Genomic DNA, 56951 nt, shown 5'->3' with positions numbered 1-56951 from the left:
GCGGTCAAGGAGGGCTTGCGTGTGACCATGCTCAAGAGTCATGGCACCGAAATGCGCGGTGGTTATGTTCGCAGTCAGATCGTGTTGTCCCATAAAGCCATCGACAGCCCCATGTGCGAAAATGTTGACATCTTCATCGCGCTTTCTTCAGCAGCATACAACCGGTTTAAAAATACGGTGCCGGAACCGGGCCTGATCCTCTACGATCCGGCCTTTTTGGAAGCCATCGATGAGAGTTTGCCCTGTCGGCAGAAAGCGCTGCCGGCCAAGCAGCTGGCGGTTGACAACTTCGGCAAACCCATTTTCAGCAATACCATCGCATTGGGGGCCATGGCCAAACTGCTGGAAGGAACCTTAAAAAAAGAGGTTATTTTAGAAAGTATTCTGGAAATCATTCCCAAGTACCAGGATGAAAACCGCAGGGCGTTTCAGATCGGGTACGACCAGATGTAACTTTGAAACTTGAAACTTGATGGACTTGTAAAAAATCGAAAATGCGTCTTTATCGTCATTCCCGCGAATGCGGGAATCCAGTGATTTCAAATGGTTCTGGATGCCTGCCTTCGCAGGCATGACGGGATTTAGGACTTTTTACGAATGTGTCAAACTTTATGTTTAAAACTGAAAACTTGGGTGGACTTTCTCTAAATTTTTTCTTCCAATTTTTCCAACTACGAAAGAGACTGTTATGACGGGATGTAGCGTATCGACCAAGTTAATCACCGTGAAAGCGGTTGTGGCCACCTACATCAAGGAAGGCTGTCACATCGGCTTTGGCGGGTTTTCACTCTGCCGGAACGCGATGGCAATCTCGCATGAGATTATCCGTCGGAAAATCGGCCGACTGCACATTTCAAGCGTTAATCCATCCTATTCGGTGGACATACTGATTGGCGCCGGACTGGTGCAGTCGGTGGAGTCGGGTTGCCTGAACATGGAGAGATTGGGGTTGCCGCGCAATTTCTGTCGGGCCGTGGAACAGGGCCAGGTTAAGTCCGAAGACTACGATCATCTGAGCATGACGCTACGCTACCTGGCCGGAGCGATGGGCATGAGCTTTATTCCCACCAAGGCCGGCCTGGGTTCCGATATCATGCGACTTCAAGTGCTGCCTCGAAAAAAAGTGGCCGAAACCAATTGCCCCTTTAGCGGCGAAAAGTATCTGCTGTTTCCGGCCTGTACACCGGATGTGGCGGTAATTCATGTCACCCGTGCTGATGAACAGGGGAATTGTCAGATAGACGGCACTTTTTTCGCCGACGAGTACATTGCCAAAGCTTCAAAAACGGTGATCGTGGTGGCCGAACAGCTCGTGCCCACGGAGGTCATTCGCGCCAGTCCTCAGAATACGGTGATACCCGCCTATCGCGTGGATGCACTGGTGCATCAACCCCATGGCGCCTATCCCACATCGGTGCCCGGCCTTTATGACTACGATTACGAGGCCCTGCAGGATTATCAGGCCCATGCCCGCAAACCGGTAAGCTTTCAGGAGTACCTGAACCGCAATGTTTACGCGTTTGAAAGTTTCGAAGAATATCTCGATACCGTTTTATCACTGGGCCGCATGCATAAAATCGCCTGTGATCCCCGTCTGGGTTATTCACCCTGGGTCGCCGAACTGGTAACGACCGGCGGCCGCACGGGTGCGCTTCCGGAAGGTTACACCCGCAATGAAATGATGATTGTGGCCGCAGCGCGCCAGTTCATAGACGGAGAGATCGCCATCATCGGCACGGGTCTGCCCATGGCCGCCTGTACCCTGGCCATGTCCACCCATGCACCAAATTTGGAGTACATTGTGGAAACCGGCATCGGCGGCATTGACCCCCGGCATGCCTGCCTCTCAGTGGCCGATACGCGTCTGTACGGGGCGGCCAGACCGTCTTTTGTAAGCAACACGCTGGATGCGCTGGGATTTTTAGTGCAGCGGGGCCTGGCGGACGTGGGGTTTCTGGGGGGGGCGCAGATCGACCAGTACGGCAATCTGAATGCGACCGCCACCGGTGACTACTTAAAGCCTTCCAAGCGTTTTCCGGGCAGTGGCGGCGCCAATCCCATCGCGTCCTGCGCCAATCGCCTGCTGACCATCATCGTCCATGAGCGCCGGCGTTTTCTGGAACGGGTGGAGTATATCACCAGTCCCGGCTTTCTTACGGGCGGCAATTCGCGCTGGGAGGCCGGTCTGCGTGGGAAAGGGCCGGATCGCGTGATCACCGATCTGGCGATCATGGATTTCGAGCCGGAAAGCAAACGAATGCGGGTGGTTTCACTGCACCCGGGCGTTACCCGCCGGCAGGTAGAGGAAGCCACCGCTTTTGAAATGTTGTTTTCCGACGACCTGGTCGAGACGCCGCCGCCGACCGAAACCGAGCTGAGCATTTTGCGCAACCGCATCGGGCGGGTGTATCTGGGCGGCTGACACTATTCGGCAAAAATAGGTTCCAGATGAGTTTTTGACACCATAGACTCGACTGTTTTTTATAAAAAATGGCGCATCGTTCTTAGAGGAGAATCAAAATGGCCGAGTTTTTACACTATTTTCCGCAGGCATTCTCCTGCGTTAACCTGGTCACCCTGGTACTGGGGGTCATCGTGGGGCTGGTCCTTGGCGCCACCCCCGGTTTGAGCCCCACCATGGCGGTGGCCCTGCTGGTGCCCTTTACCTTTCACATGGATGCGACCGCAGGGCTCATCCTGCTGGGTTCCGTTTATACGGCCAGTGTCGCCGGCGGGGCGATTTCCGCTATTTTGATCAAGATACCGGGTGCCCCCGCCAACATTGCCACCCTGCTGGACGGCTACCCCATGGCCCAGCAGGGCAAGGCGCAATCCGCGCTGAATATCTGTTTTATCAGCTCTCTAATCGGCGGTCTCTTCGGCATGCTGGTGATGATTCTGTTCACCCCGCCCTTGGCCGCGGTTGCCCTGGAATTCGGCCCTTCGCATATGTTCTGGGTCGCTGTTTTCGGCATCACGGTCATGGCCGGCCTGGCATCGGGATCGATGGCCAAGGGGCTGATCGGCGGTGCGTTCGGCCTGTTGATTTCCACGATCGGCTACAGCCCGATTCTGGGGGTTCCCCGCTTCATCTTTCATGACGTCCTGGTGGGGGGGGTCGCTATCGTGCCGGCCCTCATCGGGCTATTCGCCATTCCGCAGGTTTTTTCCATGGCGGAGAAACTGAATCAAGGCAGTATTGAACATCTCGCTTACAAGCCGGAAAGAGGGGTCCTGTTGAAAACCATCGTCGAGAACCTCAAGATGGTCAAAGCGCTGAGCATCGGATCCGTCGTCGGCGCCATCATCGGTGTGATCCCCGGCGCCGGCGGGCAGGTGGCCGGTCTGATAGCCTATGACCAGACCCGGAAATTTTCCAAAAACCCCGAAAGCTTCGGCACCGGCAACCCCCAGGGGGTGGCGGCGGCGGAAGCGGCCAACAATGCCATGGTGGGGCCGTCCCTGATTCCCCTGCTGACGCTGAGCATTCCCGGAAGTCCGACGGCGGCCGTCCTGCTGGGAGGGCTTTTGATTCACGGCCTGTTTCCCGGGCCGGATCTTTTTCTCAACTACCCGAATGTAACCTATACCTTTATCGGCAGCATGGTGCTGGCCCAGGTCGGCATGTGCATTTTCGGTATTCTCCTGTCCCGCTACAGTTACGTGGTCATGCGCGTCAGCCATCTTTACATGATCGCGGCGGTAAGTGTTCTGGCGGTATATGGAACCTACAGCGTGCAGAACAGCTTCGATGACGTCATCGTCATGTTTTGTCTGGGAACACTCATGTACGTGGGCAGCAAATTCGGATTTTCGGCGGCTCCGGTGGTACTGGGGATTATTCTCGGGCCCATTGCCGAGGATAATTTTCTCAAGGGCAAGTTGATCGCCGATACCGATGTGGGGATGTTTACCTATTTCTTTGTCGATCGCATTAATATCATCGTAATTGTGCTTTGCCTGGTTTCGATTGCCTATAGTATTTACAGCGAGGTCCGCATGCACCGGCGGCAGAAAAGCGGCCGGCCGGCGGAGGATTCCGGGGGGGCGCCCAATCTCGTTAAAAAATGGGACGCCAGCGCCGCCCTGGTTGTCCTTGCCGCATCAGCGGGGCTTTATGCAAGTCTGTCGCTGATCAAAAACCCGCGCGCGATCATTTTTCCGCGCATCATCATTCTGGTTGTCGGTGCGTTGGCGGTTCTGCTGCTGGTGCAAACCCTCCTGCTGCGCCTGTCCACCGCCGGGAAGCACCCGGCGCCCGTGAAGGAGAAGGCTGCCTTTCCCTGGGGACCGGTGTTGCTGGTACTGATCGCCATGCTGCTGTATCTGGCCATGCTGCAGAATGTGGGCTTTTATCTGTCCACCTTTCTGTTTTTTACCGGTTTGGTTTTTGCGCTTGCCGGCAAACCGGTCTGTTTGCCCAAAGGAATTAAGATGACAGGTTCGGCCTTTGCCTTCACGGCCGTTCTGTTCATCCTTTTCAATACGCTGCTGAAGGTTCAGATGCCCCGGGGAATTTTCCTGTAAACGCGGCCGGCGGCATTGCGCGTGCGATGCCGGCGCGGTCCGTTGGGACAGACAATAGACACGTAAGGAAATGCGTTTAATAACAGACAAAAAAAGGAGATGACCGATGACACACAAAAAACGGCTTTTGTTATTATGCCATCTGGCGGTGGTGGGGTTGATCAGTTTCGGTTTGCTGGCGGGCGCCGGGCAGGCCCAGGACTGGCCCGACCGGCCTGTCAGCATGATTGTTTCCTATTCACCCGGCGGAGCCACGGATTTCCAGGCCCGGATTATCAGCATGATGGCCGGCGACGAAAAATATCTGGGCCAGCCCATCGTGATCATCAACAAGGCCGGCGCCGGCGGCCAGGTGGGCTGGAACTGGGTCGTTGAAAGGGGGTCCAAGGACGGTTACACCATGACGGCATACAACGTGCCTCATTTCATTGCCCAGTCCATTGTTTACAAGACCAAGTTCAACGTGGATTCTTTTGAGCCGGTGGCCAACTGGGGAGCCGATCCGGCGGTTTTCATCGTGCCAAAGAACAGCCCCTTCAACACGCTCAAGGATGCAGTGGACTATGCCAAGGCCAATCCCGGCAAGATTACGGTCACCGGCGCCGGAATGTTTGTGGGCCATCATATCGCCTTTTTGCAGATGAGCCAGGCCTGCGACATTAAAATGACCTATATTCCCGAGCCGGGAGGGGTCAATGCCATGCAGTCGGTCGTAGCGGGGAAGGTCAAGGCCGGTTTCAACAACCTGTCCGATGCCTTTAGAAGCCAGGACAGACTCAAGATCCTGGGGATTGCGGATCTGAAACGGCATGAATACCTGCCGGAGGTGCCCACCTTTAAGGAAGCTGGATATGATGTCGACAATTCCAGCGTGAATTTCCGCGGCGTGGCCTTTCCCAAGGGTGTTCCCCAGGCAATCATCGACAAGACGGCCGATGTTTTTCCCAAAATGTTCGGGAACAAAAAAATTGTATCCAAGATGAAACAGAGCGGGAGCCCCCAGAAAACGATGACCCGAGCGGAAGTGACCGCGATGTTTAAGGAGCGTGAGGTTTATTTGCGCGAATTGCTGAAGGACCTCAAGCAGTAGGATTGGCCAGTCGGAGGGAACCGGCGGAGAAGAGAGGACGTTGGTACAGACGGTTCATTACGATTTGTGCAAACCTGTATCAATTTGAAGGGAATGGCCAAAGCCATTCCCTTCTTTTTTGAACGCAGAGAGCAATTTAATAAACTGAGTATGCAGTTAATCATTTGGCACGACCCTGTATGCATCAAACCGTCAGTATCAAAAAAGATCTGTCATGATCGGTGCTAAGCATCCGGCCACAGCCTGCCGGCATCGTCGCGCAGTTTGAATTTCTGGATCTTGCCGCTGGCGGTGAGGGGATAATCCGTGACAAAATGCACGTATTTGGGGATTTTGTAGCGGGAGACCTGGCCGCGGCAGAAATCGCGGACATCTTCCGCCGCCAGCGCCGACCCGGGCTTGAGCCTTATGAAGGCGCCGACTTCTTCACCGTACTTTCTGCTGGGAACCCCCACCACCTGGACATCCTGAACACCCTCCATCCGCAGGAGAAACTCTTCGATTTCGCGGGGGTAGACGTTTTCCCCGCCGCGGATGATCATGTCCTTGCTGCGGCCGGTGATGGACAGGTAGCCGTCCCGGTCCAATTCGCCGATGTCGCCGGTCCGCAGCCAGCCGTCGGCGTCGACGGCCGCGGCTGTGGCCTCCGGCATCCGGTAGTATCCTTTCATGACGTTGTAGCCGCGGCAACAGATTTCCCCCGGCGCCTCCGGGGCGACATCGGCGCCGGTTTTCGGATCGATCAGCTTGACTTCAATGCCCGGCATGACGGGTCCGACGGTACGGGTGCGGCGTCGGATGTCGTCCGTGGGCAGGGTCTGGGTGATGACCGGCGAGCCTTCCGTCAGTCCGTAACAGATCGTGACTTCGGACATATGCATTTTTTCGATCACTTCTTCCATGGTTTTGACCGGGCAAGGCGAGCCGGCCATGATCCCGGTCCGCAGGGATGAAAAATCGAATTTGTTAAAGAGTTTGTGGCTGAGGATCGCGATAAACATTGTGGGGACGCCGTAGAGCGCGGTGCAGCGTTCCTGCTCTACCGCCGCCATGACCTGGACGGGGTCGAAATCTTCCAGTATCACCAGACCGGCGCCGTGATTGACGGCGGCCAGTACGCCCAGTACGCAGCCGAAGCAGTGAAACAGGGGGACCGGCAGACAGATGCGGTCGTCCGGGCCCAGGTTCTGGTGCCTGCCGATCCAGTAGCCGTTGTTGGCGATATTGTGATGGGTCAGCATGACGCCTTTGGGAAACCCCGTGGTGCCGGAGGTATACTGCATGTTGATCACCTGGCGGGCATCGAGCCCGGCCTGACGCTGCCGGTAGGCCTCGTCGCCGGTCATCCGGCCCATGGCCATCAGCTCCGGCAGGGAATAGATCCCGCGATGTTTTTCCTGGTCTAAAAAGAAAACCCGTTTCAATGCCGGGAAGTGTTCACTTTTGAGATGGCCGCGCGGCTGCGTTTTCAGCTCCGGAATCAGTTCGTTTACGATGGTCAGGTAGTCGGCATCGCGAAAGGCTTCGATCAGAAACAGGTTTTCCGCTTCGGACTGCTGCAGCAGATAAAGCAGTTCAGCGCGCCGGTAGTGCGTATTGACGGTCAGCAGGATGGCGCCGATTTTGGCCGTGGCAAACTGCAGCGCAACCCAGTAGGGAACATTGTTGGCCCAGACGGCGACTTTCTCGCCGGCCTCGACGCCCAGGGCCATCAGGCCTTTTGCCAGCCGGTCGACCACCCCGCCGAACTCGCGATAAGTCAGGCGAAAGTTGCGGTCGACGTATATGATGGCTTCATTTTCGGGATGCTTTTCGATGGCCCGGTCCAGCAGCTGTCCCAGGGTGTATTCGTGTAAAGCGGATTGCGGCGTGTTCATCCGTGCGACTCCATAATATATAGAACGGCATATATGGCCGCCTTGCGGTCACCGGCGCAGCCCACATGGTGCGGCACCACCGAGTTATAATACATGCTGTCGCCCGGGTTCAACACGTGGGTGTCCTGACCGTAGATCAGCTCCACCCGGCCGGAAACGACCACGATAAATTCCTCACCCTCGTAGCTGCTGAGGGATTTGTCCCGGCTGGAGGCGGGCATGAGCTCGACATAAAAGGGCTCCATGTGACGATCTCTTTTGCCGCGGCCCAGGGAATAGAAAGCGACTTCCGCCGGGGTCTGAGCGCCGCGGTGGGTGGTCAGCTGCTGTTCCCGCTCGTCCAGGCGAACAATCAGGGGGTCGTTTGAAATATGGTCGTCCATGAAGGTCCCCAGTCGTACGCCGAGGGCCCGCGCAATTTTGATCAGCGGACCCAGCGAAGGGTAAATATCGTTTTCCTCAATGGCTTTTAAAAAGCCGGATTCCAGGCCGGTGCGGGTGGCCAGGTCTGCCGGCGTCAGGCCCGCCTGTGCGCGATAGTCTGCGATACGTTTTCCAATAGGTGTGCTCATGATCAACTCCTTGTTATATCGTCGGGTAATCCCCGTCTTTTTACCAAAATCAAATTTGCCTGATTATCAGTGCCGGCAGCGTCATGTCAATTATTTTAAAAGGTAGTCGAAATTTTTCGTCCCTCCCCGCGGCATGAGGCATTGACAGGGTGGCGATAAGTTCTTATTTTAGTGACAAAATTTATAGCGCGGTGATCACATAATGTATGAACATCCTCCCTATCGCCCGCCCAGCGAGGCGGACAGCATACTCTTCCGGGTTACCCGGGGGTGTCCCTGGAATCAGTGCACCTTCTGCTCCATGTATAAAGAGACCCGCTTTGAACGACGGCCGGTTGAAGATGTTATCCAGGATATCGAGACTGCCGGAAAGTTCTATCGCCACAACGCACCGACTATTTTCCTGGGGGATTCCAACAGCCTGATCCTGGATGTCGATCCCCTTGAAAAGATCCTCGATTACATATACCAGAACTTTCCGGATGTCCGGCGGGTCACCAGCTATGCCCGGGCCCGGACGCTCTGTAAAATAGAGATGGAGGACCTGCAAAAACTTCGCCGGGCCGGACTCACCCGGCTCCACATCGGTCTGGAGACCGGCGATGCGGAGCTGCTTCAAATGATCCGCAAGGGTGCCACCCCGGACCAGATGGTAACGGGCTGCCAACGGGCAAAGGAAGCCGACTTTGAAGTGAGCCTGTATGTCCTGGCCGGAATCGGCGGGGAAGACCGCTGGCGACAGCACGCCCAAGGGACCGCCGATGTGCTCAACCGGGTGGACCCCGATTTTATCCGCATCCGCACCTTTGTGCCCACGCCCCTCTCGGAGCTGTGGGAAAATGTGCAGGCGGGTGAATTCAAAACGGCTGAACCCGAGACGATTCTACGGGAGCAGCAGCTTCTGATAGAGCGTCTGGAGGTTACCTCCCAGTACCTGAGCGACCATGTATCCAACTACGTATCTGTTAACGGCAAGCTTCCGAAGGACAAAGCCCGGATGCTGGCGACCGTCCGGCAGGCGCTTGCCGATTTTGAGAACGATGCGGGGTATCGCCGCCACCTGGAGAGAATACGGCGGCTGACCCGTCTGTGATTTTTTTACGCGCTATTATTGATCCCCTCCGGGAATAAAAACGTCGCCTGCAGGCGCTGAATTCAGTTTGACAAATTCGAAATTCGAATATCGAAATTCAAAACAAATCCGAAATCCGAATGACCGGTAAAGTGGCGCGCATTTAAAATTCTACGGCCCTGCCAGACAGGTTCCCTTGTTTATGGTTATAGTATTGAAATTCGAAGTTGGCGTATGCATTGCTTTGTGCGCGAGCTTCCCTTTGGATTCAAATGTTAGGTTTAAAACACCTCTTGATTTCACACATGTGAATGTGTAACATCATGTGTGAATATTTAGGAGGTGATCTTAATGGCGACAAATTTACAGATAGATGACAAGCTCATTTTAAAAGCGGTCAGACTCGGCGGACATAAAACAAAAAAGGCCGCTGTCTCAAAGGCGCTGATTGAATATATCCATCAATTGGAGCAGGAAAAAATTCTCTCGATGTTCGGGACGGTGGAATACGATCCTGATTATGATTATAAAAAGCAGAGAAGCCGGTCATGAAGGTCATTGTTGACACGAGCGTATGGTCTCTGGTTTTAAGGCGCGATCAAGAGGGATTACTTGCGCCCGTCCAGGAACTTCTCCGTTTAATACACAGCCATCGTGTCCAATTGATCGGTCCTATCCGGCAGGAGATTTTATCGGGCATTCGCAGCGAATCTCAGTTTAATAAACTGAGGAAGCATCTCGAAAGTTTTCCCGATCTTCCAATTCTTACTGAAGATTATGTTGTCGCAGCGCAGTTTTTCAATCAATGCCGTTCAAAAGGAGTTCAAGGATCAAATACGGACTTCTTGTTTTGCGCAGTGGCAGCCAGAAACAAGTTTTCGATATTTACCACCGACAAAGACTTCGAACTGTTTTCAAAACACGTACAAATTGTTCTCCACAAAGTGGATTAATTCCAACCTTGCATTGAGGTGTCACCATGTTTGACAACCTTGACCCGGTCACACTGGCGCGTTTCCAGTTTGCCTTCACGATTTCGTTTCACATACTCTTTCCGGCCTTTACCATCGGGCTGGCCAGCTGGCTGGCGGTTCTGGAGTGGCGCTGGCTGCGGACCGGCTATACGATCTATGCCGAAGTCTACCGAATGTGGGTGAAAATTTTCGCCGTCACCTTCGGCATGGGTGTCGTATCCGGGGTGGTCATGTCCTTTCAGTTCGGCACCAACTGGTCCGTTTTTGCGGACAGTGTCGGCAATGTGCTGGGTCCTCTGCTGGGCTACGAAGTTCTCACCGCCTTTTTTCTGGAGGCATCTTTTCTGGGCATCATGCTGTTCGGCTGGAATCGCGTCAGCCCCCGGATGCATTTTGCCGCTACCCTGATCGTGGCTGCGGGGACCCTGATTTCCGCCTTCTGGATTCTGTCGGCCGGCAGCTGGATGCAGACGCCCCAGGGATTCCGGGTCGGTGAAAACGGGATATTTTTCCCCACGAACTGGCTGGAAATCATTTTCAACCCGTCGTTTCCCTATCGCTTTTTCCATATGGTGGTGGCTGTCTATCTGACCACGGCTTTTGTGGTTGCCGGCATCGGCGCATTCTACCTGTGGCGCGGACGCCACGTCAAACACGCCCGGGTGATGTTCGGCATGGCCATGATCATGGCGGTTTTTGTGGCGCCGATGCAGCTGCTGATCGGCGACCTGCACGGGCTAAACACCCTGGAACACCAGCCCGTCAAGGTGGCTGCAATGGAAGGCCTCTGGGAAACCCAGCGCGGCGCCCCCCTGAAGCTGTTCGGCTGGCCGGACCAGGAGGCCGAGACCACCCGGTTTTCCCTGAATATTCCCAAATTATCCAGCCTGATTCTCACCCACGATCTAAATGGTGAAGTCAGAGGGCTCAAAGACTGGCCCAGGGATGAGCGCCCGCCGGTGGCAGTGGTATTCTGGGCGTTCCGCATCATGGTGGGACTGGGCACGCTGATGATTCTCACCGGCGTCCTGGCGCTGATCCTTTATTTACGCAAGCGGCTGTTCGACACCCGTTGGTTTCAATTCTGGTCTATGGCCTTGATGCCGGCCGGATTCATTAGCGTACTGGCGGGGTGGTTCGTTACCGAAGTCGGCCGACAGCCCTATGTCGTCTATGGCGTTCTGCGGACGGCGGATGCCGTCTCACCCCTTTCCGGCGGCCCCATCGCCATATCCCTGGCCGCTTTTGTTTTTACCTATGCCGTAGTTTTCGGCGCCGGATGTTATTATATCCTGCGGCTCATCGGCAAGGGTCCGCCGTCTGAAGAAGACACCTACGGTTCCCACGGCGTGGCCCAGCCCCCGCTGGTGACAAAACTGGTTTCAGAAAAAGGAGGCCGGCATGTTTAGTTTCGAATCATTTCTGGATTTGCCGCTGATCTGGTACGGCCTGATCATCACGGCGGTCATCCTTTACGTTATCCTCGACGGATTTGATCTGGGGGTGGGAATCCTGTTTCCTTTCGCCCCTTCGGACCAGTGCCGGGACCGCATGATGAACTCAATCGCGCCCTTCTGGGACGGCAACGAAACCTGGCTGGTACTGGGCGGCGGCGGGCTGTTTGCGGCTTTTCCCCTGGCTTACGCTGTTCTGATGCCGGCGCTCTACATCCCGGTGATCCTGATGCTGCTGGGCCTCATTTTCCGCGGGGTGGCCTTTGAGTTTCGCTTCAAGGCAAACCGTTCCCGGGTGATCTGGGACTATGCGTTTCATTTCGGATCCCTGGCGGCCGCCTTTATGCAAGGAATGTTCGTGGGCGCTTACGTCCAGGGCGTCAACGTAACGGGCCGCAGCTTTAGCGGCGGCGCCTTTGACTGGCTGAACGCATATAGCGTTATGACCGGGATTGCACTGGTGTTCGGCTATGCGCTCCTGGGCGCCACCTGGGTGGTGATGAAAACCGACGGGGCCACCCAGCGCTGGGCGCGAAAAACCGCGGCTTACGCGCTCGGATACGTGGGTCTGTTCCTGGCGATTGTCAGCATCAGCATGCCGGCGATGAATGCGGCGGTGCGGGCCCTGTGGTTCAGCCTCCCCAATTTCTTCTACCTTCTGCCGGTGCCCCTTGTGACGGCCGCCCTTTTCATCATGATATGGCGTGATTTGCACACGGGCAGGGAGTACCGCCCCTTTTTTCTGAGCATCGGAATCTTTCTGCTGGGATATCTGGGCCTGGGGATCAGCCTGTGGCCCTGGCTGGTGCCGTTTGGGGTCAGTTTCCGGCAGGCGGCTGCAGCGCCGGAATCCCAATCCCTGCTGCTGGTGGGAACGGCGGTAATGCTGCCGATGGTATTGGGCTACACGGCCTTCTGTTACTACGTGTTCAGAGGCAAGGCCTCCCATGAAGCCATTTACTGAAAAGCAAAGAGAATGGCTGTGGTTTGCCGGGCTCTGGTGGGGCGGCCTGGCCGCTTCCCTGGCCCTGGCCCAAACGGTGCGCTGGATGCTGTCCATTTAGTTGGAGAAAGGGGTCCAGGATTCGAGGGGTCAAGGGTTCAACAATCGCTAGTAAATTTTAAGTAATGGGCCTAAGGATCATGGCACATGGCGCAAGGAAAAAACTATTTCACTCTTCCCTGAGCCGTAAGCCTTTAGCCGGGTTCTTATTTCTTATCGCATACCCCTTCTTATCAGCTTACAGGCGCTTCAGTTTCCGGTTTCCGGCCTGGTAGTTGATCATGTTGCCGGCCAGCAGGATTTGCCGGTCCTTTTCCGTCAGGCCGGGCAGAGACAGCTTTAACGGGCGCACCGTGTTGTTTTCGATGATCCAGCCGGAAACATCCTCTTTAGCTTCTTCCAACAAGGTGCGGATTCCGGGCAGGAAAATGGAGCTGTTCAAAGAAAAGTTTATTTTTTCGCTCTCCGAAATAAATGGCAGAACTCCCCAGTTGATGCAGTTTGAGCGGTAGCGCTTGGTGGCGTATTCCCGGGCGATATTGGCCCAGGTGCCCAGGACCTTCTGACAGGAGGCGGCCTGCTCGCGGGCGGACCCGTCTCCGGGTTTTATGGCATAAACCAGGCTTCCGATTCCGGTATTTTTAGCGAGACTGTCCATATCGGTGAATCCCGGAATCCGGGCGGAAATAACTTTGTACATGGCTTTTATTTGGGCCGGAAGTTTGTCGGCCGAGCTGTTTTTAGCGGCATGATACATGGCCTGGACGTCCTTGGCCCGCTGGACATAACCCGGATCTTTCCGGCTCAGGGTGAATTCCGCCAGCCTAAGCGGGTTGGAGCGGTAGGATGCTGTTTCTCCGGAAGGAATCAGCTCGTCGGTGGTGGTGACGGGATCCTGCAGTATGGAAACGACCGTGAGAAGCAGATTCCGGGGGAGCGGATCCATTTTCGGCCAGTCGGCAATGTTGGGACCCATGACCAGCGCTTCTTTTTTTAGCGGCTTGCGAAAGCCGTTGTAAACTTTTTTATCGTAAATTTCTTTTTCGAAGCGGTAGGGATAACGATCCTTATAGTCGAGGGTTTCGGCCGCAGAGGTCAGATAGCCCCCGTTTCTGTAAGTGGCGGCAATCGAGCGGGCGTCCATCAGAGCGACGGCCGCGATCTGGCCTTCGCCGGGTTTTGAGCCTTCCCGGTTCGGGAAATTGCGGGTGGTGTGCCGGATGCTCAGGGCGTTGTTGGCAGGGGTATCACCGGCGCCGAAACAGGGGCCGCAGAAGGCGCTGCGAATGACAACGCCGGCCGCCAGGAGTTTTTGAATGGATTTGTTTTTTGTCAGCGCCAGATTGATCGGCTGGCTGGCCGGATAGACGCTCAGCTGAAAGCTGCTGCCGGCATTATCGGCCCCAGCAATAATATCCGCCATGGCGCTGATATTCTCGAACATGCCGCCCGAACAACCGGCAACGATCCCCTGGTCGATTTTGACTTTTTTGCCCTTGACCTTGTCCGCAAGGGAAAAAGCGACGCGCTGACGGTCAAAAAGAGCGGCGGCCTCTTTTTCCGTTTTTCTAAGAATGTCCCCGGCGTTTTTCTTGAAATCTGAAATGGCGTAGGCATTGCTGGGATGAAAGGGCAGGGCGATCATGGGTTCTATTTTGGACAGATCCACCCGCACCAGGCCGTCATAATACGCAACAGGGCCCGGTGCCAGCACGCTAAAATCATTTTCGCGGCCGTGGACCCGGTAATATTTTTTAACTTCCTTGTCGGTAGTCCAGATGGAACTCAGGCAGGTGGTCTCGGTGGTCATGACATCGATGCCGATGCGAAACTCGACCGAAAGGTTTGAGATTCCCGGGCCGACAAACTCCATGACCTTGTTTTTGACATATCCTGATTGAAACAGGGCCGCGACGAGGGCCAGTGCGACATCCTGGGGCCCGGTCCCTTTGGGGGGCGTACCTTCCAGATAGACGGCCACGACATCGGGATATTGGATGTCCCAGGTTTCACCCAGGAGCTGCTTGACCAGTTCCGGGGCGCCTTCGCCGACACCCATGGTCCCCAGTGCGCCGTAGCGGGTATGGCTGTCGGCCCCGAGAATCATCCGGCCGCAGCCGGACATCATCTCGCGCACATACTGATGGATCACCGCCAGATGGGTGGGAACGAAAATTCCGCCGTATTTTTTGGCGGCTGAAAGACCGAAGACATGATCGTCCTCGTTGATGGTGCCGCCCACCGCACAAAGGCTGTTGTGGCAGTTGGTCAGGACATGGGGCAGGGGAAATCGTTCCAGGCCGCCGGCCCGGGCAGTCTGGGTGATGCCGACGTAGGTGATGTCGTGGGAAGCCAGGGAATCAAAGGAAATATTGAGCGACTCTTTGTCCCTGCCTTTGTTGTGACTTTGGAGAATGCCGTAGGCGATAGTCTCCTGTTTCAGTTTGTCGGGAACCAGATTTTGGGCCTCGGTTGCCTTCAGCCCCTGCCGCCGGCAGGCAGCGTCAACGCGTTTCTGAGTTGATTTGTCATTGTCTTCAACGACTTCCATATTGTTGATCAGGTAAATACCCTTTGCCTTTGAGATGGTGGTCATGATCATCCTTTTCGTTTGAATAAAGTTTTAGTAAATTCCTGTTAGGATTTCACGGCGAGCATTGTCATCAACGCCAGTGTAATTGAAGGACAGGGTTCTGTCAATTTGGTTTTAAAGCTGGTTTTAGAGATAAACAAACATTATCGTTGATTTTAATGATAGCAGTTGTCAAAATTATGCAGCATTTCAATCACCGGAGAATTTCCTATAAAAACTGTGATTCAGCATGTCGGCAAAAAACAATTTGCGTATGGAAAGTGAAGCAACCAAGCGCTCCGGCGAAGTGTATCTCTGCCAGGTGGACGAAAGGGTCTCCTGCGGGGCCTGCTGCGGGCTTTACAATGTCAGAGATCTTTCGCAAGGATCGCTTGAAGCCATGTTGACCGGGCGAACCGAAGAATTTGCCCGGATGCCCCGGACCGTTGAAGCCATCGAAGCATTCCAGAAAAAAATCGAAGGGTGGACACCGCCCAAAAGACCGTTTCCGGATTTTTACCACTGCCCGTTTCTGGGGCTGATCGGCCTAAACGGCCGGCGGGTCGGCTGTCTGCTTCATCCGGCGGCGGCGGGCAACAACGGCATTGACTGGCGCGGACTGAGCTATTACGGCGCCATGGCCTGCCGGATTTACTTCTGTCCGAGTGTGCGGCAGTTGCCCCGGTCTTATCTGCAAATCTTCCGCCTGGCGATGGACCACTGGTACCCCTTTGGCCTGATCGTGACCGAGCGCCGGCTGTTGGCCGCTTTTTTCAGGGAGGTTGAAGGTCGCATCGGCCGCCCGATTACAGCGGCTGACTTTGGGAAAAGGTCCGAGTCGGTGGAACTCCTGCGTGAATTTGCCGGTTTGAAAAGGGGGTGGCCTTTTCGCCGAAAAGACGCACCCGGTCCGTGCAACTATTTTTTTGAAAACGGAGAATATCCGCGACCCCCGGTCCAACGATGGGGAAAGAACGTACCGCTGTCCCGTTATGAGGAGATCTTCAAGGAACTGGAATCGGCCTTTTCTTCAAAAAAAGACCTTCGGGCGGCCGAAGATTTGCTGGACAATCTATTCAGCCGACTGCAGGCGGCGATTCCAAAACATATCAAGAACAAGAATTCATTTTAACAACCACGACACAGTTTAGAAGGGTGGAATCCGGTGATTTCGCCACGCTAAAGCGTGGCTGGATGACTGTCGCAGTTTATCCCGCACTCGGTGCGGGGCAGGCATGACGGGATTCAGGATTTTTTACAAATATGTCATGGTTGGAATTTCAACAGGTGAATGAAATTCCAACAAAGCCCCCTTTGAGGATAACCAAAGTCTTCGCTATGCGTCCGGATCCTTTACTTGTTATTCTTTTCCGCCATGGCTTGGCGCAGCTTTTCAGCCAGATCGCCGGCGGGTTCCTGGGGTGCGGCCGGAGCGAAATTTTTCCACGCGCCTTCGTCGGTTGCGTCCCCGGCAGCCAGTGAAATCTTTCGTTCGTGCAGACGGATCGATTCAACGGTTACGGCCAGTGGATCACCGACCTTAAGCCCTTCGATGGCCGCGGGTTTCTCGGAGGCGCTGATTTTTGATTTCGGCAGAAGCCCAGTAATGCCGGGCGCCAGAGAGATAAAATAACCGAATTTTTCTTTCTTCTCCAGGGTTCCGGTAACGATCTGTCCGACCCGGAACTTGTCCGACACTTCCAGCCAGGGATCTCCCTCGGCTGCGCGGAGGCTCAGGGATATTCGCCGTCCTTTGGGATCGAGTTCCTTTACCAGGACGGAAACCATTTCACCCGGCTTGACCACGTCGTCGGGTTTGATAATCCGTTTGACATAGCTCATTTCGCTGACATGAACCAGGCCTTCGATGCCGGGAGCGATTTCCACAAAAGCGCCAAAATCCATGCAGCGGGTAACCTTTCCGTTCACTTTGTCGCCGGCGTGAATTTTTTCTGCAACCGTATCCCAGGGATCCCCGGAAACCTGTTTCATGGACAGGGCGATTTTTTTCTGATTTTTTTTGTCGCTTTCGCTGATGTCCACCACTTTGACCATGACCCTGTCATTGGCCTGGACGATGTCATCAGGTTTGTCTACACGGGACCAGCTCAGCTCGGAAATATGAACCATTCCCTCAAGGCCGGGGGTCAGTTCGACAAACGCGCCGTAAGGCATCAGCCGGGTGACCCGGCCCTCTATAAGATCGCCCTTATTCAAGGTCTCTAAAAAGGCTTCTTTTTCTTTTTCCATGGCCTTGGCCAGCAGTTTCCGGCGGGAGACAACGATGTTCCGGCCCCTTTCCTCAAACTGGGTAATCAAAAATTGAAATGTCTGCCCCACGTAATCTTCGGGAGTTTCCACAAAGTTGACGTCGATCTGGCTGATGGGACAAAAAGTGCGCCGCTGCAGCATTTCAACGTGGAATCCTCCTTTGCAGGTAGCGCTGACTTTTCCTTCCACCGGAATGGCGCTGGCAAAGGCGTCTTGCAGCAGCTCGATCCCGCCGACACCGGAAATGGCTTTGGAAAGCCGGATTTCATGCTCATTCTGCAAGACTACATACAGTTCAATTTCATCGCCTTCGTGATAGGGCATGTTTCCGTCTTTGTCCAGCAGTTCCGCCCCCTCCACAACCCCGTCAACTTTGGTGCCGGTATCCAAAAAAACCGAATTTTTTCCAATGGAAATGATCCTGGCCATTATCTTGTCGCCGACCTTGAGATCGTCCTTCATGCCGGCGCTGTAAGATTCGAAAAGATCGGCAAAGCTTTCTTCCTCGTGTTCTTTCTCGTTGTTGATGTCGTCTGACATATCCACGCTCCTCATATGAAAATCAGTTCACCGCAGTCTCTGCCTGCTTGCTGGGGGCTATACATGATAGGGACTAATTTTGCAATTTGTTTTTGATGGATGAATTGCTGCTGTTGGCCCGATCGGTGGTGCTGGTGGATAAAGACGGTATCGTTCGCTATATTCAGGTGGTGCCGGAAATGACCCGGCTGCCTGATACGGAAAAAGCGTTTGCGGCGGCGGCTGCGCTCTTGCGATAGCATCAGGATATTCTAAATGTTTCGGCGCTCTTTCTCTCTCCGGTGGCTGTAACGCTCGCTGCGACGGTCGAAACCGCTTCGTCTATCCAAACCGGACCTTCTTTCAGGCCCATGCGATGGATTGAACGATATTCGTCTATCGACCGCTGATCGTCTGCCCCCATTATCCATTGCTGCAACAAAGCTCCCTGGTGCTGGTAATTGTTTCCGGAAACATTTGTCAGGGTCAATTTAAGTACAGGTGTCAGAAAATACGGTAACGTATTCGCAAAAAGGATTTTAACGTGCGTTCCTAAAGAAATTCCCAAGCCCCCCCTGAAAAAAGGGGGCAATTATTTTTCTAATAAATAACACATCTGATAATTAATTGGCAATAAATATAGCCGTTTTTCCAGGAATGTTCCTTTGGCCGGGCTTTTTCGGCAATTCCATTTTTCAAACGTAATGGCGCTGTGTCCTGTATCCGCGAAGTATCCCTTTGGGAGAAAGCACCAATTGCCACAACTGATTTTTTCTGGCGCGGAAAGACCCGGCACAGGACAACAGGTAATATTTCCACATCCGGTAGAAGTGGTTGTCATAGGAGGCACTGAGGATTTCCCAGTTTTTATCTAAATTACGGAACCATTGCAACAGGGTCCGGTCGTAATCCGGACCAAAACTGTGCCAGTCCTCCAGAACGAAGACTCCCTCGACGGCGGCACATATCTGTTTGGCCGACGGCAGTATGGAATTCGGAAAGATGTAGCGTTCGATCCAGGGGTCGGTGACGGTGTCAGACTGGTTTGTTCCGATGGTATGCAGCAAAAAGAGGCTTTCATCATCCTTCAGGCAATTCCTGACGACACGCATAAAACCGGCGTAGTTCTTGTGACCGACATGTTCAAACATGCCGATGGACAGAACGCGATCAAAAGATTCATCAATCTTTCGATAATCCTGCAGGCGGATATCGATGGGGAGTCCCCGGCACAATTCTTTTGCATAGGCTGCCTGCCGGTCTGAAACAGTGATGCCGACAACTTCGACGTCGAACCGTTCCGCGATAAACTTGGCGGTCCATCCCCAACCGCATCCGATGTCCAGAACCCGCATGCCCGGCTGCAAATCCAGCTTGCGACAGACAAGATTCAGCTTGTTTTCCTGGGCGGCTTCAAGGGTGGTTGCGGTTTCCCAGAAACCGCAACTGTAGATCAGCCGATCATCGAGCATGTGCCGATAGAAATGGATGTCCATATCGTAGTGATGCGATCCGACCTGGTAGGCTCGCGACGGCTTCTGGCGGTTGAACAGCCCGACTTTCAGGGAATCGAGCAGCCATGTGCGGGGCTTTACCATGGTATCGAGCTGCGCCCGCAGAATTCGAAAAAAAAACTCGTCCAGTCTGGGGCAATCCCACCAGCCATCCATGTAAGATTGGCCCAAAGCCAGCGAACCGCCCGTCATGACACGGGTATAAAGCCCTTGATTATGGATGTGGATATCCCATGCGCGCGTTCCGCCGATTTCAACATCGGCCAGGGCCAGCAGCCGTTCAAATCTGTGGAGCAGCGCATTTCCAGCCATAGACGGTTACCTCCTGAATAGCAAAGATACGAATGAGAACACCTTCCGTAAGATTGAGAGCGAGGCGTCAGGCCAGGGGAGATAGTTTTCCGAGAGAAACACAGAGCATTAAGCGCAGGAATGAAGATTGTTTGACCCTTAATTTCTATCCGGGAATTCCTGATTCGTCAATAAAAAAACCACAGGCCGGATCATCGGGGGAAACGGTCATGTGCCGGCGTTTCGGGCGGGAAAGGGACGGGTCCCCTGATGTGGCTGCGCTCTAGGGACGTCAAATTTTTGGGCCCTTACGCATATCTTTTCTTGGAGTTAATCCTTGACTTTCCAGCGTGCGTCCCATAAATACCCCGGCGGCATGCATTTCTTTCTCACCGCCGCCGGATGCCCTGCCAGAGATTTCGGCGGGGGTGCTGAGGAAATATCTGCACGCACCTAAAACAAAGACTGGTGGGTCCGCCTGTGCCTCCCAAATAAAAGATTCAACTGATGAATACCGGACTCAATCATTCTATTAAGCCTCATTTGGGCTCTTTTTCCGCGGCGCTCCATTTCATAAACCGGCAGCAGCGCGACTGGAAAGTTACGGTTGGCCGGACATCTCTGGACAAGCTTGCCTATCAGATGATTTTCCCCTACCTGTCCATCTATATCGTGGCCCTGGGGGCCAGCGCGACGCAGCTGGGGATGGTGAACAGCGTCGGCATGATTTGCGCCGGCGTGGCCAGTCCGCTGGTGGGTTGGTTCATAGACCGGACCGGTCCCAAAAAAATCTACCTCACCGGCATCGGCTTTATGGCGATTTCCTATCTCATGTACAGCCTGGCCGGCGGCTGGACGATTACCATTTTTGCCATGATTGCCTATTGGCTGGGCCAATCAGTCAGCACCCAAAGCTGTGCGACGGTTTGCGGGAATTGCCTGCAGAACCAGGATCGGGCCACCGGTATGACGATCTGTGAGACTGTCGCTGCCGGGCTGTTGGGGATGGTCGGCCCCATGCTGGCCGCGTGGCTGATAACGGCTTTCGGCGGGGTCAGCGTCGACGGCATCCGGCCGTTATTCTTTGTCGCCCTGGCCATCAGCATCGGCAGCCTGCTTTTGGTTTACACGCAGTTATCAAACCGGAAATGGAACAACGTCAACAGATCCCCGCAGAATTTATTCTCAGACCTTTACGGGATTATCAGGGGGGGCCGCTATCTCAGGCGTTGGCTGGTCCTGGCTGCGATCGGCAATCTGCCCCTCGGCATGATTTTTCCATTTTCCCAGGTTTTCGCCAATGAGGCCAAAGGGGCGGACGGGTTTATCCTGGCGGCCATGGTTACCGGGGCGTCCCTGACATCCATCGTCCTTGCCATACCCTTGGGGCGGCTGGCCGACAGCATCGGCCGCAAACGGGTTCTATACCTGACCATCCCGCTTTTCTGGGTATCCAACGCCATCCTGGTATGGGCGACAAGCCCGGCCTGGCTGGTCATTGCCGGAGTTCTACAAGGGTTCTACTGGATCGGCGCACCCATCGCCATGGCAATGGAACGGGAGCTGGTGCCGGCCGATCAGATGGGACGGTGGCTGGGAATCACGCGCTGTTTCCGGATGCTGCTGAATGCCGCCATGGCGTTCCTGGCAGGTCTGATATGGGATAAAATCGGACCGCAATATGTGTTCATGGCCTTTGTCGCCCTCGACCTGCTGATCCGGATGCCGCTGCTCATTTCCATGCCAGAAACCCTCAAAACCCGTTTTCCCGCCTGATCCTGAAAGGGTTAAGGGCTGCTTCAATTTACTATTTACGCTATCTGATTTTACCTATAACCGCAGCAATCATCCGGGTTGTGGCAGCCGACGCTTTTGTACCCATTGAAATCGTCGGCTATTCCCAATTCCCTGTTTTTCCGGTCAGATTTTCTTTGACATCGGTTATGGAAATGCTCTATAGATGGCGCGTTTAGGTTGGAGATACAGTTTTCTGATAACATTCCTATAAATATGGAGGTGACAAAATGGCCGACGCTTACATTAATATTTTTCTCAATGATGACAAAATCAAACAGCTTCAGGATACAGAACTGGCCGGCCAGGTCAAGACGGTCGACGGCAAACAGGCCGTCCAAGTGGGAATGACCGCAAAGGACCAGAAAAAACTGGTCAAAGGCTATGAGGGGCTGACTTTTGACGCTTCCAATGCCTGCGTGCTTCCGGAGAAGGGGGAAGAGATCCTGTGGAAAATAATCCTTGATATGAAAAGCATCGATGTGATGAAATTTGCCATTACAAAGCTATACAACCCCCTGGCGGGTCGCGACGTATTTGGCCGCGGATCCGGCGGCCGTTAGTCGTTTTATAAATAGTTTTATAATAAAAGAACGGATGGCCATGGGCCCGGGCCCGTGGTCATCCGCTCAGATTTGGTATTGTTAATAATCTGCTGAACGAAAGAACGTTCTTTACATCACTCTTTTTCCCTCCAGACAAACAGACCCTTCCATCACGGGAAATTCCAAGGCGCTGAGGTGCAGGATGAAAAAATGTGCAGCCATCATTTTGTTGCTTGTGATCGCGGCTTTGCCGGCGTTGGCCCGGATAAAACCGGCGGAAGCCTCCATCAAAGGGTTTATGGTGTTTTCAAAAGGATATATCCATAACTACACGCTGGGTGCGGACAAGAAATTCACCCTGAAGGCCACCGCCGAAGCCGGAGAGGATTTCGAAGATTACGCGGCCTGCGCCGGGAGCCTTTATTCGGTGAACGCCCTGTTGGGGACCATCGTCAAGCTGGACGGTGATCTCAAAGAAGCCGTGCGGATAAAACTAAAGGCGCCGGGAGATATCACCCGATTTCTCGGCAGCGACGGAAAGTATCTTTTTATCCTGGCGGACAATCGGGTGACGGCGCTGACCCCGGAACTCGATCCGGTCGCGGCAATCGACCTGAAACCGGAAAAACTTGGCAACATAACACCGGTGATCTCCCCCATCGATTTTGATATCCATGACGGCAAAGAATACCTGCTGGCGAATACCGGGGATATTTTCATTATCGATATCAATGACCCCAAAAATCCGGTGGCGGCAAGAATAGCCGTTATCGACAGGGACAGACCGCCGGAACTGCGGGCCCAGTGGATTGATCCGGACACTAAGACCCTGAATGTTCTGGCGGCGATAAAAACCGAAGAGCGCGACCCCGCCCTTGCACCCAATGAAACCCGAATCATCGAGCGTCAGTATGTGTATACCTATCATCTGGAAAACATGGACAAAAAGCCCAGCGCCACAAGCATTTATGAAAAAAGACAGATATATAAGTCCGTTACCGGGGAGTTTATGGACCATATGCAGCAGCAGAATCAAAACGGCGTCATCATCGACCGGATGTCGCCCTACCGGCCCGACGGCGAGCCCTGGGGGGTCTATATCAGCAAGCTGAGCAAAGGAACCCCCTGCGTCGCCGATGCCTTTTTTCAGGAAAAGGGCGTTTTGGTTTACGGGGCTGATTTTGTGATCCTGGAAAGCGAAGGCAGGGTTCAAACGCTGGAAGTCTTCCGGGACATCGAAACAGAAGCGCTCTGGTTCAGGCATAAAGGCAAGGTCAATTTTATCTATCGGGACCCCCGGCGATGGATTTTGCATATTTATCCGCATATTCTGTACAACCTGCTTGGCGAGGATGTGATGAAGGCAAAGGATGTGCAGTTTCTGGCGTATTAATGGTTCCGATCCTGTGGGATCAAACTGTGATTTTCCAGCAGCGGTGGATTTTTTTCTTCTTGCTGGCGTAGTCTTCAGGTACCGTCATCGATGTGATTTCCTTAACATCGGTTATTTTCAGCTTTTCAAAGTGCGGTCTAAAGTTCTGGTGATTTGTGGAGAAAAAGATCGTAGCGCCGGTCCGCATCAGCGCCACTACGGACTGGAGTAGTGTCGGGTGATCCGTTGCGATGTCAAAGGCGTGCTTTCGGTTTCGACTGGTTGAAAAGGACGGCGGATCAACCATCGCAAGATCAAAGGATTGATTTCTGCGCTTGGCTTTTTCAATGAAATCATAGGTATGGGACTGGATCAGGGTGTTCCCTGCTTCCGGGATACGGTTCAGTTCCATGTTTTCTTTCGCCCATCGGATGGCTGTTTCGGACCGGTCAACGGAGACCGTCGCGCGGGCGCCGCCGGAAGCGGCGTAGCAGGTGAAGGATCCGGTGTAGCAGTAAAGGTTCAGGAAATCCTTGCCCGCGGCCGATTCTCTCACCAGCTGCCGGGTATTGCGATGGTCGGAAAAGAGTCCGGTATCGACGTAATCATCGAGATTGACACTGAACCGCAGGTCTCTTTCGGAGACCACGATCTTTCTATCGGTGTTGGCAAACCGTTCATACCGATTGCCTTCCTGACAGCCCACGTGTCTTTCTTTCAGATGAATGTTTTCCGAAGAAACCCCCAAAGCTGCGGCAACAGCGCTTCCCATCAGCGGCAGCCACTCCGGAGTCGACTGCTTGCGCATGTATTCCGAAATGACCAAATGCCCGGCATACCAGTCGACGGCCGCCCGGATTTCAGGAATATCCCAGTCGTAGAGCCGGAACACGTCGATGTTCTCCCTGGCAAAACGCCTGCGCAGGTGGGCATGGCGCTTTTTTACCCTGTTGGCGAGCATGTCCGCCTGGTCGCGGTAATCCGGCATCGCTGTAAGCTCCTGTTACGCAAGTATCCTGGCAGCTTCCTGCATGTGGCTGCCGATGGCCATCTTCTGGGGGCAGCGTTGTTCCGCCCGGGAATAATCGGCGCGGATCATTCGGGTGCGGGTTTCCGGCGAAAGCTCTCTGAACAGCGCCCTGGCACTGTCCTGTTCGCCGTAGCCGTGATAGTACATCAGATAGCGCATCACGTCATGGACGGGCACGGCGCCGCCAACTGCGGACGTGCAGACAGCGGCGCAGCCGGTACAGTATCCGGACGCTGTGGCCCGGGCATACTGTTTCAGGATGTTCATGTCGTTGCGGGAGAGCTTGTTCGCATTTAAGGCTGCACTGACATTCGATTCCAGTACCGTCATGCTGGGCATATAGGAACAGATGCTGGTGATGTGCGGGTTGTGCCAGACAGCTACCAGGCGGGCCTGAATGTCGGTAAAACCTTTATTCAGAAATTGTCCGGTCAGCTGCGTCAGCTGTTCAATTTCCGCTTCCGTCATCCGGGGCGCTCCCTGGAAACGATCTCGAGATTCGTTGGCCACGGTTTTCATCGCCGTCAAGCCGATCCCCGCATCGGCACAAGCCGTAACGGCTTTTTTCATCATGTCGGTATGCATCGTCCTGAAGTTGTAAGACATTTGAATGCCATCGATGCCGCCAAGCCTTGCAGCTGCCAGCATCGATGCTTCAATATCCTGATGGGTGCTGAAGCCGAAAAGCCGGATCTTTCCCTCGCCTTTCATCTTTTCAACCCAGTCCCGCACGGATCTGTCATAAAGGGATTCCAGTGAGTCGATCCGGTGCCAGAGATACAGGTCGACATAAGAAGTGTTCAGGCGTTGCAGCGATTCTTCCAGGGCGATGGTCATTTCGGCGGGGCGGCGCGAAGCCGTCTTGGTGGACAGAAAGACTTTTTGGCGGTCCCCGGGATATTTCTTAAAATAATTACCCATCCCCTTCTCCGAGCGGCCGTTTCGGTATCCCTCGGCCGTTTCCCAGTAAGTGACGCCTAAATTCAAGGCCTGCCGCAGCAGGAGTTGACCTTGCTCGGTATCAAATGAGCCGCCCAGGGCGAGTATTGAAACATCCACTCCGGTTTTACCAAAGGGCCGGACCGGCAGCGGCGATGCGGGGGGCGACGTCGATCTTAAGGAATTATCGCCTGCTGCAATGGATGGCAGCAGCATGGAAACGGCGCCGGCGGTTCCGGCTTTTTTTAAAAAATCCCGGCGTGACCACACGTGAATTATTTCGTCCATAGGCATCTCCTGCATCTTGAAAGCAAAAGGAAATATTTGAAATAAAGAACGATAACCCGGTTTAGGGTTGATCTCGGGGCCGGCAAAAACGCCTTGCTGTCCCCAAGGGCTTTGCCGTCGGATTTGTCAATAGCTGACGGAGCGGCTCATGCCGCCGTCCACGGCGATGCTCTGGCCGGTGATGGCGCCGGCATGCGGTGAGGCCAGAAAGAGCACCAGCGGCGCGATATCGGCCGGTTCGACGATGCGGCCAATGGGAAACATGGAAGCGAAGGAGGTTTCCGCCTCGGCCGGGCTGATGCCACGCTCCCGGGCCCGGGCAGCGACGCGGGCGGGGAACCGGTCTGTTTTGCAGAAAGACGGGTGCACGACATTGACCAGGATCCCGTCGACGGCAACCTCGTCGCTGAGGTGCTTGGCAAAGTTTGCCAGGGCTGCATTGCCCAAACCGGAGGGGAGGCTGGTTTTGCCGGGATTGCGCGCGGCCAGGCCCCCGATGCAGATGATCCGGCCGCCGCCGGCCTGTTGCAGGTGGGGAATCGCCGCCCGGGCGCAGCGCATTGAAGCAAGGGTTTTCCCCATCAGCCGTTCCATCAGGGCTTCGTCGCCCGCCGTCAGCAGAGAGCCGGACACGTTGGTGGAGGCATTGTTGACCAGGACGTCCAAGCGGCCGAAGGCCTGGACGGTCTGGTCGATTGCGCGCTGGCAGTCTGCTTTCTGAAAGAGATCCGCAACGATGGTGCGGGTGCGGCCGCCCAGTGCGCTTAGCTCCCGGCCCGTCTGGTTAAGTTTTTCTTCGCTGCGGGCACAAACGGCCACGTCGGCGCCCTCCCCGGCAAAAGCGAGCGCGATGTGGCGTCCGATGCCCCGGCTGCCGCCGGTGACCAAAACGGCCTTACCCCGCAATCCAAGATCCATGATTCCGTTCCTTTCGGCACTGCAAAAAGGGTGTCCAAGGTTTCGGCAATCCGTCCATCAGTAGGGTTTTAAACCTTCAGTCCTTCGACTCATAAATATGACACCGTATTTATTTAGACTCCGGCTGAACACGGTCGAAGCCCTCAGGACTTAGTGCTGAGTGAGTATACCGAATTATTCTCGTCCCAAAAGACATCACTGTATTTGCGAATCGATGCACTTAAGCCGGCTGCAGCACCCGGATCCTGATTTTTTTGAAAAGATCTTTGGCCTTTTCCCGGTAAGCAAGCATGTGGGGCTCGGCAAAGTGCTTTTTCAGGGCGTCGACGCTTTCCCAGGACTCGATCAGGGTAACCACATCATCACCGGTTTTTTTCTGAATGGCGATATCCGTATCGAAATCCACCGTGGGTTCGTAAACCAGGCATCCTTTTTCAGCCTTCACGCTGGAGATGTTCTGGCGCAGGATGTCCAGATATTTGTCTCGACAACCGGGTTTGAGTTCAATCGTAGCGATTACATGGATCATTTTTTTCTCCTTTTGTTGTTGTATAGGTACGGTTGCATGGTCGATCGCAGTTCTAAATGATGCCACCGGCGTCCCGTATCCGGTCTTTTCCCGATATCAGGAGGTGCCGGCCATCAAAGGAATGGTTTTTACGCAGCGGAACCCCAGCCAGTGGGCACCGGTAACGGTATCCTCCGGGGTCCAGCGACGGGTGACACGCACCGACACCGGTGAACCCAGGAAGCATCCGCCCCGCATGGGCAGGCGTCCTTCCAGCCAGCGGCCTTCGCACATTTCCCATACATTGCCGCACATGTCGTAGCAGCCATAGGGGCTCATGCCGTTGTCGAAAAGACCGATCTCGGACGTGCGTTCCAGCCCATAGCCTTTATAATTGCATCGGTCCGGGTAGAACTCGTGCCCCCATGCCCAGAAACGGCGGTCGGTCCCCCGGGCGGCTTTTTCCCAATGGGATTCGGTCGGCAGGGATTTTCCGGCCCATGCGGCATACGCCCTGGCGTCGTCCCAGCCCACAAAGACCACCGGCTGCATCGGCTGGTTCCAGTCCGGATCATTCAACAGCAACGGTTTGCGATGCCCGGTTTCTTTAATGAACCTGCGATACTGGTAGTTCGTCACCGGGTATCTGTCGATGTAATAGTCTTCGAGATAGACACTGCGGGCGGGCACTTCGGTTGCGTATAGCGGATTGATGCGGTCTTCCAGGAGCGTAATCTGCATCAGTTCTTCTTCTGATATACCTTGGGTAAAGGCGCCTTTGGGCACCCGTACCATTTCAGCCCCGTCGATGGGTGAAACAATTTTTTCCGGGAGAGGCCCGACACCAATCTGACGGTTTATATTCCAGCGGTCTTCCAAAAAGAAAAACTCCTCAGGTGTTGGGAACGGGCAATCGTATACAACCTTCGAACCATTATCAATCAGATCATCACTTTATTACATCTGTTTTTTTATGTCATCCTTTTTTAATGCCGTCCGCGTCAAAGGTCAGCGACCGCATGTCAAAATCACTGATAATTCTTTCAAGCTCTTTTTCATGGATTTCCGGCAGGGTGGTACGATCCGGCCGCAGATTTTTGGCGTCGCGCAGGTAGACATGAATGATTTCTCCGGCGCTGCGAGCGGTGTTCCAATGGAGCATCACGCGGATGCAGTGCGCAAGGCCGCCGGGCACCTGCATCTCATGCCCGCACATCAGGGCGACGTCATACCAGCCCAGCTGCCGTGCGGCCAGGGCCGGGTAGGTCGCGTCCAGATCGACGGTGGTGGTGAAATACGCGCTGGCCAGGTCTCCGGGGCGGATATCGTTGACGCGGATGATGATGAAGAGCATTTCGCGCGTGGCCTCCAGAATAGCGTCGCGGGTATTTTCCGAAACGGTGGTTGCGCCGCGCACCCCCCGGCACATGATCGGGGAGCGGCCTGCCCCGGACGGGTCTTTCTGGTTTGGCATGGATTCTCCTTAATGACGAGAACGTATCCCTGATCCTGTCTCTTTTAAGATCGAGTACCATTTATAGCGGGAATGATACAGAAAGTAAAGAAAACACCCCACGGGCAAATATATTTTGTATAATTCCCAGAAGATCATTACCGGGATTGAAGTCGAGCCGGGGTTTCATGGTGAAGGCTGCCAGATCTTACTGCTCTCAGTTTATTTAACAAAGTGAAAAAAATCTGCTATTTTTCTGGATATTTATTTGCGGCCGGAAAACGTTTTTAAGCTTGCTGTCGGGGTCATTCTTTTGTTATAAGTAAAATATTAATAAATCCTTTTAAACATCTTACAGACATGATGGACACTAAAGTCATTAACCTCAATAAGCTCATTCTGGTGCTTGTCTCTCTTCCGTTTCTGTATATGACCAGCTTGTACAATTATCTTTTATTTCACAGTCTGGCGGAACTTTTCAGCATCTTTACCGCGTGTGGAATATTTATCGTAGCCTGGCACTCAAGAGCTTTTCTGGAAAATAACTATCTGCTGTTCTTAGGGGTTGCCTATCTTTTTATCGGCACCATCGACTTGCTGCACACATTGGCTTATAAAGGGATGGGGGTCTTTTTGGGGTATGATGCCAACCTGCCGACCCAGCTATGGATCGCCGTCCGTTATATGGAGAGTCTCTCATTGTTGGTCGCCGTCGTATTTCTGAAAAAGAAATTGAACGCTGAACGGCTCATGGGAATTTACGCCATGTTCACAGGCTTGCTTCTCTTTTCAATTTTTTATCCGGGATGGTTCCCGGACTGCTTTACGGAAACGACCGGCCTTACCGCCTTTAAAAAAATCAGCGAATACATCATTTCCTTGTTTCTGGTGATAGCGATCGCTTTCATTATTAAATCCAGGACTGAATTTGATCCGGCGGTTTTTATACTGCTGACGACTTCTTTGTTTCTGACCATCGGCGCTGAGTTGATGTTTACCTTTTATATCAGCGTATATGGGCTTTCCAACCTGATCGGTCACTATTTAAAACTGGTTTCATTTTACCTCATATACATAGCGGTGGTTCAGACCGGTCTGGAAAAACCCTACAGCCTGATGTTCAGGAAACTGAAAAAAAGTGAAGCGGAGTTGCGCAGACAGAGAAACGACCTGCAGAAAGCCTTGAATGAAATCAAAACGCTGAAAGGCATTTTACCTATCTGCGCTAGCTGCAAGAAAATCCGTGATGACAGGGGGTTTTGGAAAGTTGTAGAAGCCTACATCCAGGAACATTCCGATGCGGAATTCAGCCACAGCATCTGCCCGGATTGTGCCAAAAAACTTTATCCGGAACTTGATATTTATGAATCTGATCCTTCTCCCAAGTAGTTTAGAGAGAGGGTTCAAGGGATCGCGGCTCAATTTTTTTCATTTGGAGAGCCCCCCTCTTTAACCCTTCAGATACCGACAGATTCCATAAAATTTCCTCCCAGAAGCCGATTTTGAATTCCTTTATCCGGAAATAATTTTTCAATCCTTCTTTTGATAAAGCCGTAATCAAACAGACCGTCACCCCCGTGAACGCCATAAGGCCCGTCGGTGCCAAAGAGGCATCTTTCCGTACCGAGGGTTTCGATTGCCAGGCGGGTGGTCTTTTCATTAAGAAAGCTTGTCTGGGAAAGATCGACAGTCACCTGTTTGTTTTCTCTGATTTTTTTCCAGGCGTTGGCATAAAGCGGGTAACCCGCATGCGCCAGAATCAGCTTGAGTTCCGGGACCTCCTCTAAGAGCGTCTCATAATCTCCGTGGGCATCAAAGCCGGCATGAATCAGGAGCGGTTTTCCGGTTTTGGCCAGTTCCGTTGCAACCGGCAGCAGGCGCTGTTCTAAATGATAATGGCAGTCGATAATCATGGGGACCTCCCGCGTTTTAGGCCAAGGGTTTGACCCGCCAGATGTTATCGGCATATTCCATGACGGACCGGTCGCTGGAGAACTTACCCATATGGGCGGTGTTGAGAATGGAGCGGCGGGCCCAGTCATCCGGGTCCTGAAACACCCGGCTGACCGCTTCCTGGGCGGTGACGTAAGAACGGTAGTCCGCCAGGAGCATATAGTAATCGCCCTGGTCGCGCAGCGCACTGATGAGCGGGGCAAACAGTTCCGGCCGGCGGGGTGAAAAAAAACCCGAGGCGATCATGTCGAGAACCTGCTTAAGCTCCGTGTCCGTTTGGTAATAGCTTGCGGGATCATAGCCGCTGCTGCGCAGGTCCGTTACTTCTTCAGCCGTCAGGCCGAAAATGAAGATATTTTCACGGCCCACTTCTTCCATAATTTCCACGTTGGCGCCGTCCAGGGTTCCGATGGCCAGGGCGCCGTTCAGCGCCATTTTCATGTTCCCGGTTCCGGATGCTTCCATGCCCGCAGTCGAAATCTGTTCGGAAAGGTCGGCGGCCGCAACGATTTTTTCGGAATTGGAGACGCAGTAATTGGGCAGGAAAATGACCCGCAGCTTCGGCCGGACCTCGGAATCGTTGTTGACCACATCCGCCACCGAATTTATCAATGTGATGATGCGTTTGGCCTGATAATAGGCCGGAGCGGCTTTTCCGGCAAAAATCACGGTGCGCGGCACAACCGCCGCCGCAGGGTCTGCCTTGATGCGGTTATACTGGGTGATCACGTGCAGGATATTGAGCAGCTGGCGCTTGTATTCGTGAATGCGTTTGACCTGCACATCGAACAGTGTGTCGGGGTCAGCCTCCTGTCCGGTTTTGCGTAGAATGTAGGGGACCAGCCGGTGTTTATTTTCCAGTTTCGATGCCATCCAGGCGCTACGGAATTCGGGGTTATCAGCGTAGGGCGCCAGTTTTTCAAGCAGGTCGAGTGCATTAATCCAGCCCGGTCCGATGGCCGACGTAATCAGCCGCGACAGCGACGGATTGGCCTGGAGCAGCCACCGGCGGGGTGTGATGCCGTTGGTGATGTTTTGGATGCGACCGGGGAAAATCCGGTCGAAATCCCTGAACAGGCCGGTTTTCAAAATATGGGAGTGCAGGGCGGCCACCCCGTTGACCGAATGGCTGCCGACGACCGCGAGATGGGCCATGCGCACCTGCTGCAAAGGGCCCTCCTGGAAAATGGAAAGCCCGGCAGCTAAGTGCGGATCGTCCGGGTATTTTTTCCGCACCGCCGTCAGGAAGCGATGGTTGATTTCATAAATGATTTCCAGATGCCGGGGCAGCAGCCGGCCGATCAGTTCCAGCGGCCAGGTTTCCAGAGCCTCGGGCAAGACCGTATGATTGGTATAGGCGAACGTTTTTTCACAAACAGCCCAGGCATCGTCCCATTCCAGGGCGTGCTCGTCCATCAGGATACGCATGAGTTCCGGGATGGCGATGGTGGGGTGGGTGTCGTTTAATTGAACGGCCACAAAATCCGGAAAATCCGCAAACGAATCGCTCTGTTTCCTGAAACGCCTGAGAATGTCGGACAGTGTCGCCGCGACAAAGAAATACTGCTGTTTGAGCCGCAGCTCTTTACCCGCTTCGATTTCATCGCTGGGGTAGAGCACTTTTGAAATGTTCTCGCCCATCACTTTGGACTGGACCGCGCCGATATAATCGCCGTGGCTGAAGTTTTCCAGGTTGAATTCCCGGCTGGATTGTGCGGCCCACAAGCGCATATTGGTGACATACTCGTCACCGTAGCCGGGAATGAGTATGTCGCAGGCCATGGCCATGACGATCTCGCCGCCGACCCAGCGGTAGCGGAGCCGTCCCGTGGTGTCGCGGTACGGTTCGGATCGGCCGTAGAAACGGATCGGCTCGAGATGCTGGGAGCGCTTGATCTCCCAGGGGTTGCCGCGCCGGCGCCAATTGTCGCAATGTTCGCGCTGGCTGCCGTTTTCCAGGACCTGATGAAAGATGCCGTAGTCATAAAGGATGCCGTATCCGTATCCCGGCAGGTTAAGACAGGCCAGGGAGTCCATGTAGCAGGACGCCAGGCGCCCCAGGCCGCCGTTGCCGAGGCCGGCGTCCCATTTCTCTTCCTCCAGGTCGTCCAGATCAATCCCCATATCCTGCAGCGTCCGGCGGGCCTCTTCCTCCATATTCAGGCTGATGAGATAGTTTTTAAGAAACCGGCCCGGCAGAAATTCCAGGGATAGAAAATAGACCCGCTTGGCCAGCGTATCATAAAGCGAGCGCTGGGTTTTAACCCAGCGCTCCAGCAGACGGTCGCGCACACAGTATGCCAGCCCCATATAAATGGAATACAGATCGGTTTTATCCGGATCGTTGCCCAGGGTAAACAGAATGTGACGGCGGATATCGTTTTTCAGGGAGTCTGTTTCAATGGTTGCGGGGACGTGTCTGCCGCTCGGGTCTTGAACATTTGGGTCCATTAAGAAACCTCCCGACAGATAAAGGGTTAACCGCCTGTATGCTGATGAAATGATTTTTCGCAGGAACCTGTAAAGAGTATTGTCTATTTAGCCAAGTTTTTGCGTGCAAGCAACAAAATTCAACATGAAAAGCGGCCCGGCCACGGCCGCGTCTATTTCCACCGGGCGATGCATTTTAGTATGATCGTCCATTATTATTCCCTGATGACCGAGTAGCTCGCGGGCCGGTTTTTTTCCCGGGAGATGCCGCTGCTCGACGTTTTGTTAAGGCTTTTCAATGCCACACAATTTTTTTGCGGCATCCTGTTTTTCCTTCATGTTGACCCGCCTGGAGATCATTACCCGCTGGGCCTGGGGCGATCCTGCGCCGTGCAGAGATTCCGTCAGATACCCGACGGCGGCTGTTCCCAGGGTGAGGTTCTCGATGAGCCGGAGGATCCGCAGGCGGTGTTCGGTGGGTACATCCGCGCGGGTCATGAGATATTTTTCGAGCCATTTGGCGGTTTCCGGAGACCGCAGGTCCTGTTCGGACGGCAGCGTCACCATCAACCCGCCGGCGATGTCCTGGGCGATACGGGCGATTTCATAGGGAAACCGGGTGATGTTGTGCTTGTGGACGTTGGCCAGCAGGATGTCCACCAGGTAGGTGCCGCCGGCTTCCCGGTGACCCTGGGAAGCGCACGCGATGCCGCAGCAGTAAAGGGTTTCGTTGAGGTGGTTCATTTCAACGAGTTTGTCCCTGATGTGCGCGGCCTTTTCAACGCCGTTGTACTCCGCCACGGTCTGGGCCGCCCCGATGAGGACATCCCCGACGCCCACCTTGAAGGCGTAGCTCTGGCGGTGATAGGCGGCGAAGGTTTCCACCAACTGACCGGTAAATTCGTGCTCCCCGTTCATGAAGACGCGTTCCCAGGGAACGAACACGTCTTCGAAAACCACCAGGGCTTCGTGCCCGCCAAAGATCACGTTGCCCCGGTCCAGGGTTCCGTCCTCGAGCTTGCGCGTATCGCAGGATTGTCTCCCCATGATATAGACAATCCCCTCGGTGTCGCTGGGTAGGGCGAAGGAGACCGCGTAGCGGCTGTCTTCCGCCCGCATGTTCAGGGTCGGCAGGACGATGATTTCATGGGAATTGACCGCACCGGTCTGATGGGCCTTGGCGCCCCGGACCACGATGCCGTCCGGGGTTTCCCGGACCACATGAAGGTATGCATCCGGGTCCGGCTGCCGGGAAGGGGGCAGGCTTCTGTCACCCTTGGCATCGGTCATGGCCCCATCGCAGGTCAGGTCGTTGCGCTGGACATATTCAAGGTATTTTAAAAACCGTTCGTGGCAGGCGGACCCGTTTTTCTCATCGATGGCGTATGTTGCGATGGAGAGGGCGTTGATCGCATCCATGCCCACGCATCGTTGAAAACAGCATCCGGTCTCTCTGCCCAGCAGGCGTCCCATCTGACTTTTCTTCACCAGATCATCCACGCTTTGATGGATGTGGGTGAAGCGGTTGATCCGGTTGCCGCTGATGTGGGAAGTCGCGGTCATGATGTCCGCGTGTTCAGGCCGGTGGGCCAGTTCATACGTTTTGGCCACCGCGAGCATGGAGGGGCGGATGATGGGATCATCCACCACATTTTCCACACGCTTTCCAAACTGATATACGACCAGGTTCAGTTTCCGCAAGCTTTCTTCGTACTGCTCAGCCGTCATCAACCCCATAACGCCTCCTTTTTGCCGGGGATGCCGCTGCCGTAGCGGCCTATTTTTTCGGGCTTGACAATAGGGCGTCGATACCGGCCCGGGCAACCTCCTCGTCCTGGTCGGGCGTGCCGGAACTGCAGCCCATACCCCCCACGATCTGATCGTCCCAAAAAATCGGGAGGCCGCCGGCGATAAGCATAAAACGGCCCCCGTTGCTGGTATGGATGCCGAATGCAGGGCCGCCCGCCCGTCCGACCTCACCGTATGCGCGGGTGGATTTGCGCGCAGCAGCGGCGGTAAAGGCCTTGTTGATGGCGATGTCGATGCTGGTGACGCGGGCGTTGTCCATGCGATGGAACATCATCAGGTGGCCGCCGTCGTCGGTGACGGCAATATCCATATCGACGCCGATCTCTGCGGCTTTCTTCTCTGCGGCCTGCATCATGACCCTTGCGTCTTCCATAGTCAGTTTGGGAACCATTTTCATGGGGTGAGCCTCCTCATTTGGATTGACGAACAACGGACGGTAATCAAAACTATAAATTATCGGGGATTATATCAAACCCCGGCGTTGATAAAAAGTGAAATGTTCAAAAGGGCGGGTTTGTACCGGTTCTTTAGACTTGCAACAGCGCCTAAACCCGATCGTTTCTTTCGTTGGAACGGCTGGAAAATTTTTATCCCAAAGGGGTGGATTCTATGCTAACAATGGGTATATTATAGAAATCAGCCTACTTCCGACAGGAAAAAAACCATATGCGTTTCAGAAGATTCGTCATCCGCGGACTCCTTTACGGACCGTACCTTTTTCATAAAATAACCGGCACCGGTCCCTTCGGTCCCGGCGGAGCCGTCTACCTCCAGGAGCCGTCTCGCCAGGATGGCCAGGCATTGAAGGCGGCACTCTTCAGGCATTACGTTAAACAGTATCATGAGGCGTCCTGTTCGGTGGCAAGCGTTGTCATGGCCGTCAATGCCATTCGGGAGGTGCAGGTCGGCCGGTCGCAGCCCATCACCCAAATGGATATTCTCCAGAAGGTTCGGACCGGCTATTGGAAGGAAAGGATGAGCGCCGAAGGCCACAACGGCAGGCGGGGACTGCCCCTGCCGCTTCTGGGAGAGATCGTCAAAAGCAGCCTCGATATTTACGGCGTCGCTTATAAAACCATCGAAACCGTCCCGGGCGCGCAGGGTGCCGGTCCGGCGGAAAGGAAAAGGGAAGAACTGCGCGACCGCCTGACCGATTTTGAGACAAAGGGAGACTCTCTGATCATCGCCCACTTTGGTCAGGGTGCGTTTGTCAAGACCCTGAACATTCCCCATATTTCACCGGTGGGCGGATTTGATACCCAAAGCGGCCAGGTGATCATTCTGGACGTGGACCCGGATCAGGCAAACCCCTACCGGGTCCCTTTTGATACTTTCTGCAAGGGTCTATTCAGCAGCTATAATCCGATTTTGAGACTGTTCGGATACCGGACCGGCGGATATGTTTTTATAAAACTGACATAACCGGTCCGTTATTTTACGAGTCGATTATTTTTGTAACAGATGTCAAAAAAACATCAGGATTATCGTTCAATCGGAATATGTTTTCGGCAATGACGCTAAGTGGCGTTTGACGATATCTTAACAAAGCTCCCCGGCTTCTTGGGAGATATGCACGTCCGGGTTGCCTTTGCGGCGACGGATGACCCTGACATTGCCGGCTGTTTTTGGGGCGGAGGCCTTCTGATTGCTGCCCTGATTGAACTGTGCCAGCAGTTGGAACAATTTTGCTTCAATTTGTTTTAGTTTCGCTTCTTCCATTAATCTTTTAATCCTTCTTCTTTTATCAGTTGATTCATTCATACCGGCCACCCCCCGCTGCACTATCGCGCGAAGGTCCTTCAGTGTCCCTCGTGTTTTCACAGCCTTTTGTAAATACTGAGATTTATGTAAATCAAACGCGAAAAATGGGAAATAAACCAGGATTTTAATACCGTTTAGAACGGAGATTGGCTGGATTCCTATTTGCGACGAATATATCCGTCGTGCCGTTGTCTATATTATATTATACCGGCTTGGCAAGCATTATTTTCACATCGGGTTGTTTATGAGGGAAAAAATATTCACGGTTACAGCGGTTGTCAACATACTATTCCGTACAAACATCCAGATCCATTTTGCCCGGGTTCAGAATATTTTTGGGATCCAGGGCCTGTTTGATCCGGCGCATCACCCCCATGGCCACCGCACTGTGTTCCAGGGACATGAAATCCGCTTTGCCGAGACCGATGCCGTGCTCCCCGGTGAGGGTTCCGCCCAGTTCGATGGCCCGGCGATACAGTTCGGCCCGGGCTTCCGTCACCCGGCGCGATACATAGGGGTCGGTGCTGTCGTAAGTAAAGTGCGGGTGCAGGTTGCCGTCGGCCACGTGCCCTACGGTGACCAGCAGGATATCGTACTTGACGGCAAGTTCCGCGATCACCTCGAGCATATCGACCACCTTTGAAATCGGTACGGTGGTATCTTCACTGATGACCGTGTTGTTGAGCCGGGCAATCACCGGATAGGCGGATTTGCGGGCGGCCCACAGGGCTTCGGCTTCTGTCGCGGTCTGGGCCATGCGAACGCCGGAAGCGTTGTTTGCCTGGAAGATTTTTGTGATTTTGGCCATCTGGGACTCCGTTTCGGTCTGGGTGCTGCCGTCGGTTTCCGCCAGCAGGATGGCCGCCGCCTCGGGCAGGTCCATTTTCGTATTCTGGTTGATGGCCAGGATACAGTTGCGGTCGATCACTTCCAGCACGCTGGGGACGGCCCCGGATTTCATGATCGCGGCCACCGCCCGTCCGGCATCGCTGAGATTTTCAAAGGTGGCCATGGCCGTTGAAGTAGCCGGCGGGCGCGGGTCGATCCTGAGGATGATTTCGGTAATGACCCCCAGGACCCCCTCCGAGCCGACAAAGAGCCGGGTGAGGTCAAGGCCCGATACGCACTTTAAGGTGTGAGAGCCGGTCCGCAGAATCTGACCGTCGGCCAATACGACCTCCAGCCCCAGGACATAGTTGCGGGTGGTCCCGTACTTGGCGCCCTTGACGCCGCCGGCATTGGTGGCCACATTGCCGCCCAGGGTGGCCACCTTACCGCTGGCCGGCTCCGGCGGAAAAGAAAAGCCCAGCGGTTTCAGCGCCCGGTCCAGGTCGCCGTACACAACGCCGGGCTGCACCACCGCCAGGCGGTCCTCCGGGCTGATCTTGAGAATTTTATTCATCTGAATCAAGTCCAACACGATGCCACCCTTGATCGGGACCGTCAGGCCGGAGACGCTGGTGCCCGCCCCCCGGGGTGTGACCGGGATGTTTTCCTGAAATGCCGTTGCCATGATCGCTGCGACCTGTTGGGTGGTGGTGGGGCAGACGGCGGCGTCCGGAAGATGCTTGAACTCGGACGCGTCGGATGCGTAGGAGATCCTGTCGATGATCTGGGTCCTCACATTATTTTCGCCAACGATTTCTTTTAAACATTCGAGTATGTCGGGATGCAATGGGTTGCCCTCCGTTCTGCTGTTAGATTTTTATAATAGCGCCTGTCTCAGGAAAAACATTGATCATTCGACGGCGTCCATCAGACCCCTTTTCCCTCCATGAACAATCCGTTTTTTGAAACGGGTTTGCGACGCAAAGGTTTCATTCAGATGAAGCGGATTGATATCGCCGGACACATCCGCAAAAAGTTTCACCCGCTCTTCCGTCAAGACCCGGGAATAAACCGCGCTCATTCCCACCGTTATGTCTTCAAGGTAGTAACCGTGCAGTTGTCTAAAGTTTGGTTCCGACATGTATCTCACCGGTTGTATCTGTTTCAATTTCCAATCCCCTGCGATCACTGCGGATTTCAGGGCATTCGGTATTGTTGCGGTTTCAGCGCCGGATCCCTATTTATCAATAGTTGACGGTATAATCAACGTCGACTGAGATATACAATTTGCGGCGGCTATAGGCCTGTGATGATCCGCCCGGGGATACAGGCGCGACACGACCCGGCCCGAAAGCGGGCGGCATCCGACAGCGCAAGGATGCCGATGATATCGTCGGCATCCTTCCCGTGTACAAACAACCGTTGCACATCTTTGAGCAGCATCAGTTGGAGCGCATGCGACAGCAGGTCGGACCGGTCGCAGGACTGCACCGGGGAATTCATGATTTCGCTGGCGGCAATATCCGGGGCAATCCCATGATTGTAAGCGATGATGAGGTCCGTCTTGGAGATGACACCGGTGGGTTTTCCCAGGGCGTTTCGAATCAAAACGGCGCCCAAATGCTGGGCGAAAAGCCCGTCGATGACCTGCTCAATCCGGTCTTCTTCCAGATAATAGGTAACCGCAGGGGTCATCACGTCTTCTACGATCAGTCGCTGTCGGGTTTCGATTGCTCCCTGGTCCAGTCTTCCCTTTACGGCGCTTTTGCTGCACTCGCGGCAGTATCGGTAGAGAAGACCCACGATATCGGAATAGGATAAAATGCCGACGGCCTGTTTAGACTCAGATTCTAAGACATATAACTGGTGAACGCCGTTTTGCTGCATGGTGTCCAGGGCTGTCTCAAGCTGGTCGTGGGGAAAGCAATAGAGCAGCGGGCTGACAAAAATACTTTCCAGAGGTGTTTCCGCCGAGAGCCCGGCGTAAAAAGCGCCTATGAGATCGGTTTTGGACACCAGGCCGACGGCCTGACCGTTCCGGTCTGTTAACAGTACGGTGTTGATTTTATGCTTAATCAGTGTGCCGATGCATTTGGTGATGATTGTATCCAGGGACAGCCGGATGACCTGCTTTCGCATGGCCTCTTTGACGGGAATACCGCTTATAACGCTTCTGGTTTTTACGATAGCCATGGTTGTTTACCCCGGTTCAGAGGTCCGATTATTTTATCAGCTTTTGCAGCAGATAGTAAAAAACATCAGAAATATAGACGATTCCGATGATCTTGCCGTCTTCAATTACGGGGATTCTTCGGATATGTTTGCGAATCATCAGATCGACGATAACCATGATGTGGGTATCCGGTTCGATGGTGATTACATCTGCCGTCATAATGTCGCCGACCCGGATGGATCTGACGCGAATGGACAGATCGTCAAAGAGAAGATTCGGATCAAGATCGTCCATTTCACCCCAGATATGAATATGTTTGGGCTGAATCAGCATCAGGATGTCATACATGGACAGGATGCCCGCAAGCGATCCCGTTTCATTCGTGACCATTAGCCCGAATACTTTTCGCTTTAAGGCGGCACTGGCTTTATAAAAACAATTAACCGCTTCGGCCAGGGTGTCCGTCGGGCGTAAGGTTTGAAAGTCCGTATTCATTATGTCTCTGGCAATCATGAGTCGAGTCGTCCCTTGATGGATTTAACCCTTTTCAGGCGCCTGGCAGGTTTTTGTTTTTCGCTTCACCGGATTATTGAAGAACACCGCGGTCCCGCCCCGGCGGGAACGGGGATGTGCACGATGCTGCGGTTCAATTCGTTCTGATGCCATGGCAATAAAAAAAGATAATCCAAGTTTAAAATAGTATACATCATCTTCCGGCGACAGACCACTTTTAAAGCACTATTTATGATTTAACATTTCGATATTAAAGTCAATTTTAAAATCGATGATCGGCGGGTACACTTGTTGCTTATTCTATGGGCAGAAGTATGCGTGGATGTCGTTTTGCGTCATCGTTAATAGGATAAACAAGGGCCAAGGTTTTAAACGGAATCAAAAGAAAATACCAATCAGGGGGAAGAATTGATTATGAGAACGTCATTAAAAGGCTGCCTTTTTATGGTCTTGTTCAGCTCATTCGTATTTATCTATTTTTCCTTGCCCTATTTAACGCCACCGGTCCGCATCGTCCCGGACGGGCTGATTTTCGGGAAGGGACGGATCGGCTTTCTGCTTCTGATTGTTTTATGTATGACCGGCGCTTTTATCGTAACGACGTTCATGCATTGCAGTTGCCATATCATTCGGAAAATATTTTTTAAAAAGAACAGAATCGGTGAGGTTTTCGTATCCATGGGTCTGATCACACCGGACGATCTGGCGGCTGCATTATCGACCCGAAAGATTAGAATCGGAGATATTCTGATGCAGAAAGTCCTGATGACAGAAGTCCGGAAAGACCGGGCGCCGGTTTTCTGGGAAAATAATTATATGAATATGGGCGAGCTGCTGGTGAAAATGGGTTTTTCAATAGACGATGAAATTCAGTGGGCTTTAAACCAAAAAAAAATAATACGGGTTGAAATTCTGAAAAAAAAGAAGCTTGTCATCTGAATGCGCAGTGTTTCCCCCTAATCCCCGGTCGTTTTCTAAACGCTCCCCTCCTGTTTCCTCCTGGGAATTTCACTGAAGGCTGCTCGACTTTGACCGGAGGATGTATTAGTTTACGCTATAACAAAATCAGCATTCAGATAGGGTTCGATCCTGATGGGCCTTGACGGCTTCAGGCGTTGTTCCGAATCCGGTACTGTTCTGATTGAAAATGCTAAAAGGAGGGTGCCATGAAACGCTACTTTTTATATATGATATTAATTCTGGCGGTTCCGAGCTTCGTATTCGGCGCTGCCGGTTCAGCGGTGACTTATCAGGTGGATGGAAAATCATATGAAGGGTACTACGCCAGCCCTTCCGGAAAGGCGCCGCTGGTTTTGCTGATTCATGATTGGGATGGGCTGACAGATTACGAGGTCAAGCGGGCTGATATGCTTGCGGAACTGGGCCATGCTGTTTTTGCCGTCGATTTATTCGGCGCCGGCGTGCGGCCGACCGAGGTCAAGGACAAACGCCAGCACACCGGTGAACTTTATAAGGACAGGGCAAAAATGCGGGCATTGATGCAGGCGGCCCTGGATACGGCAAAGAGCAGAGGGGCCGATGTTAAAAATGCGGTTCCCGCCGGCTATTGCTTCGGGGGCGCAGCGGTGCTCGAACTGGCGCGATCAGGAGCGGATCTGAAAGGGTTTGCCACGTTTCACGGCGGACTGCAGACGCCGGAAGGGCAGGATTACAGTAAAACCCGCGGGGAAATTCTGATTATGCACGGGACGGCGGATTCGGCCATTACCATGGATGCTTTTGCCGGCTTGGCCAAAGAATTGGAATCGACCGGCGTTCTCCACGAAATGATATCCTACGGCGGCGCACAGCATGGTTTTACCGTTTTCGGGGAAGGCCGCTACCAGGAAGCGGCGGACAGAAAATCCTGGAAACGCTTTCAGGAATTTTTGTCCCAACGGTTGAAGTGAAGCGCCGCAGCGAAACTTTCTTTGTTTTTAGCTGTTGTCATAATTCCATTCCGATACAGCCGCCGGACAATTCAGTGGTAACATATTTTTGACAACCACTCCAATGACTGCGATCGCGTGCATCATAACCTGTAGCCCCCGGATGGCCGGGGAAAGGAGAAAACCATGGGAGAAATAGTTCATACATCGCGTATCAGGATTGTGAGGGAAAAGGGCCCCACCCGCAGGGCCACCATCGAGGGGTTCGACCAGCCGGTCTACTACGGCGTCCACGGCGGGATAAAAAAATTCTACCGCATCGACCCTGAGGAAGAGCACGCTGCCACGCTGGACCATATCGTAGCAGCCACCGCCGGCTGAATGATGGGGACACTGGCCGCGGTGCTGGCCGGAAAAAAGATTCCCACGCCTGAAGACCGTTACTGGGCAACCGTCGAGGGGGATATCGAAAGTGTAAATGAAGTGCTAAAAATCACACGGATACGGGTCAAATACCACCTGAAGATCCCCGGGGAAAAGCGCGCCGATGCCCAGGAAGCGTTTTCCGCTTACATTACGAGATGCCCTGCGGCCCAGAGCGTGATCGGGTGCATCGATATCAAGGATGATATCGAAATCGAGGAAACGGCTGCCTGATTTTTAGTAGTCTGCTTGTCCCTCTTTATTTTGCCCGCAAATATTGCGGCGGCCACGGGATATCGGCGTTAAGGGCCTTTGCGGCCGTGAGCGGCCAGTAGGGGTTCCGAAGCAGTTCGCGCCCCACGATCACCGCGTCGGCCTGGCCGGTTGTGATGATCTGTTCGGCCTGGACCGGGTTTGTGATCCGTAATCCGCTTTAATGCCCGCGCGTGCGCATCGGACCAGATCCCGAGGTCGTTGGGAGAAATACGCCCCTGGGGCGAAACCGCAGCGGCCTCGGTCAGGACCAGCGAGACGCCGCCGACTGCGCGGCTGCCCAGGTGGACCAGATGCCAGTCCGTCGGCAGACCATCGGCGCTGGTGTATTGGCACATGGGAGAAAGAAAAATTCTATTTTTGAATTCAATGCCCCTTAAATGGAAACGGGAAAATAATTTTCCTGTCATCACAGACCTCCGGCGGTTGATTCAGCCCGTTACCGGGCGTTTCTGAATATGGTTGTCGCGCATAAACTGTCTGAACAGGTCATACTGTTGCGGGTTAACCGCCAAGCGGCCGTTTATCATCAGAGAAGGGATATACTCCGGGTCGACCTGTTGGGCGCGCAGCCAGTCCTCATCGACTGCAGGGGCAAAGGCCCGGGAGTCAATTACCTGCCGGGCTTCCTGACGCGGAAGTCCCACGGCGCCGACGATATCCATAAGAACAGGAACGCGGCCGATATTTTTTCCCTCTGCAAAATAAGCGGTGAACACAGCCTTATGAAAATCATCCCCATAGTCTCGGGATTCAGCCCATTTGCCGACTTCATGGGCAAAGCGGCTATTGAATGTCATGGTCCGGTGTCCGAACGGCAGTCCGGCCGCTTTGGCGGCTTTTTTGAGGCGGATATTCATCTCATGAATATCCTTGCCGCTGCCTGCGAATACCTGTTCGAGTGAAAGCCCCTCCTCCGGCGTATCCGGCCGGAGCGGGTAAGCAACCCAGCGTGTTTCGATCTCGTATTCCTTCTTAAGCCTTTCAATACACCCGGTAATGAAATAGCACCACGGTCAGGTGTAATCGGAAAAAATTTCAAGAATCGCTTTTTCGGTCATTTGAGCTCCTTTCTCTTATGATTAGACGCGCAGGGTTTGATGAGGCTCCCGGTGAGAAGCGTTCCGGCAATGCCGACGGATTCAAGGTCCAGAAAAATTTCTGCAGACCGCCTGAACAGGATGCTGCATTGAGCCGGATAGGGGCCGTCTGCGTCATTGTAGCGCAGGACCACAGGGACCCGGGGAAGGGCACTAAACTGCATGGCAAGGTCGAATGCCGGGAAGTCGCCCGAAGGGATCCCGCCCAATTTAAGGGAAGAAACCCGGAGCTGTTCCACTCTGCCGGAAAATGAGGTTTCGCTGTGATATCCGTATCCTTCAACCGGTCGCGGCATTTCTTTTCAGCTTCTAAAAACAGTTCAGTGGGGCTTTTCATATCGCTGACGATACTCCCGCCTATCCTCGCAGATGGTGCTTCCCTTAAATGGTTTCCTATTGAAATGGAACTGTCCGGAGGCCGTGATGGAAAATTACGTTGAAAATTGCTATAACAGAAATGCTGCCGCAACACAATTGGTGAACCCCACGACCGGTTGCCCCGGGGGTTTTGAAAGTCGGACGCATTCTGCTACCGGCACCGGAAATACGCTAAGCGGGTTCGCTGAAAAGGTCATGGGTCGGGCTGTCCCAGCGGTATGGTTTATCTTCTTGACAGGTCCTAATAATTCTGATATTATGATTTGTGCGGCCGGATTTAAAAAGCGTCCCTTTTCTACCAACCAAGCGGGTGATGGACCTAAAACGATTAATGAGGAAAAATGGAACTTGTCATCAAAAAGATTCTGTACGCGACCGACCTGTCCAAAAATTCGGCATATGCCTTCCAGTACGCAATGGATTATTCGGAAAAACACGACGCCCAGATCGTCATCCTGCATGTCTACGAAAAGTTGAGGTGGGCGGACATGACGGAACTGGAAGACAACCTGCAAATTGCCGGACAGATGAAAGCGGGTTTGAAAAATAAAGAAAATACCGCCAAAAATATCAGAGAGCGGTTGGGCAAATTTTGCGAAAAAATAAGAAAAGATGATCCGTCCTGTACGTTCAACGTAGATAAAATCGAGGTATGCGAGGGCTATCCCGCCAACACGATTCTTGAAAAAGCGGATGAGTTCGACTGCGACCTGATTGTGATGGGAACCCACGGCAAAGGGCGCATTGCCCATGCGTTTCTGGGGAGCGTGGCCGAAAAGGTGCTGCAACGTTCGCGCCGGCCCGTCTTCATTATTCCTTTGCCGGAAGAGGATACCGAACTGTCCTATTTGAACTGATACCGGCGTATGTCTCTTTCCGGAAACAGATTTTTCGGGTGGCGTCCCCCCAGCGTTTTTTTTGCGCCAGCAATTGTAAAAACACCGGGCCGTCATTTACGACCCTTCCTCCGACGACATCGACCCCGCGGGCAAAAAGCGCGTCCGGGAAGTATCCTGCCGTGGGACCGATGACTGAGACAAAGGCATCCGGAGAACAGCAGTGAAGGATCTCATCCAGGGAATGGTTCAACACGGTCGTACTGGTGCATAAGATTTTATTGCAGGCGTTTAATTCGGATATGTCCAGGGTGATGGGCAGATGGGGAAATTCCTGGATCAGCGCCGCTTTTTTTTCGATGATAACCATTTCCGCGCCGGCGGTCTGAATGGTTTTAATCAGCGGGTGGAAAAGTCCGACCATCCCGACCCTGTCTCCCGGCGACACCGACAACAGCCCCAGTGAATCGGTAGCGGTATCCACCGCAAAATGGGTTTCCCGCATCACCTGCTGGCAGATTGCGTTAATGGCAGCCAGGCTGATCATCTCTTTGACAGGATCATCATTGCCGAATTCAAGGGCCAATCCCCCCGGGTCTTTCCCGATAAAATGCGATGGCCGCAGCGCCGTGTATGCTCCCATGTTATCATCCGGCAAAAGCACATAGCTGATGCCGGCCGCCCCGCCCTCCAGGCAGACGGCCATAAACTCGGTGTCTTTTGACTGGCCGCCTTTTTGAAAAGGCGGGAAGAAAATGTCTGCGATGGGTGGAATGGCAAACGTTGCCGTTAATCCCGTGATCATACCCTTAAATTCATCTTCCAGACTCATGGCTGCCTCCCGGTGACGTTTGTCTTATCTTAAACCACACCCTTGAATTTTTTTCATTGTTTTCAATCGACCGCTGTTATTGCCGTCCCCTGACGCCCAGACCCTGCGACCCCATTGCCTTCTCATCGGTCAGGGATGGGTCAGTTCCGGAGAATCGATTTTCTGTAAAATCATTCGAAATTCGGCTTCCGAAATGCGGGTCTGCCAGTGCCCGGTGATGCGGGCCGTATACACCAACCCCGCAAAAAGAAAAATGATGACGGCGCCGAGGGTGATCGTTGACCAGGCTTTCCGGCCGAACCCCGCGGTTTTAAGCTGCAGCGTGTTTTTTGCCGGGCAGACGTCGGTGCAGTCCATGCATCCAATGCATTCAGGACTGTGAACGCGAAGTTTCCGGTCAACCGGCAGATACGAAGGGCATATGCGGGTGCAGCGGCCGCACCCGATGCATTTTTCCGGATCCCGCTGAATCCGGGTGGGGCCTGCAAGCGCAAGGAGGCCCATTAAGGCGCCGTACGGGCACAGGTACCGGCACCAGAAGTTTTTCACAGGCAGCGAGGCCAGCGTCAGAAATAAAAGCACGGCTCCCGACAGGGCCGACATCCTTGTAAAAAAGAAAAGCATCTTTACGTCGGACACTTTGTAATAGGGCCCCTGGAGAAATGCGTGGATGTCATTTGAGTCCATGGAAAATATGATCCAGACGAAAAATCCCAGAAGGAGATATTTAACGCTTCTGAGAGGATAATCGAGCCAAGGGGGCAACTGGAAGTTTTTTCCGAAAACTTTTCCGCCGAGCTTCCATAACCATTCGGATAACGAGCCCACAGGGCAAAACCAGCCACAGAACGATTTTCGCAGCATCAGGGAAACCAGGCCGGCAAACCCCAGAATGACCATAGCGGCCGGGTGAACCGGATCCCAGGCGCCGGTCGCGGCAAACAGTTTCCAACCCATCAGAGCGCCGATGGGGAGAAACCCCTCGACACCCGGCGGCCGCGCCACAATGATTGCGTCATTATGGAATGCCTGGAAAACGTATATGGAAAACTGGATGCCGATGGCGACGGTTAAAACAAAAATCAGCAGCTGCACCCAATTGCGTATACTTCCGGTTCCCATTTTTTTATGACCGTTTTGCGGCTGCTCTATAAGCGGTTTAAGAGGCTTTTCTGATCCGGGCAAGGGCTGCGATATTACTTTTTTTCCTTCCGGCCTACCGGATGAACACCTTTTTTGCATTTCAACAAAAACATAAGGCTTTCTCGGCTTTTGCAATAATTGCGTAAGCATACCCCGATTACATTTAAAATACATTGACTTAAATCAAAAAAAATCCCGCCGTCGTTATTTCCCCCGGCGCGCTTCACCCAGATTTTTCCCTTCTTTTTGCCGCCCGGCGTGTCCCGATCCCGTGGCCCGAATGTCCTGGACATTCAGGCAGTGATGGCTTATGTTTGCGAAATCCAAACAATCATGCGCTGTTTAGACCATCTGTGGACTTGCTCATTATTTGAGATCGAAAGGGATCGGAAATTTCATGCGTGAACAACTTACCGTTAAAACCGTCGCCATCTTTTTTCTGCCGCTGATCCTCATGATGGAATTGCACCAGATCTCGCACTCGGTCATCCAGGCCTTTCTTGCCCGTCTGACCGATCCGTTGCTGGTACTTGCCGGGTTCAGCCTTGCCTTTACCCTCAACAACATGATCAGTTGCGTAAACCAGAGCGCCATTCAGGCCGGGATCTCCTTTATTTCGGATCGCCGTTCATTCTGGCGCCTGGTCAAATTTTACGCTGTGATCGTGTTTTTTCCCTTTGGACTGCTCCAGACCGTCGCCCTGACGCGCCTGGGGGACATCGTTTTTGGCGACTGGATCGGAGCCAGCGCTGAAGTCATTTCAGAAGCCAAAGCTGCCTCCGGGATCCTGACGCTCTGGATCTACCCGATCCTGGTGAGAAATATCGCCTTTTCCCTGGCATTCATCCAAAAACGGACCATTCTCATTACTTATGCCACCGTTGTAAGGCTCCTGGCGCTGTTCGTTTTTCTGTTCATATATCCGTTCTGGTTGAAAGGCGCAGCCATTGGGAGTGCGGCCCTGGTATCCTGCATGGCATCAGAAGCGGTGTTCATGGCCGTCGTAACCTACCCCTTTTTTTCGAAACTTCCCCGGGACAACGGGGCGCTGGTGCCGTATCGGGATATGTGGCGTTTTTCCTGGCCGTTGATGATTGCCCAGATCACGGAAAACGGTGTGGCGTTTATCATAAACATGTTCCTGGGCCGGCTTGTAAACCCGGACCTCGCCATCGCCGGCTTCGGGGTGACCTATGCGATTGTAAGGGCTATTTTAGCCCCCCTGAAAAGTCTGGTCCAGACGGCGCAGACGCTGCTGCACTGCCGGGAGGACCTGGTTGCGCTGCTGAAGTTTACGGCCTGGCTGCAGCTGGCCTTTGTCGGGATCATCTTCGGGTTATTTTACACCCCGCTGCGAATCCCGGTTTTGGACGGTGTCATGGGATTGACTTCGGAGTTGCGCAATTACATTACGCCGGGTCTCAGACTGACTTTTCTGGTGGCGATTTTCTGGGGATTTTCGGCGTTGTTTCGCGGGATGCTTTCGGCGGTTCGCGCAACATTCGCCATTGCAGTGACCGCTTTTATCCGGCTGGTTGTCATCGCGCTTGTGGGCTGCGCGGCTTTATTGTGGCCCGATCTTAACGGCACCGTCGTCGGCATTGCGGCCATGAGCGGCGCTTTTTTAGCGGAAGCCCTGGTGCTCGGCCGGCGGCTCTATATCCGGTTTAAACAGGCAGGACCCTGGTCCGTTTCAGCAAAAACCGGTGAGGCGGCCGTTTAATCTTGCGTCTGCATGACCCGGTCGGCGACGTCTTCGGCCTTTCTGAAAACGTCTTTATCCTTTGCAATTTCTCCCAGTTCTCGAATGCCCCAGGACCGGATTTGATATCGCTCATTAATTCCGTACCAGTCCCAGAACTCGCCGTAGCGCGGGAAAATATCGGCGAATTTGCTTTCATCGGGACGCCCCTGGACCTGGATAAAGACAAGTTTTTTTCCCGGAGCCAGCCGGCTTTTGACTGAACTTGTCCGGTAATCCGGTGTGAAAAAAGAAAACATCCGGTCCACAAACCCTTTGAGCTGGCAGGTGATGTCTCCGAAATAGACGGGCGTTGCCATGACCAGCAGATCAGCCTCACGGACGGCATCCAGCACCCGGGTCAGATCATCATCGAGGACGCACCGGTCCAGTTTTGTTTTGCAGGCCATGCAGGCCTGGCAGCCATGGTAGGTCAGTTTGTTCAGGGCGAACGTCTGTACTTCTGCGCCGAGGCTTTCAATCCTGTCGCAGAAGTGCTTGGCAATGGCATTGCTGTTTCCGTTGGCTCTCGGGCTTCCCAATACGCAGACAGTTTTCATAAGGAACCTCTCATTAAGTTGTTTTTCACCCCGTCCGGTTGCGGCGGAACGGTTCACCTTATCTATCAAAAAATTTTCGTAAATCCCAGCTTTTCTTCTCGCCGGTTGTCAGCCGTCATTTTCGGAGTGGCCTTCGCTCCCTATAAATCCCGATTTTTTTGTTGACTTATTTTCCCGGTTCGTTATAAATTCAAACTTACCCCCTACTCGATGCTGGGGCCCACCCATATATGGAGTGGCCTTCTACCCCAGAAAGGTCACTCCATTTTTTTGCCTGCCATACAGGAAAATCTTATTCCGGGAAAAGGAGAAAGAGATGTCGGTAAAACATCCTGAATGTCCTCTTTATAATCATGATAACTGCCGCGAGCTTGACAATCCGAAGCTGTGTGCACTTGTTCGTGAGGACAAAATCTGTATCAGGAAAGATAGTAGGCCGGAAAAGAAAATAAAACCTTCAAGACTTGAGTCCTGTTACGGAGATTTATTATAACCCCGGTCATTATCAAACAGCTCCCGCATCTGGTCTGGAATGGCCGGCGTTTTGAGGGTTTGCGGCACTGTGTCGCCCGGCAGCCGCAAGGTGAGTGCGTGCGCGTGCAAAGCGAGACGGTGAAAAGCAAAATTTCTGCTGAGGTAGCTTGCGGCCCGCCTGGACCCATAGCGGGAGTCACCGACCACCGGATGGCCGGCCAGTTTCGCATGGCGCCGGATCTGGTGCCTGCGGCCGGTGAGAGGCTCGATTTCCACCATCGTGTAATGGGCACTGCATTCAAGGACCCGGTAACGGGTCTCAGCATTTTGCCGTTGTCCGGCGCCTTCAGGGCTCAAACGCCCGCCGGCAGTTTTTGCAAGCTTCCGGCGCCATGTCCCCCACGGGTCGTTTAGCTGCGGGGTTTCCAGCCGGCCATGCAAGATAGCGACATATTGCTTTTTGACCTGGCGGGATTCAAACTGCTCTGAAAAAAATCGAAACGCCGCCGGGGTGACGGCCAGTAAAATAATTCCGCTGGTTTCCTTGTCGAGGCGATGGACCGGATTAACGCCGAAATCCGGATCCATATCCATCTGTCCGGAGGCAGCCGGTTCTCTTTGAATAAAGGCGGATACCAGGGAGCAAATATCCCGCCCGGGCGCATTGTGCACCGTTACGCCGGCGGGTTTATTTGCTGCCAGCCAGCCTTTCCCGGCAGCTATTACCGATATCGATAGTGATTTGCTGTCGATTATTTTCATTCTCGATATATCAATAGACGCCTCTAATTATTCAAGGTTGCTTAATACATGAATTCGGGATCAACCTCGAACAGGGCTTTTCCGGTTTTCAGGTAGGACTGGATATTCTCAACAGTCTGTTCAATGTTGAGGCGCGCGGCCTGGGGGGTAAACCCGGCAAGATGCGGGGAGAGGATCACATTGGAAAGTTCATGGAACGGAAAGCGGGACGGCGGCGTGGCCGTTGATTTGCCTTTTTGCGGATAGACATACCAGACATCGATGGCGGCTCCTTTTAGAATGCCGTCTTTCAGCGCGCGGTAAAGGCCTTCTTCATCCGCAACCCCGCCCCTGCCCACATTGACCAGAAATTTTCCGTTTAAGCGCGACAGAATCTCTTTGGAAAACAGCCCCTTAGTGTCATTTGTCAGGGGCAGGGTGATAAAGATGAGCTCGCTCCGTTCAAGAGCCCCGTCTAAATCAAGGGTGATTTCGTCAAAAAAATCCGGGATGCGTTTGATGGGACGCTTTTTGAAACCGATTACCCGGCAGCTAAATACCTTTAAATATTTTGCGATATATTGTCCGATGGCGCCGGTCCCGATCACCGCGCATGTCCGCCCCTCAATGGAATCCCAGGAATCCTCCACATTTCCGGTGGCCCAGTAGCCGTGCCATTGGAATTTTTTAAGGTCGTTGTGATAGTCGATGAGTTTCCCGTAAAAGCCCAGCGCCATGGCAACGGCTCTTTCGGCGACATACGCGGCGTTTCCGTGGACATTGGCGACCCGGATGTTGCGTTTTTTTATCTGGTCAAAGGGCAGGGCATCAGGTCCCGCATAGGGGACAAATATCATTTTGAGATTCCGGCACTTTTTTAAAAGATCAGCGGTCAGTTCTCCGGTGACGATGGCGTCGGCATTTTCAATTTCCCCGTTAATCCGATCCTTATCGGTGATAAAATCGACATGGCTGAATTCCCGGCGCAGTCCTTCAATTTTTTGGAGCCAAAATTGATTCAATTTATTGTAAAAAACAAGTTTCATCTCACTTCCGTGGAATTTTAATCAAATCCTAATCAGCAAGGCCCTTATCCCCATCATCTTTTTTTCTCAGGATAACCAGACCGGAACTTGTTGGCGTCGGGGCCTGTCTTTCTTTACTTTGATCCTTAAGGTCGCTTTCAATCAACTGTTTAAGTTTCTCGTCCAACTTCCTTCGGTCCAAGCCGCTTCTCCTCTCAGGGACCTGATCTGTTGAAAGTGACTTTCTCCTGTCGGCACCTTGACGTCTGTTTTTATAAATGATCTCCACCGGCATATGAACCCCTTTACAATTAAAACCCCAGCATGAAACTTGTATTATTTGTACCCGATGTCAGCCGGTTTTTCAAGTGGTGTCGTCCCCTTATCAATATAACACCAGCCGCCTCCGAATTCCGTTTAATATTTTTTCCGATCCACCAGAGGCTGTCAATTTAGAGAGAATTCTGTTAGCATTCTTACGGAAAAAAATGGGCGCGCTGAAACGACGGTCGCGCCCCACGGTCCATCGCGTAAAACATGATTTTTAAAACAGGCATCTACAGCGAAAATCCGAACCGGGCCGGCGTGTTGCTTGAGAATGGCCCACCCTCAAATTTTTTATCAGGTGAAGTATATGCGACCCTTATTAAAAGTACTTTGGAACCTTTTTCTTATTTTTATCGGCACCGTTATTATTTCGGCCGCAATTAAGGGCATCCTTATCCCCAAGCAGTTTTTAGCCGGCGGGATTCCGGGACTGGCCGTTTTGATTCACTATATCTTCCCGAAATTCCCGGTGGGGCTGATATTTTTCGCGCTTAATGCGCCTGCTTTTATCATCGGGTGGATATTTGTCAACCGACGTTTCTTTCTTTACAGCCTTGCCGGCATGTCTATATTCTCGGCGGTATTGTTATGGCCGTATCCGGTGATTCCCATTCATGATTTGATTCTGAGCGCCCTGACGGCCGGGATCATGATCGGCGTGGGCTCGGGCATCGTGCTGCGGTCATACGGGACCATCGGAAGCCTGGGCATTCTATCGGTCGTTTTCCATAAACGATATTCCATCCGGCCCGGAACTACGATTCTGTGCTTCAACGTCCTGTTGCTGCTTTCGGCCGCCTTCCGGTTTCCCCTGGAAATGGTATTATATACGCTGATCCATCTCTACGTGGGGCGGCATTTCATGAATTTTGTAGTCTTTGGTCTCAGTCAACGCAAGTCAATCATGATTGTCTCCGCGCAATGGAAAGAAATTTCCGATAACATCATGAATGAATTGCAGCGAGGGGTAACGGTTATGCCCGGCACGGGCGGATATACCAATCAGGAACTGCATATTCTTTATACCGTAATCACATTCAATGAACTCGTCCGGCTGAAAGAGTTCATTCGAAAGTCAGACCCCAGCGCCTTTGTGGTTGTGACGGACACCCTCGAGGTAATGGGTAAAAATATCGGCAATCAGCCGCACTGGTAAATCCAGCAGGGCCGCTTCAGTTTCTGTATCAATATACCAATAGAATGTACCACTTATCACACCCGTATCTGATGCCCAGGCCTTTGTTAAGTCAGACATATCGAAGGTTTTAAGATCGGTTGATACTCTGAGGTTTTAGGCATATATCTTAACCAATTATATTCTGTGGTGATTTTGCTTATAATCATGACTCTTAAAAATTTTGACACACCCCGCTCAACGACCGCTTGGACAATATCTCTTATGTAACACCTTGAAATGCGAGATATTTTCCTTGCACCTGCCATTAAAACTGTTATATTATCAGCTCCAAGTATCAGAATAACTTCAAATAATCCGTATTCAGGAATCCTGTCACAAGGAAAGAGCGCTGCCCCGGGGCACGCTTGACTTCTCAATGATGGTAAAGGAAGTCCGCAGATAGACCAGGGCTAAGATAGAAGCCCTTGTTTGGAAGTTCATTATTAGATTTGCCGCAACCAGCTGATTGGAGAACGGCCGCCTAAAGCCGTTACCGCCGGCGCAAAGCAGATTGAGGACTTTCTCCGAAAATTTAGGAAAAAGGTCAGCACAACATCGAAAAGTCATTAGGGGTTAAGGAGTAATAATGGCACAGCTCGAGCACATCGATGCCATTGAGAAACGTCTCTGGAATGCTGCGGATACGCTGCGTGCCAATTCAAACTATGCCAGCAACGAATATTTCCTGCCTGTAATGGGTCTGATCTTCCTGCGCCATGCCTACAGTCGTTTTCTGGCCGTAAAGGATGATATCGAAGCCAACCTGCCCAAGCGCGGCGGCAAGACCCGGCCTCTGACCAAAGAAGATTTTTCCCAGAAAAGCTCTATATTCCTAAGACCCAAGGCCCAGTTCGACTATCTAGTGGCGTTAACGGACAGTGACGATCGCGCCAGGGCCATCGTCGAAGCCATGGAATCAATCGAAAGTGATTACGAGAACCTTCGCGGCGCCCTGCCCAAGAGCGAATATCAGGAATTGTCCAACAGTGTCCTCGGCCAGCTCCTTCGGACGCTCAATCCGGATGAACTCAAGCGGATATCCGGCGATGTGTTTGGCCGCATCTACGAGTACTTCCTGACACAGTTTGCCGACCAGAAGGCCCACGACGGCGGCGAGTTTTTCACACCCGTCTCGCTGGTCTCTTTGATTGCCAACGTGCTGGAACCCGAAGGCGGAACCGTGCTGGACCCAGCCTGCGGTTCCGGCGGCATGTTCGTGCAAAGCGCGCGTGTCGTGGAGCGACATCACGAAAACCCTTCCGAAAAGCTGACCTTCTACGGTCTGGAAAAAAACGCCACAACGATTCGACTATCCAAAATGAACCTGGCCGTCCACGGCCTGGAAGGCGATATCCAGAAGGCCATCACTTATTATGATGATCCGCATGAATTGCTGGGTAAGGCGGATTTTGTCATGGCCAATCCGCCCTTTAATGTGGATGAGATCGACGCTGACCAGCTCAAGAACGATCCGCGCCTCCCCTTCGGCCTGCCCGGCGTGAACAAAAAGAAAAAGGTGAGCAACGGCAACTATGTCTGGATCAGCTATTTTTACAGCTACTTGGGCGAAAAAGGCCGGGCCGGATTTGTCATGTCCTCCCAATCCTCCAGCGCCGGTCGAGACGAAGCCAAAGTGCGGCAAAAACTCATCGAGACCGGCGATGTGGACATTATGATCGCTATTCGCTCCAATTTCTTTTATACCCGCACCGTGCCCTGCGAGTTGTGGTTTCTCAACCGTGACAAACCCGCAACGCTTCGCAATAAAGTGCTCATGATCGATGCACGGAACATCTATCGCAAAGTCACCCGCAAGATTTACGATTTTTCGCCTGAGCAGGAACGGAATATTCTCGCCATTGTCTGGCTCTACCGGGGGCAGACTGATAAGTACCTAAACTTGGTCGCTGATTACTGCCGAAAGATACTGGAAGAGGCCGCCGCATGCTTCAAAGCTGCCGACGCAGACGGTGAGGTCATCGAGCCGTTGCCAGGTTTCCTTGCTGCCCTCGATGTCTTGCTCACTATCCTGAAACCTTGTCTCAAGGAGCTGCCGAAAGATGGCCCTCATTCCGAGGTGAAAAAGGAACTTGATCAGGCACTGCGTGTATTTAAAGCAGATGTCACGAAGTTTGAGAAGACCTTCGCTGAACAGCAGATCGCTTGGAAAAAGCAGAAAACCGGCAACGGCACACTGAAAAGGGCTGTGGAGCGCCTCTCACCCCTTGCCGAAACTAGCCGTGACCTGATCAAGCAGACCGACATGGTTCATAAACTCGCTTCGACCCTGGTCGAAGTGGTTCAAAAAGCACCCTCACCCCAGACCTCTCCCAAAGGGAAAGGGGATAACGGCAATGTGGCAATACGCAACCAGTTGAAACAGCTTGAACAGACGCGGGCAAAAGCCGTCGAGTACCTCAAGCAGGTGCGCTACTTCTGGAAACAGGCCCGTTGGCTCACAGAACGTTTTCCCGATGCCGAACTGTGTGACATAGAGGGGCTTGTCAAGCTGGTGGACCGCTCCGATATTGAAGCCAGTGATTGGAGTCTCACTCCTGGCCGCTACGTGGGTGTTGCTCCCGAAGCGGAGGATGAAAACTTCGACTTCGAAGAAGCCCTGCGGGAGATTCATGCGGAATTGGAGGATCTGAACGCCGAAGCTGTGCAATTGGCTGAAACCATCAAACGTAAATTCCAGGGATTGGGGATATGAGTTGGGAAATCATCAGCCTTGGTGAGTTCTTGACGTTGAAAAGAGGTTACGATCTCCCCGCATCAAAGAGAGAAGAGGGCAACATCCCGGTCGTTTCATCTTCTGGTGTCACTGGTCATCATAGTATCGCAAAGGTCACTGGACCAGGTGTTGTGACAGGTCGCTATGGTACGCTCGGTGAGGTTTTCTTCGTAAAGGAAGACTTTTGGCCACTGAATACATCTTTGTATGTCCAAGACTTTAAAGGCAACGACCCGCGTTTTACGGCCTATGTACTCAAGAATATTCTTAAAGGTACTTCCAGTGATAAAGCTGCGGTACCAGGTGTAAACCGCAACGACCTTCACACTATGAAAGTCACAGTTACTAGTGTCTCGTCAACCATCAATTGTCGGATAGAGGCGGCGTAGTTTTATCCTGGCATCCTCGGCAGTGAATTGCCAGTTTACCTTAGCGCCTTTGTTGTCTCTGGCTCTCTGCCATGCCGCAACTTCTTTTTTAACAATTTCGATGTCATCAATCCTTCTTTTAAGGCACTGTCCCGTAAGTACGTTCAGCTCTATCTCGGCCATATTCAACCAGCTTCCATGCTTTGGGGTATACACAAATTCAAACTTGTCCCACAAAGCTTTTGCCTTATTTGGCGGAAATGATTCATAAAGAGATCCCGGGTTGTGAGTGTTCAGGTTATCCATCACCAAAGTTATCTTTTCTGCGCTTTCGTATTGACCAGCGATTTCTTCAATAAAACAAGCCCAGTCCCGCTTGGTTTTTCTTTCAGTGACTTTGACCGTACGCGTGCCTGCCAATGGCTCGCAAGAAATGAAAACATTGCAGACGCCGCAACGCTTGTATTCATAGTCATGCTTGGCCGCCTTCCCTGGCGATGCAGAAATTGGAACCTTGGTTGGTAGTGTATAATCTTTTGTGTAAATTTTAAAATGGTATAAAAAAGGGCGCTTTTCCTTTAAAAGGGTTTTTGGCAAAAACACCGAAAGAAAGGAAAAGCACCCATGAAACTGGAAATTAGCGTACCAGAGGTTGTAAGTATTTTCAAGGAAATCCAGCGGCAGCCGGAGAATATTTTTGAGATGATTCGCGTGGAGATCAAAGAGAGCGTCGGTCAATACCTGACCAAGATGATGGATTTGGAGCGCACCGAATTTCTTGGGCGGCAATGGTATGAGCATGCTCAGGGAGATGTGAATCATCGTAATGGTTCCTATTCTCGCAACTTCACATTAAAAGGTATTGGCGCTGTCAAGGTTG

At 53.1% G+C, this 56951-nt stretch carries 56 protein-coding genes and 1 pseudogene (1 of these 57 running past the window's edge); 26 read left to right on the top strand and 31 right to left on the bottom strand.

From position 1 onward, the window contains the following. The 4 genes from P1P89_02665 to P1P89_02650 form a co-directional block, all read left to right on the top strand. A protein-coding gene (locus tag P1P89_02665) for a 2-oxoacid:acceptor oxidoreductase family protein (GenBank protein MDF1590393.1) crosses the window boundary here: on the top strand, positions 1–453 show its 3' portion. It extends 81 nt beyond the left edge of the window; only the last 453 of its 534 coding nucleotides appear in the window; the start codon falls outside the window, past its left edge; its stop codon occupies positions 451–453. A 235-nt stretch (positions 454–688) separates the two neighbouring features. Next, entirely contained in the window at positions 689–2422 is a 1734-nt protein-coding gene (locus P1P89_02660; GenBank protein ID MDF1590392.1) for a hypothetical protein, read from the top strand. Positions 2423–2520: 98 nt separating this feature from the next. Then, a complete protein-coding gene (locus P1P89_02655; protein ID MDF1590391.1) occupies positions 2521–4527 on the top strand; it encodes a tripartite tricarboxylate transporter permease in 2007 nt (668 codons plus the stop codon). A 106-nt stretch (positions 4528–4633) separates the two neighbouring features. Next, a complete protein-coding gene (locus P1P89_02650) occupies positions 4634–5617 on the top strand; it encodes a tripartite tricarboxylate transporter substrate binding protein (protein MDF1590390.1) in 984 nt (327 codons plus the stop codon). Positions 5618–5841: 224 nt separating this feature from the next. Here the strand turns inward: P1P89_02650 and P1P89_02645 are convergent, their stop codons facing one another. Both P1P89_02645 and P1P89_02640 read right to left on the bottom strand, forming a co-directional pair. Beyond that, on the bottom strand, positions 5842–7494 hold the full coding sequence (locus P1P89_02645; GenBank protein ID MDF1590389.1) for an AMP-binding protein: 1653 nt from the start codon (positions 7492–7494) through the stop codon (positions 5842–5844). Further along, entirely contained in the window at positions 7491–8066 is a 576-nt protein-coding gene (locus tag P1P89_02640; GenBank protein ID MDF1590388.1) for an XRE family transcriptional regulator, read from the bottom strand. The genes P1P89_02645 and P1P89_02640 overlap by 4 nt, the downstream gene beginning before the upstream one ends. A gap of 202 nt (positions 8067–8268) precedes the next feature. On the opposite strand from P1P89_02640, the gene P1P89_02635 reads away from it, so the two are divergent. From P1P89_02635 to cydB, 5 genes are all read left to right on the top strand, one after another. After that, on the top strand, positions 8269–9159 hold the full coding sequence (locus tag P1P89_02635) for a radical SAM protein (protein ID MDF1590387.1): 891 nt from the start codon (positions 8269–8271) through the stop codon (positions 9157–9159). 330 nt (positions 9160–9489) lie between these two features. Further along, positions 9490–9690 carry a type II toxin-antitoxin system VapB family antitoxin gene (locus P1P89_02630; GenBank protein MDF1590386.1) on the top strand — a complete coding sequence of 67 codons (201 nt, stop codon included), beginning with the start codon at positions 9490–9492 and terminating at the stop codon, positions 9688–9690. Next, on the top strand, positions 9687–10091 hold the full coding sequence (locus tag P1P89_02625) for a PIN domain-containing protein (protein MDF1590385.1): 405 nt from the start codon (positions 9687–9689) through the stop codon (positions 10089–10091). Before P1P89_02630 ends, P1P89_02625 begins: the two co-directional genes overlap by 4 nt. A 26-nt stretch (positions 10092–10117) precedes the next feature. Beyond that, positions 10118–11521 carry a cytochrome ubiquinol oxidase subunit I gene (locus P1P89_02620; protein MDF1590384.1) on the top strand — a complete coding sequence of 468 codons (1404 nt, stop codon included), beginning with the start codon at positions 10118–10120 and terminating at the stop codon, positions 11519–11521. Then, entirely contained in the window at positions 11514–12530 is a 1017-nt protein-coding gene (gene cydB, locus P1P89_02615) for a cytochrome d ubiquinol oxidase subunit II (protein MDF1590383.1), read from the top strand. Before P1P89_02620 ends, cydB begins: the two co-directional genes overlap by 8 nt. Positions 12531–12807: 277 nt before the next feature. Here the strand turns inward: cydB and P1P89_02610 are convergent, their stop codons facing one another. Further along, a complete protein-coding gene (locus tag P1P89_02610) occupies positions 12808–15165 on the bottom strand; it encodes a hydratase (GenBank protein ID MDF1590382.1) in 2358 nt (785 codons plus the stop codon). A 226-nt stretch (positions 15166–15391) separates the two neighbouring features. Here P1P89_02610 and P1P89_02605 point away from each other — a divergent pair, with 226 nt between their 5' ends. Beyond that, complete coding sequence (locus P1P89_02605) at positions 15392–16273, top strand: hypothetical protein (protein MDF1590381.1); 882 nt, start codon at positions 15392–15394, stop codon at positions 16271–16273. A gap of 221 nt (positions 16274–16494) precedes the next feature. On the opposite strand, the gene P1P89_02600 is transcribed toward P1P89_02605, so the two are convergent. Then, positions 16495–17952, bottom strand: coding sequence for a 30S ribosomal protein S1 (locus P1P89_02600; GenBank protein ID MDF1590380.1), 1458 nt, complete (start codon positions 17950–17952; stop codon positions 16495–16497). Between the two features lie 92 nt (positions 17953–18044). Here P1P89_02600 and P1P89_02595 point away from each other — a divergent pair, with 92 nt between their 5' ends. Next, the gene (locus tag P1P89_02595; GenBank protein ID MDF1590379.1) at positions 18045–18191 is read left to right on the top strand and encodes a hypothetical protein; all 147 of its coding nucleotides are present in this window, start codon (positions 18045–18047) and stop codon (positions 18189–18191) included. A gap of 2 nt (positions 18192–18193) precedes the next feature. Here the strand turns inward: P1P89_02595 and P1P89_02590 are convergent, their stop codons facing one another. Together P1P89_02590 and cfa are read right to left on the bottom strand one after the other, a co-directional pair. After that, the gene (locus P1P89_02590; protein MDF1590378.1) at positions 18194–18370 is read right to left on the bottom strand and encodes a hypothetical protein; all 177 of its coding nucleotides are present in this window, start codon (positions 18368–18370) and stop codon (positions 18194–18196) included. Between the two features lie 256 nt (positions 18371–18626). Further along, entirely contained in the window at positions 18627–19757 is a 1131-nt protein-coding gene (cfa, locus tag P1P89_02585) for a cyclopropane fatty acyl phospholipid synthase (protein MDF1590377.1), read from the bottom strand. A 486-nt stretch (positions 19758–20243) separates the two neighbouring features. Here cfa and P1P89_02580 point away from each other — a divergent pair, with 486 nt between their 5' ends. The 3 genes from P1P89_02580 to P1P89_02570 all read left to right on the top strand — a co-directional run bounded on the left by P1P89_02580 (position 20244) and on the right by P1P89_02570 (position 23468). Further along, entirely contained in the window at positions 20244–21512 is a 1269-nt protein-coding gene (locus P1P89_02580) for an MFS transporter (protein ID MDF1590376.1), read from the top strand. 248 nt (positions 21513–21760) lie between these two features. Further along, on the top strand, positions 21761–22093 hold the full coding sequence (locus tag P1P89_02575; GenBank protein MDF1590375.1) for a hypothetical protein: 333 nt from the start codon (positions 21761–21763) through the stop codon (positions 22091–22093). A gap of 184 nt (positions 22094–22277) precedes the next feature. Continuing rightward, positions 22278–23468 (top strand): hypothetical protein, encoded by a 1191-nt coding sequence (locus P1P89_02570; protein ID MDF1590374.1) that lies wholly within the window; start codon positions 22278–22280, stop codon positions 23466–23468. Positions 23469–23487: 19 nt separating this feature from the next. Here the strand turns inward: P1P89_02570 and P1P89_02565 are convergent, their stop codons facing one another. From P1P89_02565 to aroH, 6 genes are all read right to left on the bottom strand, one after another. Continuing rightward, entirely contained in the window at positions 23488–24435 is a 948-nt protein-coding gene (locus tag P1P89_02565; protein MDF1590373.1) for a class I SAM-dependent methyltransferase, read from the bottom strand. 15 nt (positions 24436–24450) lie between these two features. Then, on the bottom strand, positions 24451–25704 hold the full coding sequence (locus P1P89_02560) for an aldo/keto reductase (GenBank protein ID MDF1590372.1): 1254 nt from the start codon (positions 25702–25704) through the stop codon (positions 24451–24453). 126 nt (positions 25705–25830) lie between these two features. Then, positions 25831–26622: an SDR family oxidoreductase gene (locus P1P89_02555; GenBank protein MDF1590371.1), complete on the bottom strand. Its 792-nt coding sequence runs from the start codon at positions 26620–26622 to the stop codon at positions 25831–25833. Between the two features lie 220 nt (positions 26623–26842). Further along, complete coding sequence (locus P1P89_02550; protein MDF1590370.1) at positions 26843–27151, bottom strand: putative quinol monooxygenase; 309 nt, start codon at positions 27149–27151, stop codon at positions 26843–26845. A gap of 96 nt (positions 27152–27247) precedes the next feature. Then, entirely contained in the window at positions 27248–28009 is a 762-nt protein-coding gene (locus P1P89_02545) for an SUMF1/EgtB/PvdO family nonheme iron enzyme (GenBank protein MDF1590369.1), read from the bottom strand. Between the two features lie 97 nt (positions 28010–28106). Further along, positions 28107–28604: a chorismate mutase gene (gene aroH / locus P1P89_02540; GenBank protein ID MDF1590368.1), complete on the bottom strand. Its 498-nt coding sequence runs from the start codon at positions 28602–28604 to the stop codon at positions 28107–28109. A gap of 339 nt (positions 28605–28943) precedes the next feature. Between aroH and P1P89_02535 the strand changes: the two genes are divergently transcribed. Further along, positions 28944–29972, top strand: a complete 1029-nt coding sequence (locus P1P89_02535) for an MASE3 domain-containing protein (protein MDF1590367.1) — start codon at positions 28944–28946, stop codon at positions 29970–29972. Between the two features lie 68 nt (positions 29973–30040). Here P1P89_02535 and P1P89_02530 read toward each other — a convergent pair whose 3' ends face one another. From P1P89_02530 to P1P89_02515, 4 genes are all read right to left on the bottom strand, one after another. Beyond that, the gene (locus P1P89_02530; GenBank protein MDF1590366.1) at positions 30041–30496 is read right to left on the bottom strand and encodes an amidohydrolase family protein; all 456 of its coding nucleotides are present in this window, start codon (positions 30494–30496) and stop codon (positions 30041–30043) included. Between the two features lie 16 nt (positions 30497–30512). Further along, on the bottom strand, positions 30513–32987 hold the full coding sequence (locus P1P89_02525) for a glycogen/starch/alpha-glucan phosphorylase (GenBank protein ID MDF1590365.1): 2475 nt from the start codon (positions 32985–32987) through the stop codon (positions 30513–30515). Between the two features lie 264 nt (positions 32988–33251). Continuing rightward, positions 33252–34703, bottom strand: a complete 1452-nt coding sequence (locus P1P89_02520; protein MDF1590364.1) for a 4-hydroxyphenylacetate 3-hydroxylase family protein — start codon at positions 34701–34703, stop codon at positions 33252–33254. Between the two features lie 40 nt (positions 34704–34743). Further along, positions 34744–35172 carry a heme-binding protein gene (locus P1P89_02515; protein ID MDF1590363.1) on the bottom strand — a complete coding sequence of 143 codons (429 nt, stop codon included), beginning with the start codon at positions 35170–35172 and terminating at the stop codon, positions 34744–34746. A 269-nt stretch (positions 35173–35441) separates the two neighbouring features. Between P1P89_02515 and P1P89_02510 the strand changes: the two genes are divergently transcribed. Further along, a complete protein-coding gene (locus P1P89_02510) occupies positions 35442–36197 on the top strand; it encodes a phytochelatin synthase family protein (protein ID MDF1590362.1) in 756 nt (251 codons plus the stop codon). Between the two features lie 117 nt (positions 36198–36314). On the opposite strand, the gene P1P89_02505 is transcribed toward P1P89_02510, so the two are convergent. From P1P89_02505 to P1P89_02485, 5 genes are all read right to left on the bottom strand, one after another. After that, positions 36315–36494, bottom strand: coding sequence for a hypothetical protein (locus tag P1P89_02505; protein ID MDF1590361.1), 180 nt, complete (start codon positions 36492–36494; stop codon positions 36315–36317). Between the two features lie 328 nt (positions 36495–36822). Beyond that, a complete protein-coding gene (locus P1P89_02500) occupies positions 36823–38211 on the bottom strand; it encodes an FAD-linked oxidase C-terminal domain-containing protein (protein ID MDF1590360.1) in 1389 nt (462 codons plus the stop codon). A 63-nt stretch (positions 38212–38274) separates the two neighbouring features. Then, complete coding sequence (locus P1P89_02495) at positions 38275–38505, bottom strand: MaoC/PaaZ C-terminal domain-containing protein (GenBank protein MDF1590359.1); 231 nt, start codon at positions 38503–38505, stop codon at positions 38275–38277. A 155-nt stretch (positions 38506–38660) separates the two neighbouring features. Beyond that, complete coding sequence (locus P1P89_02490) at positions 38661–39557, bottom strand: CBS domain-containing protein (protein ID MDF1590358.1); 897 nt, start codon at positions 39555–39557, stop codon at positions 38661–38663. 28 nt (positions 39558–39585) lie between these two features. Continuing rightward, positions 39586–40032, bottom strand: coding sequence for a CBS domain-containing protein (locus P1P89_02485; protein MDF1590357.1), 447 nt, complete (start codon positions 40030–40032; stop codon positions 39586–39588). A gap of 432 nt (positions 40033–40464) precedes the next feature. Between P1P89_02485 and P1P89_02480 the strand changes: the two genes are divergently transcribed. The 4 genes from P1P89_02480 to P1P89_02465 all read left to right on the top strand — a co-directional run bounded on the left by P1P89_02480 (position 40465) and on the right by P1P89_02465 (position 42596). Further along, positions 40465–40989 (top strand): hypothetical protein, encoded by a 525-nt coding sequence (locus P1P89_02480; protein MDF1590356.1) that lies wholly within the window; start codon positions 40465–40467, stop codon positions 40987–40989. Positions 40990–41216: 227 nt separating this feature from the next. After that, the gene (locus P1P89_02475) at positions 41217–41960 is read left to right on the top strand and encodes a dienelactone hydrolase family protein (GenBank protein ID MDF1590355.1); all 744 of its coding nucleotides are present in this window, start codon (positions 41217–41219) and stop codon (positions 41958–41960) included. Positions 41961–42125: 165 nt separating this feature from the next. Beyond that, positions 42126–42320, top strand: a complete 195-nt coding sequence (locus tag P1P89_02470) for a hypothetical protein (protein ID MDF1590354.1) — start codon at positions 42126–42128, stop codon at positions 42318–42320. After that, positions 42321–42596: an OsmC family protein gene (locus P1P89_02465; GenBank protein MDF1590353.1), complete on the top strand. Its 276-nt coding sequence runs from the start codon at positions 42321–42323 to the stop codon at positions 42594–42596. A gap of 68 nt (positions 42597–42664) precedes the next feature. Here the strand turns inward: P1P89_02465 and P1P89_02460 are convergent, their stop codons facing one another. From P1P89_02460 to P1P89_02450, 3 genes are read right to left on the bottom strand one after another with little or no spacing between them, the layout of a single operon-like run. After that, positions 42665–43045 carry a hypothetical protein gene (locus P1P89_02460; protein ID MDF1590352.1) on the bottom strand — a complete coding sequence of 127 codons (381 nt, stop codon included), beginning with the start codon at positions 43043–43045 and terminating at the stop codon, positions 42665–42667. 21 nt (positions 43046–43066) lie between these two features. After that, on the bottom strand, positions 43067–43636 hold the full coding sequence (locus P1P89_02455; GenBank protein MDF1590351.1) for a DsbA family protein: 570 nt from the start codon (positions 43634–43636) through the stop codon (positions 43067–43069). A gap of 56 nt (positions 43637–43692) precedes the next feature. After that, positions 43693–44031 carry a DUF3786 domain-containing protein gene (locus P1P89_02450; protein ID MDF1590350.1) on the bottom strand — a complete coding sequence of 113 codons (339 nt, stop codon included), beginning with the start codon at positions 44029–44031 and terminating at the stop codon, positions 43693–43695. 423 nt (positions 44032–44454) lie between these two features. On the opposite strand from P1P89_02450, the gene P1P89_02445 reads away from it, so the two are divergent. Further along, positions 44455–44970 (top strand): universal stress protein, encoded by a 516-nt coding sequence (locus P1P89_02445; protein MDF1590349.1) that lies wholly within the window; start codon positions 44455–44457, stop codon positions 44968–44970. On the opposite strand, the gene P1P89_02440 is transcribed toward P1P89_02445, so the two are convergent. Together P1P89_02440 and P1P89_02435 are read right to left on the bottom strand one after the other, a co-directional pair. Then, on the bottom strand, positions 44924–45781 hold the full coding sequence (locus P1P89_02440; GenBank protein MDF1590348.1) for a DUF364 domain-containing protein: 858 nt from the start codon (positions 45779–45781) through the stop codon (positions 44924–44926). The genes P1P89_02445 and P1P89_02440 overlap by 47 nt on opposite strands. Before the next feature lie 129 nt (positions 45782–45910). Further along, entirely contained in the window at positions 45911–46876 is a 966-nt protein-coding gene (locus P1P89_02435) for a 4Fe-4S binding protein (protein ID MDF1590347.1), read from the bottom strand. A 445-nt stretch (positions 46877–47321) separates the two neighbouring features. Here P1P89_02435 and P1P89_02430 point away from each other — a divergent pair, with 445 nt between their 5' ends. Continuing rightward, complete coding sequence (locus P1P89_02430; GenBank protein MDF1590346.1) at positions 47322–48647, top strand: hypothetical protein; 1326 nt, start codon at positions 47322–47324, stop codon at positions 48645–48647. Here P1P89_02430 and P1P89_02425 read toward each other — a convergent pair. The 4 genes from P1P89_02425 to P1P89_02410 all read right to left on the bottom strand — a co-directional run bounded on the left by P1P89_02425 (position 48644) and on the right by P1P89_02410 (position 51760). Then, complete coding sequence (locus P1P89_02425) at positions 48644–49225, bottom strand: flavodoxin family protein (GenBank protein MDF1590345.1); 582 nt, start codon at positions 49223–49225, stop codon at positions 48644–48646. The genes P1P89_02430 and P1P89_02425 overlap by 4 nt on opposite strands. 474 nt (positions 49226–49699) lie before the next feature. Then, positions 49700–50461, bottom strand: a complete 762-nt coding sequence (locus P1P89_02420) for an RNA pseudouridine synthase (GenBank protein MDF1590344.1) — start codon at positions 50459–50461, stop codon at positions 49700–49702. Between the two features lie 41 nt (positions 50462–50502). Continuing rightward, positions 50503–51486: a 2-hydroxyacid dehydrogenase gene (locus P1P89_02415; GenBank protein ID MDF1590343.1), complete on the bottom strand. Its 984-nt coding sequence runs from the start codon at positions 51484–51486 to the stop codon at positions 50503–50505. Positions 51487–51514: 28 nt separating this feature from the next. Further along, positions 51515–51760 carry a hypothetical protein gene (locus P1P89_02410; GenBank protein MDF1590342.1) on the bottom strand — a complete coding sequence of 82 codons (246 nt, stop codon included), beginning with the start codon at positions 51758–51760 and terminating at the stop codon, positions 51515–51517. A gap of 339 nt (positions 51761–52099) precedes the next feature. Here P1P89_02410 and P1P89_02405 point away from each other — a divergent pair, with 339 nt between their 5' ends. From P1P89_02405 to P1P89_02395, 3 genes are all read left to right on the top strand, one after another. After that, positions 52100–52948 carry a YitT family protein gene (locus P1P89_02405; GenBank protein MDF1590341.1) on the top strand — a complete coding sequence of 283 codons (849 nt, stop codon included), beginning with the start codon at positions 52100–52102 and terminating at the stop codon, positions 52946–52948. A 607-nt stretch (positions 52949–53555) separates the two neighbouring features. Next, complete coding sequence (locus P1P89_02400) at positions 53556–55682, top strand: N-6 DNA methylase (protein MDF1590340.1); 2127 nt, start codon at positions 53556–53558, stop codon at positions 55680–55682. Further along, positions 55679–56092: a restriction endonuclease subunit S gene (locus P1P89_02395; protein ID MDF1590339.1), complete on the top strand. Its 414-nt coding sequence runs from the start codon at positions 55679–55681 to the stop codon at positions 56090–56092. Before P1P89_02400 ends, P1P89_02395 begins: the two co-directional genes overlap by 4 nt. On the opposite strand, the pseudogene P1P89_02390 reads toward P1P89_02395, so the two are convergent. Continuing rightward, positions 56060–56590: pseudogene (locus P1P89_02390) on the bottom strand (IS630 family transposase). The gene P1P89_02395 and the pseudogene P1P89_02390 sit on opposite strands and share 33 nt — an antisense overlap. A 105-nt stretch (positions 56591–56695) precedes the next feature. On the opposite strand from P1P89_02390, the gene P1P89_02385 reads away from it, so the two are divergent. Beyond that, positions 56696–56951: transposase (locus P1P89_02385; GenBank protein ID MDF1590338.1), on the top strand; the 256-nt coding region annotated here is incomplete at its 3' end.

It is taken from the genome of Desulfobacterales bacterium, assembly GCA_029211065.1.
In the GTDB taxonomy this organism is placed as follows: domain Bacteria; phylum Desulfobacterota; class Desulfobacteria; order Desulfobacterales; family JARGFK01; genus JARGFK01.
Note: the sequence above shows the minus strand (reverse complement) of the source record. Positions and strands in the feature narration are given on the sequence as shown.

What these genes read in the sequence shown, in the direction of transcription:
- P1P89_02660 (MDF1590392.1), top strand. Translation starts at nt 689, where the DNA reads ATGACGGGATGTAGCGTATCGACCAAGTTAATCACCGTGAAAGCGGTT.
- P1P89_02655 (MDF1590391.1), top strand. Translation starts at nt 2,521, where the DNA reads ATGGCCGAGTTTTTACACTATTTTCCGCAGGCATTCTCCTGCGTTAAC.
- P1P89_02650 (MDF1590390.1), top strand. Translation starts at nt 4,634, where the DNA reads ATGACACACAAAAAACGGCTTTTGTTATTATGCCATCTGGCGGTGGTG.
- P1P89_02645 (MDF1590389.1), bottom strand. Translation starts at nt 7,494, where the DNA reads ATGAACACGCCGCAATCCGCTTTACACGAATACACCCTGGGACAGCTG.
- P1P89_02640 (MDF1590388.1), bottom strand. Translation starts at nt 8,066, where the DNA reads ATGAGCACACCTATTGGAAAACGTATCGCAGACTATCGCGCACAGGCG.
- P1P89_02635 (MDF1590387.1), top strand. Translation starts at nt 8,269, where the DNA reads ATGTATGAACATCCTCCCTATCGCCCGCCCAGCGAGGCGGACAGCATA.
- P1P89_02630 (MDF1590386.1), top strand. Translation starts at nt 9,490, where the DNA reads ATGGCGACAAATTTACAGATAGATGACAAGCTCATTTTAAAAGCGGTC.
- P1P89_02625 (MDF1590385.1), top strand. Translation starts at nt 9,687, where the DNA reads ATGAAGGTCATTGTTGACACGAGCGTATGGTCTCTGGTTTTAAGGCGC.
- P1P89_02620 (MDF1590384.1), top strand. Translation starts at nt 10,118, where the DNA reads ATGTTTGACAACCTTGACCCGGTCACACTGGCGCGTTTCCAGTTTGCC.
- cydB (MDF1590383.1), top strand. Translation starts at nt 11,514, where the DNA reads ATGTTTAGTTTCGAATCATTTCTGGATTTGCCGCTGATCTGGTACGGC.
- P1P89_02610 (MDF1590382.1), bottom strand. Translation starts at nt 15,165, where the DNA reads ATGACCACCATCTCAAAGGCAAAGGGTATTTACCTGATCAACAATATG.
- P1P89_02605 (MDF1590381.1), top strand. Translation starts at nt 15,392, where the DNA reads ATGTCGGCAAAAAACAATTTGCGTATGGAAAGTGAAGCAACCAAGCGC.
- P1P89_02600 (MDF1590380.1), bottom strand. Translation starts at nt 17,952, where the DNA reads ATGTCAGACGACATCAACAACGAGAAAGAACACGAGGAAGAAAGCTTT.
- cfa (MDF1590377.1), bottom strand. Translation starts at nt 19,757, where the DNA reads ATGGCTGGAAATGCGCTGCTCCACAGATTTGAACGGCTGCTGGCCCTG.
- P1P89_02580 (MDF1590376.1), top strand. Translation starts at nt 20,244, where the DNA reads ATGAATACCGGACTCAATCATTCTATTAAGCCTCATTTGGGCTCTTTT.
- P1P89_02575 (MDF1590375.1), top strand. Translation starts at nt 21,761, where the DNA reads ATGGCCGACGCTTACATTAATATTTTTCTCAATGATGACAAAATCAAA.
- P1P89_02570 (MDF1590374.1), top strand. Translation starts at nt 22,278, where the DNA reads ATGAAAAAATGTGCAGCCATCATTTTGTTGCTTGTGATCGCGGCTTTG.
- P1P89_02565 (MDF1590373.1), bottom strand. Translation starts at nt 24,435, where the DNA reads ATGCCGGATTACCGCGACCAGGCGGACATGCTCGCCAACAGGGTAAAA.
- P1P89_02560 (MDF1590372.1), bottom strand. Translation starts at nt 25,704, where the DNA reads ATGGACGAAATAATTCACGTGTGGTCACGCCGGGATTTTTTAAAAAAA.
- P1P89_02555 (MDF1590371.1), bottom strand. Translation starts at nt 26,622, where the DNA reads ATGGATCTTGGATTGCGGGGTAAGGCCGTTTTGGTCACCGGCGGCAGC.
- P1P89_02550 (MDF1590370.1), bottom strand. Translation starts at nt 27,151, where the DNA reads ATGATCCATGTAATCGCTACGATTGAACTCAAACCCGGTTGTCGAGAC.
- aroH (MDF1590368.1), bottom strand. Translation starts at nt 28,604, where the DNA reads ATGCCAAACCAGAAAGACCCGTCCGGGGCAGGCCGCTCCCCGATCATG.
- P1P89_02535 (MDF1590367.1), top strand. Translation starts at nt 28,944, where the DNA reads ATGATGGACACTAAAGTCATTAACCTCAATAAGCTCATTCTGGTGCTT.
- P1P89_02530 (MDF1590366.1), bottom strand. Translation starts at nt 30,496, where the DNA reads ATGATTATCGACTGCCATTATCATTTAGAACAGCGCCTGCTGCCGGTT.
- P1P89_02525 (MDF1590365.1), bottom strand. Translation starts at nt 32,987, where the DNA reads ATGGACCCAAATGTTCAAGACCCGAGCGGCAGACACGTCCCCGCAACC.
- P1P89_02520 (MDF1590364.1), bottom strand. Translation starts at nt 34,703, where the DNA reads ATGGGGTTGATGACGGCTGAGCAGTACGAAGAAAGCTTGCGGAAACTG.
- P1P89_02515 (MDF1590363.1), bottom strand. Translation starts at nt 35,172, where the DNA reads ATGAAAATGGTTCCCAAACTGACTATGGAAGACGCAAGGGTCATGATG.
- P1P89_02510 (MDF1590362.1), top strand. Translation starts at nt 35,442, where the DNA reads ATGCGTTTCAGAAGATTCGTCATCCGCGGACTCCTTTACGGACCGTAC.
- P1P89_02505 (MDF1590361.1), bottom strand. Translation starts at nt 36,494, where the DNA reads ATGGAAGAAGCGAAACTAAAACAAATTGAAGCAAAATTGTTCCAACTG.
- P1P89_02495 (MDF1590359.1), bottom strand. Translation starts at nt 38,505, where the DNA reads ATGTCGGAACCAAACTTTAGACAACTGCACGGTTACTACCTTGAAGAC.
- P1P89_02490 (MDF1590358.1), bottom strand. Translation starts at nt 39,557, where the DNA reads ATGGCTATCGTAAAAACCAGAAGCGTTATAAGCGGTATTCCCGTCAAA.
- P1P89_02485 (MDF1590357.1), bottom strand. Translation starts at nt 40,032, where the DNA reads ATGAATACGGACTTTCAAACCTTACGCCCGACGGACACCCTGGCCGAA.
- P1P89_02480 (MDF1590356.1), top strand. Translation starts at nt 40,465, where the DNA reads ATGAGAACGTCATTAAAAGGCTGCCTTTTTATGGTCTTGTTCAGCTCA.
- P1P89_02475 (MDF1590355.1), top strand. Translation starts at nt 41,217, where the DNA reads ATGAAACGCTACTTTTTATATATGATATTAATTCTGGCGGTTCCGAGC.
- P1P89_02470 (MDF1590354.1), top strand. Translation starts at nt 42,126, where the DNA reads ATGGGAGAAATAGTTCATACATCGCGTATCAGGATTGTGAGGGAAAAG.
- P1P89_02465 (MDF1590353.1), top strand. Translation starts at nt 42,321, where the DNA reads ATGATGGGGACACTGGCCGCGGTGCTGGCCGGAAAAAAGATTCCCACG.
- P1P89_02460 (MDF1590352.1), bottom strand. Translation starts at nt 43,045, where the DNA reads ATGACAGGAAAATTATTTTCCCGTTTCCATTTAAGGGGCATTGAATTC.
- P1P89_02450 (MDF1590350.1), bottom strand. Translation starts at nt 44,031, where the DNA reads ATGCCGCGACCGGTTGAAGGATACGGATATCACAGCGAAACCTCATTT.
- P1P89_02445 (MDF1590349.1), top strand. Translation starts at nt 44,455, where the DNA reads ATGGAACTTGTCATCAAAAAGATTCTGTACGCGACCGACCTGTCCAAA.
- P1P89_02440 (MDF1590348.1), bottom strand. Translation starts at nt 45,781, where the DNA reads ATGAGTCTGGAAGATGAATTTAAGGGTATGATCACGGGATTAACGGCA.
- P1P89_02430 (MDF1590346.1), top strand. Translation starts at nt 47,322, where the DNA reads ATGCGTGAACAACTTACCGTTAAAACCGTCGCCATCTTTTTTCTGCCG.
- P1P89_02425 (MDF1590345.1), bottom strand. Translation starts at nt 49,225, where the DNA reads ATGAAAACTGTCTGCGTATTGGGAAGCCCGAGAGCCAACGGAAACAGC.
- P1P89_02420 (MDF1590344.1), bottom strand. Translation starts at nt 50,461, where the DNA reads ATGAAAATAATCGACAGCAAATCACTATCGATATCGGTAATAGCTGCC.
- P1P89_02415 (MDF1590343.1), bottom strand. Translation starts at nt 51,486, where the DNA reads ATGAAACTTGTTTTTTACAATAAATTGAATCAATTTTGGCTCCAAAAA.
- P1P89_02410 (MDF1590342.1), bottom strand. Translation starts at nt 51,760, where the DNA reads ATGCCGGTGGAGATCATTTATAAAAACAGACGTCAAGGTGCCGACAGG.
- P1P89_02405 (MDF1590341.1), top strand. Translation starts at nt 52,100, where the DNA reads ATGCGACCCTTATTAAAAGTACTTTGGAACCTTTTTCTTATTTTTATC.
- P1P89_02400 (MDF1590340.1), top strand. Translation starts at nt 53,556, where the DNA reads ATGGCACAGCTCGAGCACATCGATGCCATTGAGAAACGTCTCTGGAAT.
- P1P89_02395 (MDF1590339.1), top strand. Translation starts at nt 55,679, where the DNA reads ATGAGTTGGGAAATCATCAGCCTTGGTGAGTTCTTGACGTTGAAAAGA.